Annotated in this window: 63 protein-coding genes (2 of these 63 only partly in view); 10 read left to right on the top strand and 53 right to left on the bottom strand. The window is 59.1% G+C overall.

The window, feature by feature from the left end; all coding sequences use genetic code 11:
• Positions 1–177, bottom strand: partial view of an acetyl-CoA C-acetyltransferase gene (locus J1G18_RS18005; RefSeq protein WP_027613317.1) — the 5' end (the start) only. Its footprint begins 1,029 nt before the window's first position; only the first 177 of its 1,206 coding nucleotides appear in the window; its start codon is at positions 175–177; its stop codon lies off the left edge, out of view.
• 638 nt (positions 178–815) lie between these two features.
• Here J1G18_RS18005 and J1G18_RS18000 point away from each other — a divergent pair.
• Positions 816–1,583, top strand: coding sequence for a c-type cytochrome (locus J1G18_RS18000; protein ID WP_098968493.1), 768 nt, complete (start codon positions 816–818; stop codon positions 1,581–1,583).
• 118 nt (positions 1,584–1,701) lie between these two features.
• Here the strand turns inward: J1G18_RS18000 and J1G18_RS17995 are convergent, their stop codons facing one another.
• From J1G18_RS17995 to J1G18_RS17950, 10 genes are all read right to left on the bottom strand, one after another.
• Entirely contained in the window at positions 1,702–2,505 is an 804-nt protein-coding gene (locus J1G18_RS17995; protein ID WP_098967930.1) for a transglutaminase domain-containing protein, read from the bottom strand.
• Positions 2,502–3,452 carry an alpha-E domain-containing protein gene (locus tag J1G18_RS17990; RefSeq protein ID WP_027613321.1) on the bottom strand — a complete coding sequence of 317 codons (951 nt, stop codon included), beginning with the start codon at positions 3,450–3,452 and terminating at the stop codon, positions 2,502–2,504. Before J1G18_RS17990 ends, J1G18_RS17995 begins: the two co-directional genes overlap by 4 nt.
• Positions 3,453–3,464: 12 nt before the next feature.
• On the bottom strand, positions 3,465–4,874 hold the full coding sequence (locus tag J1G18_RS17985) for a circularly permuted type 2 ATP-grasp protein (RefSeq protein ID WP_083366520.1): 1,410 nt from the start codon (positions 4,872–4,874) through the stop codon (positions 3,465–3,467).
• Positions 4,875–5,348: 474 nt separating this feature from the next.
• The gene (locus J1G18_RS17980) at positions 5,349–5,696 is read right to left on the bottom strand and encodes a ribonuclease E inhibitor RraB (protein WP_007960698.1); all 348 of its coding nucleotides are present in this window, start codon (positions 5,694–5,696) and stop codon (positions 5,349–5,351) included.
• Positions 5,697–5,908: 212 nt separating this feature from the next.
• Complete coding sequence (locus J1G18_RS17975) at positions 5,909–6,142, bottom strand: hypothetical protein (RefSeq protein ID WP_027613323.1); 234 nt, start codon at positions 6,140–6,142, stop codon at positions 5,909–5,911.
• A 289-nt stretch (positions 6,143–6,431) separates the two neighbouring features.
• Complete coding sequence (gene speE / locus J1G18_RS17970; RefSeq protein WP_041068886.1) at positions 6,432–7,307, bottom strand: polyamine aminopropyltransferase; 876 nt, start codon at positions 7,305–7,307, stop codon at positions 6,432–6,434.
• A 255-nt stretch (positions 7,308–7,562) separates the two neighbouring features.
• Entirely contained in the window at positions 7,563–7,754 is a 192-nt protein-coding gene (locus tag J1G18_RS17965) for a PLDc N-terminal domain-containing protein (protein ID WP_007960694.1), read from the bottom strand.
• Positions 7,755–7,825: 71 nt separating this feature from the next.
• On the bottom strand, positions 7,826–8,356 hold the full coding sequence (locus J1G18_RS17960; protein WP_027613324.1) for a hypothetical protein: 531 nt from the start codon (positions 8,354–8,356) through the stop codon (positions 7,826–7,828).
• 202 nt (positions 8,357–8,558) lie between these two features.
• Positions 8,559–9,077, bottom strand: coding sequence for an ankyrin repeat domain-containing protein (locus tag J1G18_RS17955; protein ID WP_098967928.1), 519 nt, complete (start codon positions 9,075–9,077; stop codon positions 8,559–8,561).
• Between the two features lie 97 nt (positions 9,078–9,174).
• Positions 9,175–11,013 carry a long-chain-acyl-CoA synthetase gene (locus J1G18_RS17950; protein WP_223008197.1) on the bottom strand — a complete coding sequence of 613 codons (1,839 nt, stop codon included), beginning with the start codon at positions 11,011–11,013 and terminating at the stop codon, positions 9,175–9,177.
• A 379-nt stretch (positions 11,014–11,392) separates the two neighbouring features.
• Between J1G18_RS17950 and J1G18_RS28270 the strand changes: the two genes are divergently transcribed.
• Positions 11,393–11,671: a DUF3509 domain-containing protein gene (locus J1G18_RS28270; protein ID WP_027613327.1), complete on the top strand. Its 279-nt coding sequence runs from the start codon at positions 11,393–11,395 to the stop codon at positions 11,669–11,671.
• A gap of 192 nt (positions 11,672–11,863) precedes the next feature.
• Here the strand turns inward: J1G18_RS28270 and mtnC are convergent, their stop codons facing one another.
• From mtnC to aroC, 5 genes are all read right to left on the bottom strand, one after another.
• Complete coding sequence (gene mtnC / locus J1G18_RS17940; RefSeq protein ID WP_223008196.1) at positions 11,864–12,547, bottom strand: acireductone synthase; 684 nt, start codon at positions 12,545–12,547, stop codon at positions 11,864–11,866.
• 4 nt (positions 12,548–12,551) lie between these two features.
• Complete coding sequence (locus tag J1G18_RS17935) at positions 12,552–13,097, bottom strand: 1,2-dihydroxy-3-keto-5-methylthiopentene dioxygenase (protein WP_027613329.1); 546 nt, start codon at positions 13,095–13,097, stop codon at positions 12,552–12,554.
• Positions 13,098–13,189: 92 nt separating this feature from the next.
• Positions 13,190–13,816 (bottom strand): methylthioribulose 1-phosphate dehydratase, encoded by a 627-nt coding sequence (locus J1G18_RS17930; protein ID WP_223008195.1) that lies wholly within the window; start codon positions 13,814–13,816, stop codon positions 13,190–13,192.
• Positions 13,813–14,958: an MFS transporter gene (locus tag J1G18_RS17925; RefSeq protein WP_041068869.1), complete on the bottom strand. Its 1,146-nt coding sequence runs from the start codon at positions 14,956–14,958 to the stop codon at positions 13,813–13,815. Before J1G18_RS17925 ends, J1G18_RS17930 begins: the two co-directional genes overlap by 4 nt.
• Positions 14,959–14,989: 31 nt before the next feature.
• Positions 14,990–16,081 (bottom strand): chorismate synthase, encoded by a 1,092-nt coding sequence (gene aroC, locus J1G18_RS17920; protein ID WP_097087568.1) that lies wholly within the window; start codon positions 16,079–16,081, stop codon positions 14,990–14,992.
• A 130-nt stretch (positions 16,082–16,211) separates the two neighbouring features.
• On the opposite strand from aroC, the gene J1G18_RS17915 reads away from it, so the two are divergent.
• Both J1G18_RS17915 and J1G18_RS17910 read left to right on the top strand, forming a co-directional pair.
• Entirely contained in the window at positions 16,212–17,165 is a 954-nt protein-coding gene (locus J1G18_RS17915) for an alpha/beta hydrolase (protein ID WP_135295281.1), read from the top strand.
• 99 nt (positions 17,166–17,264) lie between these two features.
• Positions 17,265–18,056 carry a hypothetical protein gene (locus J1G18_RS17910; RefSeq protein WP_027613334.1) on the top strand — a complete coding sequence of 264 codons (792 nt, stop codon included), beginning with the start codon at positions 17,265–17,267 and terminating at the stop codon, positions 18,054–18,056.
• 159 nt (positions 18,057–18,215) lie between these two features.
• Here J1G18_RS17910 and prmB read toward each other — a convergent pair whose 3' ends face one another.
• Positions 18,216–19,124 carry a 50S ribosomal protein L3 N(5)-glutamine methyltransferase gene (prmB, locus tag J1G18_RS17905; RefSeq protein WP_086794742.1) on the bottom strand — a complete coding sequence of 303 codons (909 nt, stop codon included), beginning with the start codon at positions 19,122–19,124 and terminating at the stop codon, positions 18,216–18,218.
• Positions 19,125–19,362: 238 nt separating this feature from the next.
• Here prmB and J1G18_RS17900 point away from each other — a divergent pair, with 238 nt between their 5' ends.
• The 4 genes from J1G18_RS17900 (at position 19,363) to J1G18_RS17885 (ending at position 22,344) form a co-directional block, all read left to right on the top strand.
• Positions 19,363–19,953, top strand: a complete 591-nt coding sequence (locus tag J1G18_RS17900; protein ID WP_003223193.1) for a cysteine hydrolase family protein — start codon at positions 19,363–19,365, stop codon at positions 19,951–19,953.
• A gap of 130 nt (positions 19,954–20,083) precedes the next feature.
• Positions 20,084–20,404, top strand: coding sequence for a hypothetical protein (locus tag J1G18_RS17895; RefSeq protein ID WP_007914024.1), 321 nt, complete (start codon positions 20,084–20,086; stop codon positions 20,402–20,404).
• 74 nt (positions 20,405–20,478) lie between these two features.
• Positions 20,479–21,036, top strand: a complete 558-nt coding sequence (locus J1G18_RS17890) for a Smr/MutS family protein (protein WP_027613336.1) — start codon at positions 20,479–20,481, stop codon at positions 21,034–21,036.
• Positions 21,037–21,546: 510 nt separating this feature from the next.
• On the top strand, positions 21,547–22,344 hold the full coding sequence (locus tag J1G18_RS17885) for a hypothetical protein (protein ID WP_223008194.1): 798 nt from the start codon (positions 21,547–21,549) through the stop codon (positions 22,342–22,344).
• Positions 22,345–22,955: 611 nt separating this feature from the next.
• Here J1G18_RS17885 and J1G18_RS17880 read toward each other — a convergent pair.
• From J1G18_RS17880 to J1G18_RS17865, 4 genes are all read right to left on the bottom strand, one after another.
• Entirely contained in the window at positions 22,956–24,248 is a 1,293-nt protein-coding gene (locus tag J1G18_RS17880) for a hypothetical protein (RefSeq protein WP_223008193.1), read from the bottom strand.
• On the bottom strand, positions 24,248–25,369 hold the full coding sequence (locus J1G18_RS17875; protein WP_223008192.1) for a nucleoid-associated protein: 1,122 nt from the start codon (positions 25,367–25,369) through the stop codon (positions 24,248–24,250). The genes J1G18_RS17880 and J1G18_RS17875 overlap by 1 nt, the downstream gene beginning before the upstream one ends.
• Before the next feature lie 215 nt (positions 25,370–25,584).
• Positions 25,585–26,862: a translesion error-prone DNA polymerase V subunit UmuC gene (gene umuC, locus J1G18_RS17870; RefSeq protein ID WP_223008191.1), complete on the bottom strand. Its 1,278-nt coding sequence runs from the start codon at positions 26,860–26,862 to the stop codon at positions 25,585–25,587.
• A complete protein-coding gene (locus J1G18_RS17865; RefSeq protein ID WP_223008190.1) occupies positions 26,855–27,280 on the bottom strand; it encodes a LexA family protein in 426 nt (141 codons plus the stop codon). Before J1G18_RS17865 ends, umuC begins: the two co-directional genes overlap by 8 nt.
• A 95-nt stretch (positions 27,281–27,375) precedes the next feature.
• Here J1G18_RS17865 and J1G18_RS17860 point away from each other — a divergent pair, with 95 nt between their 5' ends.
• On the top strand, positions 27,376–28,068 hold the full coding sequence (locus J1G18_RS17860) for an SOS response-associated peptidase family protein (RefSeq protein WP_223008189.1): 693 nt from the start codon (positions 27,376–27,378) through the stop codon (positions 28,066–28,068).
• A 614-nt stretch (positions 28,069–28,682) separates the two neighbouring features.
• Here J1G18_RS17860 and J1G18_RS17855 read toward each other — a convergent pair.
• Complete coding sequence (locus J1G18_RS17855) at positions 28,683–29,477, bottom strand: DNA adenine methylase (protein ID WP_223008188.1); 795 nt, start codon at positions 29,475–29,477, stop codon at positions 28,683–28,685.
• A gap of 238 nt (positions 29,478–29,715) precedes the next feature.
• Here J1G18_RS17855 and J1G18_RS17850 point away from each other — a divergent pair, with 238 nt between their 5' ends.
• Positions 29,716–30,051, top strand: coding sequence for a GrlR family regulatory protein (locus J1G18_RS17850; protein ID WP_223008187.1), 336 nt, complete (start codon positions 29,716–29,718; stop codon positions 30,049–30,051).
• A gap of 51 nt (positions 30,052–30,102) precedes the next feature.
• On the opposite strand, the gene J1G18_RS17845 is transcribed toward J1G18_RS17850, so the two are convergent.
• The 31 genes from J1G18_RS17845 to J1G18_RS17695 form a co-directional block, all read right to left on the bottom strand.
• Positions 30,103–30,651, bottom strand: coding sequence for a lysis system i-spanin subunit Rz (locus J1G18_RS17845; RefSeq protein WP_223008186.1), 549 nt, complete (start codon positions 30,649–30,651; stop codon positions 30,103–30,105).
• Positions 30,633–31,196: a glycoside hydrolase family 19 protein gene (locus J1G18_RS17840; protein WP_223008185.1), complete on the bottom strand. Its 564-nt coding sequence runs from the start codon at positions 31,194–31,196 to the stop codon at positions 30,633–30,635. Before J1G18_RS17840 ends, J1G18_RS17845 begins: the two co-directional genes overlap by 19 nt.
• A 30-nt stretch (positions 31,197–31,226) precedes the next feature.
• Complete coding sequence (locus tag J1G18_RS17835) at positions 31,227–32,276, bottom strand: phage late control D family protein (RefSeq protein ID WP_223008184.1); 1,050 nt, start codon at positions 32,274–32,276, stop codon at positions 31,227–31,229.
• Positions 32,277–32,335: 59 nt separating this feature from the next.
• A complete protein-coding gene (locus J1G18_RS17830; RefSeq protein ID WP_223008183.1) occupies positions 32,336–32,659 on the bottom strand; it encodes a hypothetical protein in 324 nt (107 codons plus the stop codon).
• 90 nt (positions 32,660–32,749) lie between these two features.
• The gene (locus J1G18_RS17825) at positions 32,750–32,956 is read right to left on the bottom strand and encodes a tail protein X (protein ID WP_223008182.1); all 207 of its coding nucleotides are present in this window, start codon (positions 32,954–32,956) and stop codon (positions 32,750–32,752) included.
• Entirely contained in the window at positions 32,931–33,776 is an 846-nt protein-coding gene (locus J1G18_RS17820; RefSeq protein ID WP_223008181.1) for a phage tail protein, read from the bottom strand. The genes J1G18_RS17825 and J1G18_RS17820 overlap by 26 nt, the downstream gene beginning before the upstream one ends.
• Positions 33,777–33,785: 9 nt before the next feature.
• Positions 33,786–36,335 carry a phage tail tape measure protein gene (locus J1G18_RS17815; RefSeq protein WP_223008180.1) on the bottom strand — a complete coding sequence of 850 codons (2,550 nt, stop codon included), beginning with the start codon at positions 36,333–36,335 and terminating at the stop codon, positions 33,786–33,788.
• A 156-nt stretch (positions 36,336–36,491) separates the two neighbouring features.
• The gene (locus J1G18_RS17810) at positions 36,492–36,806 is read right to left on the bottom strand and encodes a phage tail assembly protein (protein WP_223008179.1); all 315 of its coding nucleotides are present in this window, start codon (positions 36,804–36,806) and stop codon (positions 36,492–36,494) included.
• A gap of 12 nt (positions 36,807–36,818) precedes the next feature.
• Positions 36,819–37,322 (bottom strand): phage major tail tube protein, encoded by a 504-nt coding sequence (locus J1G18_RS17805; protein ID WP_085683143.1) that lies wholly within the window; start codon positions 37,320–37,322, stop codon positions 36,819–36,821.
• Positions 37,323–37,334: 12 nt separating this feature from the next.
• Positions 37,335–38,501, bottom strand: coding sequence for a phage tail sheath family protein (locus J1G18_RS17800; protein ID WP_223008178.1), 1,167 nt, complete (start codon positions 38,499–38,501; stop codon positions 37,335–37,337).
• Between the two features lie 102 nt (positions 38,502–38,603).
• Positions 38,604–39,047, bottom strand: coding sequence for a phage tail assembly chaperone (locus J1G18_RS17795; RefSeq protein WP_223008177.1), 444 nt, complete (start codon positions 39,045–39,047; stop codon positions 38,604–38,606).
• Positions 39,048–39,049: 2 nt separating this feature from the next.
• Complete coding sequence (locus J1G18_RS17790; protein ID WP_223008176.1) at positions 39,050–41,008, bottom strand: phage tail protein; 1,959 nt, start codon at positions 41,006–41,008, stop codon at positions 39,050–39,052.
• Positions 41,005–41,610, bottom strand: a complete 606-nt coding sequence (locus J1G18_RS17785) for a phage tail protein I (RefSeq protein ID WP_223008175.1) — start codon at positions 41,608–41,610, stop codon at positions 41,005–41,007. Before J1G18_RS17785 ends, J1G18_RS17790 begins: the two co-directional genes overlap by 4 nt.
• Position 41,611: 1 nt before the next feature.
• A complete protein-coding gene (locus J1G18_RS17780) occupies positions 41,612–42,496 on the bottom strand; it encodes a baseplate J/gp47 family protein (protein WP_223008174.1) in 885 nt (294 codons plus the stop codon).
• Entirely contained in the window at positions 42,493–42,819 is a 327-nt protein-coding gene (locus J1G18_RS17775) for a GPW/gp25 family protein (protein WP_223008173.1), read from the bottom strand. Before J1G18_RS17775 ends, J1G18_RS17780 begins: the two co-directional genes overlap by 4 nt.
• A 5-nt stretch (positions 42,820–42,824) precedes the next feature.
• Complete coding sequence (locus J1G18_RS17770; RefSeq protein WP_223008212.1) at positions 42,825–43,088, bottom strand: hypothetical protein; 264 nt, start codon at positions 43,086–43,088, stop codon at positions 42,825–42,827.
• A gap of 57 nt (positions 43,089–43,145) precedes the next feature.
• Complete coding sequence (locus J1G18_RS17765; protein ID WP_223008172.1) at positions 43,146–43,733, bottom strand: phage baseplate assembly protein V; 588 nt, start codon at positions 43,731–43,733, stop codon at positions 43,146–43,148.
• Entirely contained in the window at positions 43,730–44,269 is a 540-nt protein-coding gene (locus tag J1G18_RS17760) for a hypothetical protein (protein WP_223008171.1), read from the bottom strand. Before J1G18_RS17760 ends, J1G18_RS17765 begins: the two co-directional genes overlap by 4 nt.
• 1 nt (position 44,270) lies before the next feature.
• Entirely contained in the window at positions 44,271–44,927 is a 657-nt protein-coding gene (locus tag J1G18_RS17755) for a hypothetical protein (protein WP_223008170.1), read from the bottom strand.
• Entirely contained in the window at positions 44,924–45,238 is a 315-nt protein-coding gene (locus J1G18_RS17750; RefSeq protein WP_223008211.1) for a hypothetical protein, read from the bottom strand. The genes J1G18_RS17755 and J1G18_RS17750 overlap by 4 nt, the downstream gene beginning before the upstream one ends.
• 2 nt (positions 45,239–45,240) lie before the next feature.
• Positions 45,241–45,453, bottom strand: a complete 213-nt coding sequence (locus J1G18_RS17745; protein WP_223008169.1) for a hypothetical protein — start codon at positions 45,451–45,453, stop codon at positions 45,241–45,243.
• Position 45,454: 1 nt separating this feature from the next.
• Positions 45,455–46,483, bottom strand: coding sequence for a major capsid protein (locus J1G18_RS17740; protein WP_223008168.1), 1,029 nt, complete (start codon positions 46,481–46,483; stop codon positions 45,455–45,457).
• A 12-nt stretch (positions 46,484–46,495) separates the two neighbouring features.
• Positions 46,496–46,846, bottom strand: coding sequence for a head decoration protein (locus J1G18_RS17735; protein WP_223008167.1), 351 nt, complete (start codon positions 46,844–46,846; stop codon positions 46,496–46,498).
• Between the two features lie 12 nt (positions 46,847–46,858).
• The gene (locus J1G18_RS17730; RefSeq protein ID WP_223008166.1) at positions 46,859–48,091 is read right to left on the bottom strand and encodes a S49 family peptidase; all 1,233 of its coding nucleotides are present in this window, start codon (positions 48,089–48,091) and stop codon (positions 46,859–46,861) included.
• A gap of 2 nt (positions 48,092–48,093) precedes the next feature.
• A complete protein-coding gene (locus J1G18_RS17725; protein WP_223008165.1) occupies positions 48,094–49,701 on the bottom strand; it encodes a phage portal protein in 1,608 nt (535 codons plus the stop codon).
• A 2-nt stretch (positions 49,702–49,703) separates the two neighbouring features.
• Positions 49,704–49,919, bottom strand: a complete 216-nt coding sequence (locus J1G18_RS17720) for a hypothetical protein (protein WP_083366729.1) — start codon at positions 49,917–49,919, stop codon at positions 49,704–49,706.
• A 10-nt stretch (positions 49,920–49,929) separates the two neighbouring features.
• Complete coding sequence (locus J1G18_RS17715; protein ID WP_316851785.1) at positions 49,930–51,942, bottom strand: phage terminase large subunit family protein; 2,013 nt, start codon at positions 51,940–51,942, stop codon at positions 49,930–49,932.
• On the bottom strand, positions 51,863–52,387 hold the full coding sequence (locus J1G18_RS17710; protein ID WP_223008164.1) for a terminase small subunit: 525 nt from the start codon (positions 52,385–52,387) through the stop codon (positions 51,863–51,865). The genes J1G18_RS17715 and J1G18_RS17710 overlap by 80 nt, the downstream gene beginning before the upstream one ends.
• A gap of 133 nt (positions 52,388–52,520) precedes the next feature.
• Positions 52,521–52,859, bottom strand: coding sequence for a phage holin family protein (locus tag J1G18_RS17705; RefSeq protein WP_085701142.1), 339 nt, complete (start codon positions 52,857–52,859; stop codon positions 52,521–52,523).
• A 527-nt stretch (positions 52,860–53,386) separates the two neighbouring features.
• Positions 53,387–53,746 (bottom strand): hypothetical protein, encoded by a 360-nt coding sequence (locus tag J1G18_RS17700; protein ID WP_223008163.1) that lies wholly within the window; start codon positions 53,744–53,746, stop codon positions 53,387–53,389.
• Positions 53,739–55,367, bottom strand: partial view of a VapE domain-containing protein gene (locus J1G18_RS17695; RefSeq protein WP_223008162.1) — the 3' portion only. Its footprint extends 591 nt past the window's final position; only the last 1,629 of its 2,220 coding nucleotides appear in the window; its start codon lies beyond the right edge, outside the window; the stop codon is at positions 53,739–53,741. Before J1G18_RS17695 ends, J1G18_RS17700 begins: the two co-directional genes overlap by 8 nt.

Here is a 55,367-nt window from a genome sequence, read left to right as displayed (position 1 = left end):
CGTGACACAGCCGAGCACCACGTCATCGACCTGACTGGTGTCCAGCGCGGTACGGCTTTGCAGTGCGGTCAGCAATCCGGCGACCAGATTCACCGGTTTGACGCTGTGCAGCGCGCCATCGGCCTTGCCTTTGCCGCGGGGCGTGCGTAACGCATCGAAAATCAAAGCTTGGGTCATGACGTCCTCGAACCTGTGCGGTGAGTGAATTTCGTAGTGTCACTGTTGTCCCGAGCGCGCATGAATTCAATGACCACAGCGCTCAATGACGTTGACGTGCACGCTCAGACGGACGGTCATCCACCCTCAGGTGAACCGGTTCAGGTCAGCGAGTTGTCTAGCCAGCGGGCGGCGAAGAAGCTGGCAATAAGCCTCATGCCGTTTTCATCGCAAACGACAGCAAATACATATGAAATGGATCTAAGCCAAGCGTGACGCGGGCTCTAAGGTAGTAAATGTACGTCAGGGTCGTCGGGTTTTGCCGGGGCCGACGTTCTTCAACAGGAAGTGCAGCGTTTGCCGTCATGGATATGCAGGCAGACATCAGGAAATAACAATAAAGGCGGTCAAGCCATGTTCAAACAACCGAAAGTTCGTCAAGCAGGACTCATTCTTTTCGCCACCACGCTGCTGTTGATTTTGCCCAATCTGACCAAGGTGATTGGCTGACTCAAGCGGCAGGCGTCCGCTATCGCCAGACAAAATGTGACTGGCCCGCTACCCGGGCCAGCGTGGCTGTGCGAACCTTTGCGCACTTCCACGACAGGGACGGCGATCATTTGAAAACGCTCATTGTGTTCTGGGCCTTGCTGCTGAGCATGCCCTTGTCTGCGGCGCAGCTCACGCTGGAGCTGGGCGCGAACAGTCGCACCTGGCAGACCGAAGAGTTGCTCAAGCATCCGCAAGCACAAACTCTGACCATCAAGAACGATGTGTCCTACAAGAAGGACATGACTTATCGCGCCGTGCCCGTGGCGGCGCTGCTCACCGGCATCAAACCGGCCGATCACCTGCAAGCGGTGGCACTGGACGGGTTTGCCGCCGAACTGAACGCTGCACCGTTGCTCAACAGCAAAGGCGCGCAGGCCTGGCTGGCGATCGAGGACCCGACGCAGCCGTGGCCGCCACTGTCCGAAGGCAAGCACAGTGCCGGGCCGTTCTATCTGGTGTGGACTGACCCGCAGGCCGGCAACATCAGCCCGGAGCAATGGCCGTTTCAGGTGGCAAGCATCAAGCGCATGGCGCCGGTGGCCGAGCGCTTCCCGGCGCTGTTGCCGGATCCCAAGCTGAAAGCGGATGACCCGGTGAATCAGGGTTTTGCGCTGTTTCAGAAGAACTGCCTGGCCTGCCACCGGTTGAACGGTGCGGGAGATGCGCAGTTCGGGCCGGACTTGAATATTCCGTACAACCCGACCGAGTATTTCGGCGCCGATTTCCTCAAGCGCTACATTCGCGATCCACAGAGCTTGCGCCAGTGGCCTCAGGCGAAGATGCCGGGGTTTTCGGCAGAGGTGTTGCCGGAGAGGGATTTGCAGTTGTTGATCGGCTATTTGCAACACATGGCTGGGCGCAAGGTTAAGCCCTGACGACATTCCCCTGTAGGAGTGAGCCTGCTCGCGATAGCGGAGTGTCAGTCACTGATCCTTCAACTGACGACCGCTATCGCGAGCAGGCTCGCTCCTACAGGGTTTTGTGTGAAGCAAATTACTGTTGTTGCACGGAAATAACCGGCGTCGGCGACACGAACACCTTCGCATGCATCTGCTCACAACCACCGCCCCGGCGCATGCCGCGCACCGGGCAGGCATCCAGATAATCCAGGCCCACCGCCAGTTTCAGATGCCGCTCCGGGCGGGCCAACTGGTTGGTCACGTCAAAGCTGTACCAGGCGTCATCCAACCACGCTTCGGCCCAGGCATGACTGGCCAGATGCTCGGCGTCCTCGCTGTACAGATAACCCGACACATAACGCGACGGAATTCCCAGACTACGTGCACAGGCGAGAAACGCATGGGTGTGATCCTGACAAACCCCGGCGCGCCCGGCAAAAGCTTCGGCGGCGCTGGTGTCGACTTCAGTCGAACCCGGCGTGTAGCTGATGTGCTGGTTCAAACCATGCATCAGGTCGATCAGCGCAGTGCGATCGCGCCGCTGTTTGCAGGATTTGTCGGCAAACGCCCGTAGCCCTTCGTCCGCCTCGGTCAGCCGGGTGAAGCGCAGAAACGGTAGCGCCGACTGGCTCTCATGCTCGGCCTCGCGCAATTCGTCGATATCGACCTGGCCACGGGCGCCGATGATGATCGCTTCGTGCGGCTCATCCATGGTCAGCACATGCAGGATATTGCCGAACGGATCGAGCTGGGCGCGCACCGGACGCGGCAGGTCGAGTTGCCAGCTCAACACGTGCTGACGCTCGCTGTCGTGCGGGGTCAGGCGCAAATACTGGATGCTCGCCCGCACCTGATCTTCATAGTGATAGGTGGTCTCGTGGCTTATGGAAAGTCTCATGCAGCCTCCAGGTATGAACTGTGAATCGCGTTGCCCAACTGGCGCACCAGCGGGATGAATTCGGTGAGCCAGGCGTGCAGGCCTTCGGCGAGGATTTCGTTGATGCCGGTGTAGCGCAGGCGTGCGTCCATTTCGGCAGCAAGGCGTTGTGCCGGACGGCCATTGGCGCCGGGTAACTGGGCGAGGATCTGGTCGATTTCCTCGGTGCAGGCGCGCAGCGAGCGCGGCACATCGGCGCGCAACAGCAGCAGCTCGGCGACATGCCGGGCGCCGGGTGCGTCGCGGTAGATCTCGGTGTAGGCCTCGAACGATGACAGCGCTCGCAACAGTGCACTCCACTGGTAATAGGCGTGCGCCGTACCGTCACTGACGGCCTCGGCCTGATCGCCGGCCATTTCATAGCGCGCATCGAGCAGGCGCAGCGTGTTATCCGCACGCTCGATGAACGTCCCCAGACGAATGAAACGGAACGCATCGTTGCGCATGATCGTGCCGTAGGACGCGCCACGGAACAGGTGCGAGCGCTCCTTGATCCACTCGCAGAAACGGCTCATGCCGTAACGACTGAGGCCCTGCTCGGCAATGCCGCGAATCTCCAGCCAGGTAGCGTTGATGTTCTCCCACATGTCCGCGGTGATACGCCCGCGCACCGCATGCGCACTGGCCCGCGCCGCGCCGAGGCAACTGTAGATGCTCGCCGGGTTGGCCGCGTCCAGGGCGAAGAAATGCAGCAGGCGTTCGGCATGCAGTTCGCCGTGACGCTCCAGATAATCGTCGAGGGTGCCGGTGATCAACAGCGGCATCGCCAGTTCGTGCAAACCGTCGCCGCGACCGTCCTGCGGCATCAGCGACAGCGAATAGCTGATATCGAGCATCCGCGCGAGGTTTTCCGCCCGCTCCAGGTAACGCGACATCCAGTACAGATCCGAGGCAGTTCTACTTAACATGGCAAGCTTCCTTCAATCCTCGACCACCCAGGTGTCCTTGGTGCCGCCGCCCTGGGAGGAATTCACCACCAGGGAGCCTTCACGCAGGGCGACACGGGTCAAACCGCCGGGCACGACCCGGGTTTCGCGGCCAGACAATACAAACGGACGCAGGTCGATATGACGCGGCGCAATGCCGTTTTCGACAAAGGTCGGACAGGTCGACAGCGACAATGTCGGCTGCGCAATGTACGCGTGGGGCTTGGCCTTGATCCGCTCACGGAACGCATCGATCTGCGCCGTGGTTGACGCCGGCCCCACCAGCATTCCGTAACCGCCGGAGCCCTGGGTTTCCTTGACCACCAGATCCGGAAGATTGGCCAGTACGTGGGAAAGTTCCGAGGGGTTGCGGCACTGCCAGGTCGGCACGTTCTTCAGGATCGGTTCTTCATCGAGGTAGAAACGGATCATCTCGGTGACAAACGGGTACACCGATTTGTCATCCGCCACCCCGGTACCGATGGCATTGGCCAGCACCACGTTGCCCGAGCGATACGACGACAACAGTCCCGGTACACCGAGCATCGAATCGGGGTTGAACGCCAGCGGATCGAGGAACGCGTCATCGAGACGGCGATAAATCACGTCCACCGCTTTCGGCCCGTCGGTGGTGCGCATGAAGACCTTGTCGTCACGCACAAACAGGTCGGCGCCCTCCACCAGTTCAACGCCCATTTCCCGCGCCAGGAAAGCGTGTTCGAAGAACGCACTGTTGAAGCGCCCCGGCGTCAGTACCACCACGCTCGGGTCGTCGATCGGGCTGGAGCTTTTCAGGGTGTCGAGCAACAGATTCGGGTAGTGGTCGATGGGCGCGATGCGCTGGGCGGCGAACAGCTCCGGGAACAGACGCATCATCATTTTGCGGTCTTCGAGCATGTAGCTGACGCCGCTCGGAGTACGCAGGTTGTCTTCGAGCACGTAGTAAGTGCCATCGCCGTCGCGCACAAGGTCGACGCCGGAGATGTGCGAATAGATGTCGCGGTGCAGATCCAGGCCCTGCATCGCCAACTGGTACTGCTCGTTGGCCAGCACCTGTTCGGCAGGGATAATCCCGGCCTTGATGATGCGCTGCTCGTGATAAAGGTCGGCGAGGAACATGTTCAACGCCTTGACCCGCTGGATGCAGCCGCGCTCGACGATCCGCCACTCGCTGGCGGGAATGCTGCGCGGGATGGTGTCGAACGGAATCAGGCGCTCGGTGCCCTGCTCGTCGCCATAGAGCGTGAACGTGATCCCGGCCCGGTGGAACAGCAGATCGGCCTCGCGTCGCCGTTGTGCCAGCAACTCGTCAGGCGTGTCGGCCAGCCAGCGGGCGAACTCCCGGTAATGCGGGCGGACCTGGCCGCCGGCATCGTACATTTCATCAAAATAGGTGCGGATCATGCCGTACTCCTTGTCACCCGGACCTACAGGCCTTCGCAAGGCCCGTGCCATCGGCATAAACGCTTTGATTTCAATCGGTTGGATAATCACGCCGCAAGCACCGCACCATTCCTGTGCGGCAAATGCCCCAAGCCGATTGCCCCCGCCTCATTGCGACGCATTGCATCGCCTATCACCAGCATAGTCAGAGTTGATTTCACCGCTCGCACCGAGCTGCGGATAATCGGCGCATCCGCTGAAAACTTCCCCGGTGAAGACTTCAGCTCCACTGATCCGGACTGCCCGCGCAGTCCCCGCAGGCCGTAACCCTGACCGGTTTCCTCTCCTTATCGGTCTTCCCTTTAGCCACCCTCTCCGGTGGCTTTTTTTTGCCCGGGATTCTTGTTTCAGGGTTTTGCCACGGGCTATTCGGCGGCCAGAAACGACAACGGCCAACCCGAAGGTCAGCCGTTGCTCAATACCTGAAACCAGAGATCAGTTCAGACGATGGCGGTTACGCACCTCCTGCTTGACGCCCCAGCCCTCGATGATGCCGCCCAGCGGCTCGACCACGGCAGAGAAACCTTGCTCGAAATCGCCAATGTCGTCATAGGTTGCGTACATCACTTTGCTCAGTTCCAGCGACCAGGCGCCATCGTCGCGCGCACTGACCTGGGCATTGATGGATTCACCACGAAATTTGCCTGCCGCCCTGCGCGCCCGCTCCTCGTCCGGGAAAATGGCGTAGAACTCGATGGGATGGAACCGGGAAAAGTCGAAACCGCCTTCTTTCATGCGGCGCAGAACATTGCTGCTGATGTCTTCTTGATAGGCTGTGCTCATGAATCGTCCCCCTCGGATAGATGGATAGACTTTCCGTATTCCCGCCCCGGGCCTTACAGGCCAAAGTACTTCGGCAACGTGGTTGCACGCGGGAAACAAGCATGTAGCTGACAAGACCAGACCTTAGCGATTGTTTCGCTGATCTCGCTTGCAGAGTAGCCCCAAGATAGAGCTGCTGCCAAGGCCTGGTGCTTCAAGTGACAGGAAGAATTTCAGATTGGCGTGATACTGCGGATTTCGATGCTGTTCTGGGTTTTCAGGCTTTTCACGCCAGCATCGGTGGTGCGCCCTTCAAGATCGTTCATATCCAGTTCGGCGGCCACCGGCAGGAGCCGTTCCTTGATCAGGCGTGCAGCCTCGTCGTCGCTGGGGCATTCCGCGCGCTCGAACACCTCATCGACAATTTCACCATGATCGTCCACGAAAGTGACTTTCCACTTTTGCATCGGTGCCTCCTCGATCAAACCCGCAAATGGGCTTACTACTATCTCGACTTTTGGCGAGATTGATCGTTCAAAAGGATTGCAGCGGACGAACATGAAAAAAAATTAACCGATGGGGAAACAGGCTTGTGTGGCGAGGGGATTCATCCCCGATGGGCGCGAAGCGTCCCTGAATTCAGCGAACGCATAGTGTCAGTTCCAACGCGTCTGCCGATTTTACGACTGCTGCGCAGCCGGTCGGGGATAAATCCCCTCACCACAGGGGATCTATCACCGATCCGGGAATAGTGCGTCAGTCGTTGCTTGGCTTGTTGATCGCCTGCAGCACGTACTGCGGCAGCGCGAATGCGCCGATGTGGATTTCCGGGTTGTAATAGCGGGTGACGATGCCGCTGCCGATGAAGCGCTGTTGCAGGGTTTCACGGCTCAGCTTGCGGTAGGCCGGGTTGGTCGAGCCCCAGGCAAAGGTCATCGAACCGCCGATGTAGGTCGGCACGGCCGCCTGATAGAAGTGCCAGTCCGGGAACAGGCTGCGCAGGCGACCGGCAGTGGTTTTGACTTCGTCGATCTGCATGAACGGCGTGCCGTTCTGGGTCACGAGGATCCCGCCTTCGTTCAGGCAACGGTGGCACGCCTGATAGAAGTTCTCCGAGAACAGCACTTCGCCCGGGCCGATCGGGTCGGTGGAGTCGGAGATGATCACGTCGAATTTTTCCGTGGTGGTGGCGACGAAACGCATGCCGTCGTCGATCACCAGGTTCAGCCGTGGATCGTCGTAGGCGCCCTTGGAGTGGTTCGGCAGGAATTCCTTGCACATGTCGACCACGGTGCCGTCGATCTCGACCATGGTGATGTGCTCGACGCTGGCGTGCTTGGTCACTTCGCGCAGCATGCCGCCGTCGCCGCCGCCGATGATCAGCACGCGTTTGGCGGTGCCGTGGGCGAGGATCGGCACGTGGGTGAGCATTTCGTGGTAGATGAATTCATCGGCTTCGGTGGTCTGGATCACGCCGTCCAGCGCCATCACCCGGCCCATGCGCGGGTTCTGGAAAATCACCAGGTGCTGGTGTTCGGTGCGCACTTCGTGCAGCAGTTTTTCCATGCGAAAACGCTGGCCGTAGCCTTCGTAGAGGGTTTCCAGGTACTCGCTGGTTTTGGTGACGGTCATGGTCAAGTGCTCCGATGAATGCGCGGGCGCCAATCGTGGGGGACGATTGCCCGGGAAAGGCGCGCATTCTACGTTGCCGAAGATGACAGGTCGAACCTTCCTCCGACAGGGCACACTCTGGAGCTACCACAAGACCAATGTGGGAGCGGGCTTGCTCGCGAAAGCGGAGTGTCATTCAACCTGTGTTTCGACTGAACAATCGCCTTCGCGAGCAAGCCCGCTCCCACAGGGGATCAGCGTGTTTTCGGGAAAGCGTCAGACCCGCACATTGCCCCGTGGCCCGGCGATCGCCCAGATGATCAGGCCCAGTACTGGCAGGAGGATGATCAGCAGAACCCAGAGGATTTTCATCCCGGTCTCGGCGCCGCTTTTCAGTACGTTGATGATCGCCCAGATATCGAGGGCAAGAATGATCAGACCAATCAGACCGTTGAACGTGGAACCCATGGTGTCGCTCCAGAATAGTGGCATGCACTTTTAGGATAGACGGTCGCGCGCAGGGTTCCCTTTTATTGCGTTCAGACGTGAACGGCGACCTTCAGCGCTTCCAGCGAAGGCGCGGCAGCGATGCCGACTTCGGCGCACAGCTCCAGCACCCGTGGCACGTCGTTGCCATAGACCAGCACCACTTGCAGCTCGTCGTCGAGCAACTGGCTGAAGTTCATCAGCGTGTAACCGCCGTTTTCCTTGTTCAGGCTGCTCATCTGCACCTGGATGCGGTTGAGTGCGGTCAGCGCTTCGGTCTTGGCCAGTTGCTTGGGCTTGAGGTTGAAATCCACGCCCGGACCAAACGAGGCGACGATCTGCGCGAACAGGTCAGCGTAGGTATCAGCCTGGAACAGCACGGTTTCCGGCAGGCTGCCGACCACCACCCACTCGCCCAGCGGGATCGGGAAGGTGTCGTCGTAGTTGATGTCCGGGTTGGCTGCCAGAAAGGCGTCGGCATCGGCGTAGGCCTGCGCCGCTTCGTCGGCCACATTCAGGATCTCGTCCTCGCCCATGCAGCCGGAGCTGATTTTGCTGATGAGTTCGACGAGTGCGGCTTTCATGAGGGCGGATCCTGTGGAAGGTTGAATTTGAGGGCGCGGAGGATAGCGCATTGCAACCTCAAGCTGCACACAGAACATCTGCGGCGAGGGAGCTTGCTCCCGCTGGCGCGCGAAGCGACCCCAAACAGTGAGTTCACCATTTTTACCAGCGCTGCGCACTGGAGCGGGAGCAAGCTCCCTCGCCACAGAATCTCGACAGTCCTCAGGCCAGCAGTTTTTCCAGCTGCGCCGTGGTATCGACCGCGCCCATGGTGCGGGCCGCGTCCAGCGCGGTGACGCCATTGGCATCCTTGGCTTGCGGGTCGGCGCCCTTACTGATCAGGTAATCAACGATTTCAACGCGGTTGAACATCGCCGCCATCATCAGCGCGGTGCGGCCATCGAACGACGAGCCTTCGATCTCGGCGCCCGCTTCCACCAGTGCCTTGACCACCGCCAGATCGCCCTTGAACGCGGCGCCGGCAATCGGGCTCTGGCCGTTGCCGTTACGCAGCTCCGGGTCGGCCTTGTGCTTGAGCAGCACCTGCACCGCGTCGACGTGGCCATAGTAACTGGCGAGCATCAGCAGCGTGTCGCCCTTGCTGTTTTTCAGGTTCACCGGCAAACCGGCGCTGATCAGCCGATCGAGCATCAGCGCATCACCGTCGCGTGCCTTGTTGAAAACCTGCTCGGTGAATTCGGCAGCTTCTTCAGGGGTCATCTGGCGGCTCTGGTCAGACATAGGGCAACTCCACTTTCGGTTATTCGCAAAGCCGACAGTTTCCCGAGCGCGACGATAGCTGTCACCCCCTTTTTCTCAAGTCGTGCCATAGCCAATCTCAATAGCGGTATTTGCCTTGATGAATATCGGCCAGAATTTCGTCCGTCACTTGCACGTAAGTCTGGGTGCCAGGCAGCCACGCGTAAATCGGATCATCACCTGTCTGACCCGGGTCGAAGCCCTCGTTTTTCAGTCGGGTCTTTTGGTATTTGAAAGTCCCGGTGGTTTCCATTTTCACCTTCACCCGCAGAAACAGCGGCACCGCATAGGCCGGCATGCGCTGACGGGCGAATGCGAGCAATTCGGCGAAATCCAGGGTCGCGAGGGATTCGGCGGGCGTGATTGCCGCCATGCCGGCGCGACCGTTGGTGTTGCGCACTTCGACGCCGTAGGCGACGGCCTCGGAGATATGCGGATGCTGCAGCAACAGGTTTTCCACTTCAGTGGTCGAGACGTTTTCGCCCTTCCAGCGATAGGTGTCGCCGAGTCGATCGACGAACTGCGCGTGGCCGAAGCCAATATTGCGCAGCAGGTCGCCGGTGTTGAAGAAACGGTCGCCCTTGCTGAACACATCGTGCAACACCACCTTGGCGGTTTTCTGTGGGTCGGTGTAACCGTCCAGCGGGGCTTTTTCGTCGATCCGTGCCAGCAGCAAGCCCTGTTCGCCCTTGCCGACCTTGCGCATGAAGCCGTCGGCGCTGCGCAACGGCTGTCCGCTGTCGTGGTCGTACGCAACCAGCTCCCAGGCCATCAGCGAGAAACCGATGGTGTTGTCGAAGTTGAGGATATTGCTGAAGCCGATATTGCCGTCGCTCGCCGCGTACAGCTCACAGATGTGCTCGACGGCAAACCGGGTCTTGAACTCGGCCCAGGCGCCGGGGCGCAAGCCGTTGCCGATCATCTTGCGCACCGCGTGACGGCTGTCATCGGCGCTGGGCGGTTGATCGACCAGATAACGGCACAATTCGCCGACATAGCCGAGGGTGGTCGCGTTGTAGCGACGCACGTCCGGCCAGAACTGACTGGCGCTGAACTTGCGACGGATCGCGAACCCGGAAGCGCCGTTGATCGCCGAGCCCCAGCACACGCAGAGGCCGGTGGCGTGGTACAGCGGCAAGGTGCAATAGACGACATCGTTGGGCGTCATGTTCAGGGCGATCATGCCGAAGCTGGCCGAGCTGCGCATCCACCGGCCGTGCTTGAACACCCCGGCCTTGGGCAGGCCGGTAGTGCCGGAGGTGTAGATGTAGAAGCACGGATCGTCGAAGAACACTTCGCCGCTGCTGGGCGGGTTTTCAGTGCAGGCGTCAGCACTGGCACTGATCAGATTGACGTAGCCCTCGGGCGCAATGCCTGGGTGGCTATAGGTGTCACGGTCGGCGATAAACCAGGTGCGCTGCGCCGGGATCGACACCTGCTCGCGGATCGCGGCAAACGCCGGCTGCAATTCCTCACCGAGGACAATCGCCACCGGCGCCACCAGATTTACGCTGTGAATCAGTGTGTCGCGGGTTTGCGAAGTATTGAGCAGCGCACTGACCGCGCCGAGTTTGGCCAGCGCCACAATGGTCACCAGCAGCTCGGGACGATTTTCGATGAACACCGCGACCACGTCGCCCTTGCCGATGCCCTGCGCGCTCAGATAGTGGGCGATGCAGTTGGCCCACTGGTTGACCTGCGCATAGGTCAGCAAGACGTCGTCCTGCAAGATCGCCTGCCCCTCTGGATTGCGCAGCGTTGCTTGCTCGAAGGTCCAGCCGAGGCCACACGTTTGGGTCGGATCCGTGACGTTGGCGACTTTCATGCCCTTGACCACCCGCGGGATGGCTTTGGCGATCGTCGGCAGTTTGCGGAGCATCATGCTCCAGGTAATCGTGTCGCTCGACGCGTGACGCATGGCAGCTCCCCGGTCGGCCTGGTCGGCCGGTTTTTTTATTGTTCGGGCTGTGGGCATGACCTGCGTTGTGGGCAAGGTCGAGATCGAAAATACGTCAGCGCTTCTCGGCCTGTACACGCGGTTTTTGCAATGTTTTGTATCCGCCCTGTCACGCCCGGCGGCGGTGATTACGACTTTGCCGTTTGGTTCCGTTCAACTCATGAGAATCCCGCAAAATGCAGGATGCACGATGGCCATTCATGCAGATTGCACGACGAATGCAAATTTCACGATTTTTAAATTATTGATTTATAAGCATTTTTATTTTTTCGTGTGCTGGCACAAACGCTGCAACCTCCTTTGCATGCTTGCCATTCAAGTGCATACGGAGCTGAAAGACATGAGCCTGATCCAAGAAAAATTTACCTCGCTGTTCTCCAACTTCAACGTCACCACTGCGCCACGTCCCGATGGCGGGATTCTGCTGACGCTGCGCAGCAGTGAAGGCAAAGTATTCAAGCGCGCCCTGACGTATCAGCAAATGCACAACGCCGACCAACTGTCGTGGGCGATCAGCGCGATCCGTCGTGACTTGGCGGAAGAAGCCAGTGAGCTGCCGCAGATTGCGATGCTGCAAAGCCAGCAGCGTTTTGCCCTGCCGACGTATCACTCGCTGTAATTGATTCGAAGCTTTAAACAGCTTTAAACAAAAACAGGCCGGGCAGCTTTCACTGTCCGGCCTGTTTTTTTGGCTGATGCAAAACTCCGTGTGGGAGCGGGCTTGCTCGCGAAAGCGGTGTGTCAGTCAAAAATATTTGGCTGACACACCGCTTTCGCGAGCAAGCCCGCTCCCACATTGGATCGAGGGTGGTTAAAAGGCTTCGGGTTCGATGCCGGTGAAGCTGTCGACGGTGATATGGCTGCCCAGCTCCCCACCCTCGCGCGCCAGGCCGCAGGTCTGCAGGCCTGCCGATTGAGCGGCATCCAGCTCCTCAACGATGTCGGACAGAAACAGAATGTCCTGCGGTTCGACACCAATCGCCTGTTGAATGTTGGTGTAAGACTGCGCCTCACGCTTGGGCCCCGACGTGGTATCGAAATACCCGCTGAACAGCGGTGTCAGATCCCCCGCCTCGGAGCAGCCGAAGATCAGCTTCTGCGCCTGGATCGAACCCGACGAATACACAAACAGTTGATAACCGGCCTGATGCCAGCGCTTGAGCGCTTCAACGGCATCCGGGTACACGTGGCCCTTCAACTGCCCGGCGTGATAACCCTGCGCCCAGACCATGCCTTGCAAGGCTTTGAGCGGCGTGGCTTTGCGATCTTCCTCGATCCAGCTCAAGAGAATTTCAACAACCCGTTCAACATCGGCCTGCGGCTCGTTGCTGTCGCGGCGCACGGCGGCGATCTGTTCGGCGACATCGGCACGTTCGGCGTTCTGCCGAACAAAGTCCGGCAGGTGTTTGGCCGCATACGGGAACAGCACATCAAAAACGAAACTCACCGCGCTGGTGGTGCCTTCAATGTCAGTGACAATGGCTTTGATCGGCATCGGCTCAGTCCTCCAGACGTGGGAAGCGCCCGGCGATGTCTTCGCCGGTGAAATTCGCGACCCAGCCTTCCGGGTTGTTGAACAGGCGAATCGCCACGAAGTGCGGGTGCTCGCCCATGTCGAACCAGTGCTTGGTACCGGCCGGCACCGAGATCAGGTCGTTCTTCTCGCACAACACCGCGTAGACGTAATCGTCGATGTGCAGGGTAAACAGGCCACGACCGGCGACAAAAAAACGCACTTCGTCTTCGCCATGGCGGTGTTCTTCAAGGAACTTGGCGCGCAGTTCGGCTTTTTGCGGGTGATCGCTGTTGAGGCTGATCACATCGACGGTGATGTAACCGCGCTCGGTCATCAGCTTGTCGATCTGCTCCTGATAGGCGCTGATCACCTCTTCCTGGCTGGCGCCGGGCTGGATCTTCGCGGCGGCTTGCCAGCGGTCGAAGCGCACGCCCTGCTCGGCGAGCGTCGAGGCGATGTCTTCGAAATGGGTCAGCACCTTGTTCGGAATCTCGGGGCTGGATACGTGATAGACGGACAGGCTGCTCATGGGCAATTCCTCGGTATCGGCCTTGCCGTCCGGCTCTTGCAGACCGGTCGGGCAGTGCATTTGATCAGGCAAATGGGCGGCTTCGGGTGAAGTCAGCCTTGGCGGTTCATGACGCTGCGGGTTTTCAACTCGCATTCAAACAGAAATTCGAAGGCCTCGATCTGCCGCAGGGCATCGCTCATCTGCGCGCCCCAGGTGTAGAGGCCGTGGCCGCGAATCAGATAACCGACGCAATCGGGATGGGCGTCGAGCCAAGGCTGCACCTTGGCGGCGAGGCGCGCAATGTCCTGATCGTTGTCGAAAATCGGCACGCGCACCCGCGATTCGTGGGTGGAGATGCCGCTGAAGGCTTTTTGCAGTTCGTAGTCTTCGAACTCGATAAAGTCTTGCGGCGTCAGGCGCGACAGCACCGTGGCGTTCACCGAGTGGGTGTGCAGCACCGCACCGATTTCCGCGCGCCAGCTGTAGAGCTGAGTGTGGAGCAGGGTTTCGGCTGAGGGCTTTTTGCCCGGTTCCAGGCTGTTGCCGGACAAATCCGTGGCGAGCACGTCGTCCAGGCCCAATTGGCCCTTGTGCTTGCCCGACACGGTCAGCAGCGCTTGGCTCGGCGACAGGCGCGTCGAGTAATTGCTGCTGGTGGCCGGCGACCAGCCGCGACCATAAAGAAAACGCCCGGCATCGACGATCTGCTGGGCGAGCTGTTCACGCGTAAGGCTCATGGCCTGTCCTCTTGCATACGTGTGGCAATGATAACGGCAGCAGCGAGCGCCGCGAGACTGGCAATACTAAAGGTCAATGTCGCACCGAGGGCATTCCAGCTGTAACCGGAATACAACGCGCCCAGCGCGCCACCGGTGCCGGCCAGCGCCGCGTACAGCGCCTGCCCCTGACCTTGCTGACGCGCACCGAAGCTACGTTGCACGAACGCGATGGCAGCCGCATGAAAGCTGCCGAAGGTCGCCGCGTGCAGCACCTGGGCCAACAATAGTACCCAGAGGAATTCGGCGAACGAACCTAGCAGCAACCAGCGCAGCGCCGCCAGCAGAAAACTCGCCATCAGCACCCGACGCAATGAAAAGCGCACGAGAATCCGGCTCATCGCCATGAACATCAGCACCTCGGCGACCACGCCCACGGCCCAGAGCATGCCGATTGTGCCGCGTGTGTAACCGAGGCGTTCAAGGTGCAAGGTCAGAAAGGTGTAATACGGGCCGTGGCTCATCTGCATCAGCGCGACACAGGCGTAAAACGCCAGCACACCGGGGCTGCGCAGCTGCTTGAGAAATCCCTCCCCGCTCGGCCGATTACCTTGCGGCGGCTGCGCGTTCGGCACCCACAGGCTGCTGAGGACGATGCCGGCCATGATCAGCACCAGCGCCGCCGGGTAGATGTCGAGGCTCAGCCATTCGAACAAACGGCCCAGCGCGACCACGGTGATGATGAAACCGATCGAGCCCCACAGGCGAATCTGGCTGTAGCGCGCGGTTTGCCCCTGCAAATGCGCGAGGGTGATGACTTCGAACTGCGGCAACACCGCATGCCAGAAGAACGCGTGCAACGCCATGACCATCGCCAGCCAGGCGTAGGTCTTGCTGACGAAAATCAGCGAGAACGTCAGCAGCGTACACACCGCACCGAAGCGCACGATGGCCAGGCGTTTGCCGGTGTAGTCGCCGAGCCAGCCCCAGATGTTCGGCGCCACACAGCGCATCAGCATCGGGATCGCCACCAGCTCGCCGATTCGCGCAGCACTGAACCCGAGGTGATCGAAGTACAGCGCCAGAAATGGCGCTGTCGAACCGAGCAAGGCGAAATAGAACAGATAGAAACTGGACAGCCGCCAGTAAGGGAGCGCCGCCACGGTCAGGCCGCGACGGCTTGGCGATCAACCATCAAAGCTGACCCAGCACCGGGGTGCTGACGCGCACGTCGGCGTTCTGCCCACGATGACGCAGCAGGTGATCCATCAGCACGATGGCCATCATCGCTTCGGCAATCGGCGTGGCGCGGATGCCGACGCACGGGTCGTGACGGCCCTTGGTGATCACGTCCACCGGGTTGCCGTGGATGTCGATCGAACGGCCCGGGGTGGTGATGCTCGACGTCGGCTTCAGTGCCAGATGCGCGACGATCGGCTGACCGGACGAGATGCCACCGAGAATGCCGCCAGCATTGTTGCTGAGGAAACCTTGCGGGGTCAGTTCATCGCGATGCTCGGTGCCGCGCTGGGCGACGCAGGCGAAACCGGCGCCGATTTCCACGCCTTTCACCGCGTTGATGCTCATCAGCGCATGCGCCAGTTCAGCGTCGAGGCGGTCGAAAATCGGCTCGCCGAGGCCCGGCATCACGCCTTCGGCGACTACGGTGATCTTCGCCCCGACCGAGTCCTGATCGCGGCGCAACTGGTCCATGTAGGCTTCCAGTTCCGGGACCTTGTCCGGATCCGGGCTGAAGAACGCGTTCTCTTCCACTGAATCCCAGGTCTTGAACGGGATTTCGATCGGGCCGAGCTGGCTCATGTAGCCACGGATGACGATGCCCTGGCTGGCCAGATACTTTTTGGCAATCGCACCTGCCGCGACACGCATCGCGGTTTCCCGCGCCGAGCTGCGACCGCCACCACGGTAGTCGCGCTCGCCGTATTTGTGGTGGTAGGTGTAGTCGGCGTGCGCCGGGCGGAACAGATCCTTGATCGCCGAGTAGTCCTTGGACTTCTGGTCGGTGTTGCGGATCAGCAGGCCGATCGAGCAACCGGTGGTGCGGCCCTCGAACACGCCGGAAAGGATTTCGACTTCATCGGCTTCCTGACGCTGGGTGGTGTGGCGGCTGGTGCCTGGCTTGCGCCGATCGAGGTCGCGCTGCAGGTCTTCGAGGGAGATCTCCAGGCCCGGCGGGCAGCCGTCGACAATGGCGACCAACGCCGGACCATGGCTCTCGCCAGCGGTGGTGACAGTGAACAACTTGCCGTAGGTATTGCCGGACATGCAGGACGCTCCGTGAAATCAAACCCGAATTCGTGATGCGCGCCAGTATACGCAGGCTAACCGAGTAGTTCATCCTCGAACCTTAGTGGTGTTGGTGAGTCCAACCGGCACCTTGGCGAATGATGGCGTGATGATGCTGCGAGTTCTGATCTTGAGTCTTACCCTGTTTACCGGTTTTGCCCACGCGACTGTCCTGCAGCGCCCGATCTCTCTGGATACCGGGAGCGGTGAACTTTTCGGCTCGCTGTTGCTGCCAAAATCCGACAACCCAGTGCCGGTTGTCCTGATCCTTGCCGGCTCCGGTCCTACAGATCGTGACGGCAATAACCCCGATGGCGGGCGCAATGACAGCCTCAAGCGGCTGGCCTGGGTGCTGGCCAAACACAACATCGCCAGCGTGCGCTACGACAAGCGCGGGGTGGCTGCGAGCCGGCCGGCCACACCTGACGAGCGCAATCTGTCGGTGGAAGGCTACGTCGACGACGCCGTGGCGTGGAGCCAGAAGCTGAAAAACGACCCGCGTTTCGGCCCGTTGATTCTGCTCGGTCACAGCGAAGGTGCACTGATTGCCACCCTCGCCGCTCCGCGTGCCGACGCCGCTGCGCTGATTTCGCTGTCCGGCAGCGCGCGCCCGGTGGATCAGGTAATCCGCGAACAACTAGCCCGTAGCCTGCCGCCACCGTTGATGCTGCGCAGTAATGAACTGCTCGACAGCCTCAAGGCCGGTCACACCGATGACAACGTGCCGGCGCCACTGCAACCGATCTTCCGCCCGAGCGTGCAGCCGTACCTGATTTCGCTGTTTCGCCAGGACCCGGCCAAGGCCTTTGCACAACTGAAGATGCCGGCGCTGATCGTCCAGGGCAGCAACGACATGCAGGTCGGCGTCGGCGATGCGCAGGCGCTGAAAGCCGCCAAGCCCGACGCCGAACTGGTGGTGATCGACGGCATGAACCACGTCATGCGCATCGTCCCCGCCGATGTGAAGCGGCAATTGGCCTCGTATAAGGACCCCAATTTGCCACTGGCGGCGGAACTGGGCGGCAAACTCATCGAATTTATTGACGGCATTCGCAACCGTTAACCGTAGTTTGCCCTCCAGTCCTGCAAAAAACGGCCGATAAGCCTTTGTCGCCAGCGTATCGGCTGGCGACAAGCAGGGCTTGGACAGGATCTCGCCGTTATGACTGATACCCCGACTTCACCCGACACCACCGCTGAAAAAGACGCACCGCCAGCGGTCGAGCTGCCATGGGCGGACGTCAGCGTCGAGCACCACAAGATGCTCCGCCTGGCGCCGTTGCAGACTGACCGTCACACCGGTGGCCGGCCGTTGCGCTTTGTCGAGTTCGGCTATGCCGAGCGCAACAGCAAAGAACACAGCCTGATGCGCATGGCGATCAAACTGCCCGGTCAGCGCGTGCGCAAAGAGCAGAACCATCTGGATGTGTGGGTCAATCACACCAGCAAACGTGTGCACTTCGGCCCCGACAGCGGTTTGCAGATCGAACCGTTGAACCGTGGTATCGGTCGTTTCATGGCTGCACAAGGCATCAATTGGGCGAAAAAACGCTGGCCCGCCTACACCGTCGACGGCATGGACCTGAACAACAAGGACGCGCTGAACGAAGACACCCGCCTGCGTCGCGATCACTTCTTGCGTGTGCACGGTTTTGATGTGGTGTACGCCGATGCCCAGCATTTGAAGGGCAGCGTCAAAGAGGTACAGGTCGGTGACCTGTTGGGCGACTGGAACAGCGAGAAGCTGCAGATCGTCGAGATTCTCGAAGCAGCGCAGATGCTGCAACAGGCCGAGCAGAACCTCGCCGAGCAGGAAGTGAAGCTGAAGAAGCAGGAAGACAAGGTCAGCAAGTTCAAGCGTGAAGACGCTGGATTGCGCTTTACCATTACCTGTCTGGTGGCGTTTGCGGTGTTTCAGGCAGGATTGTTGATCTGGATTGCTACGCACCGCTAGATCAACACTGACCTGTGGCGAGGGAGCTTGCTCCCGCTGGACTGCGAAGCAGTCGTAAAACATGCACATGCGGTATGTCTGGTGCACCGTCATTGCATATTTTGGGTCTGCTTCGCAGACCAGCGGGAGCAAGCTCCCTCGCCACAAAAGTCAGTCAGGTCAGACGCGGGAAGCGAACAAGGCCTGATGATCGCGGCACTGCTCCGCCGTCAGCATGAACACACCATGCCCGCCGCGCTCGAATTCGAGCCAGGCAAAATCGACTTCCGGGTACAGCGCTTCGACGTGCACCTGGCTGTTGCCCACCTCAACGATCAATAGCCCCTTCTCGGTCAGGTGATCCGCCGCTTCGGCGAGCATCCGCCGTACCAGGTTCAGACCGTCATCTCCGCAGGCCAGGCCCAGCTCCGGTTCGTGCTGGTATTCGTCCGGCATGTCGGCGAAATCTTCGGCATCAACGTACGGCGGGTTCGACACGATCAGGTCGAAACGCTGCCCCGGCAGGCCATCGAAACCATCGCCCTGCACGGTGTACACACGCTCATCGACGCCATGGCGCTCGATGTTCTGGTTGGCCACTTCCAGCGCTTCGAACGACAGATCGGCCAGCACCACTTCAGCGTTCTGGAACTCGTAGGCGCAGGCGATCCCGATGCAGCCCGAGCCGGTGCACAGGTCGAGGATGCGTGCCGGCTCGTCGCCGATCCACGGTGCGAAGCGGTTTTCGATCAGCTCGCCGATCGGTGAACGCGGGATCAGCACGCGCTCATCGACGATGAACGACATGCCGCAGAACCACGCCTCGCCCAGCAGGTACGCCGTCGGGATGCGCTCTTCAATGCGGCGCTTGAGCAGGCGTTGCAGGTTGACCAGTTCGTCGTCTTCCAGCGCACAATCGAGGTAGCTGTCGGCGATCTCCCACGGCAGGTGCAAGGCACCGAGCACCAACTGCCGGGCTTCATCCCAGGCGTTGTCGGTGCCATGGCCGAAAAACAGATCCTCCCCATGGAAGCGGCTGACGGCCCAACGGATGTGGTCGCGCAGGGTACGAAGTCGGGAAGTGATCACGGGGCAGAACTCCAGAAAAAACGACTGGCGATTCTACCAGCCAAAACGCGTCACGACGACGCGGGAAACATTCGCGGCCGACAGTAGGACTTTTCTGTTTTTTGCATCAGCTATTGAACAGAACGTGTAACTTGACAAGGCTGCAGGCCAGTAACGACGCTGCCTACGATGGTAGCGGTTCACAGAACCGCTCAGCCAGAGGACAATGCCGCAAAAGCCCCACCCCAAGGAGCCCCGAATGTCCGTTCCAAAAACGATGTTTCAACTCAGCGGCCGCGGTTACGCAGCGGCCACACTGAGCCATGCCACCGTGGTCATCATCGATGCCCAGAAAGAGTACCTCAGTGGCCCGCTGGCCCTGAGCGGCATGGACGCGGCCGTCGCGAACATCAAACAACTGGTCGCCGCGGCCCGTGCAGCCGGTCGGCCGATCGTGCACGTGCGTCATCTCGGCACCGTCGGTGGCCTGTTCGACCCGCAGGGCGAACGCGGCGAATTCATCCCCGGCCTTGAGCCACAAGGTGACGAAACCATCATCGGCAAACTGCTGCCGAGCGCGTTCCACGGCACCGAACTGCTCGACCGTTTGCAGAATCTTGGCTCGCTGGACCTGATCGTCTGCGGTTTCATGAGCCACTCCAGCGTCAGCACCACCGTGCGCGCGGCGAAGAACCTGGGCTTCCGTTGCACCCTGGTCGAAGACGCCTGCGCCACCCGTGACCTGCCGTTCAAGGGCCGCGTGCTCAGCGCCGCCGTGGTGCAGGAAGCGGAAATGGCGATCATGGCCGACAACTTCGCCACCCTCGCCCTGACTCAAGATCTGATCTGATCTGCTCTGATGAGCGGCTCAGCACGCCGCTCATCCGCAAAAGCCTCGCATTTGCTTCAATTGCCTTAGCCTCAGGAACAACCCGGTCAACTCCCGGTCGAAGGGCCGATACCCATTGAGGAAGGTCGGAATGAAGTTATCCGATGGATTTGACGCACGCCGCTTGCGGCCCAAAGGCCAAAGCAACTGGCGTTTTCGATTCGGCGCAGCGATCGCCGCCATTCTGGCGACGTTCGGTGTGCTGCTGGCGATGGCCGGTGCCGCCAGCCTGCTGGGGCGCCCGCCGGCGCTCGGCGATTTGAATGCCACGCCGATGGGTTCGGCGATCATTCTCGCGGTCGGCTTGTTGTTCCTGTATTTCGGCGTGGCGCTGTGGCGTCGATGCCGGCGTCGCGCCAGGCAATCGCGGGAGCTGAACATGTCCCCGCACCTGATGAAAAAACACGACTGACTGCACGGCCTGGCTTTTTGCCGGGCCGTTTTGTTTCGACTTGGGTAAACTGGCCGCCCTTCGCGGAGGCTGACATGCAAGACGACGATTTTTCCCTGTTCAAAAGTGCGATCCAAGGCGTCAAGCCGATCAAGCACGACCGCGCCGACACTGGCAAACCCAAGGCTGACCGCGCGCAGATCGCCAAACTGCGCCAGTCCGCCACCGTGCGCACCGACACCACCACCGTGGATGGCCTGTCCGATCAGTTCGTGATCGACGTCGGCCCCGAAGACGAGTTGATGTGGGCCCGCGACGGGGTGCAGGAAAGCCAGATGCGCAAGCTCAAGATCGGCCAGATCCCGTTCGAAGGCAGCCTCGACCTGCACGGCATGAACGTCGAAAAAGCCCGCGAGACCCTCTGGGCGTTTCTCGCCGAGGCGACCAAATTCGAAATCCGCTGCGTGCGCGTCACCCACGGCAAGGCCGTGCGCCTGGACGGCAAGCGGCCGATGATCAAAAGCCACGTCAACACCTGGCTGCGTCAGCATCCGCAAGTGCTCGGTTTCTGCTCGTGCCAGGCGAAACACGGCGGTGCCGGCGCGGTGTACGTGATGCTCAAACGCACCATGATGGAAGGCCGCGACGAATAATCGCGTTACACCGAACTTGCAGGGTTGTGTCCGCCACCGTACCCTTGCCCTTTGCGAAAATCCCCACAGGTAGTTTCATGTCCCTGGAACAGAATTACACCGCCATGTTTAGGGGGTGGGAGTAGGTTCTCAGGGGCAATGAAATCAGGGGCTTAGCACCGAGGAAAACTCAGAATTTCGTGCTAAAACACGGTTATTGGTACAGAAATTGGTACGGCATTTAGATCCCACATACATGGAACAAGCCCCGCATCGCTCGAAACGATGCGGGGCTTTTTTCATTGTTGAACGATAGCCTGACCGTAAATCGAATGGCGGCTTCCGGCCAGAAGCGGTCGGTCGTGAAGGGGCAGTAGACGCCCCCTGGAAGAGACTGACGCCGACGTCAATAAAAGCAGTTTCTATAGACATACTGCGAACATAGCTGAATCCTATAATATCAAAGAGCCCTCGCAGGATGGATGTGGGGGTAGGTGCTCGCCCCCCTCACGAATAAAAATAGGAATATAAATGCTTCTCGCAAAGAACTGTTTTATAAAGGACAACCTGAAAACTAGAAAAACTATAAAGCTGGGCACTCTATATGAGTATAGAAAAATCGAAAGCGCTCAGATTGTCGATAGCGGTGAAGGCAAGTACTCTTTTTTACTGAAATTTGACGGAATCGTTGAGATTGAAAGGACCTGGTTCAGTCTCATGTTTCAAGGAGCAATCGGCTTAGGTGACGATGAGCATCACCCGAGGATTCCGGGAGCGATGAGCGCAGCTATTCATAATCTTGAGATGGTCGGCGGCAACGAACATATCATCAGAGTACGAAATTCCAGTGCAAGCGTTCAACGAGAAGCGCTAAATGGATTCATTTTTTGCATGTCCCAAGTTAGGAAGATGCGAGACGCTGTAGGATTATTTCCCAACTACGATGACTGTTGGTATATGACTGCAACAAAAGCGCATAAATTAGGAATAGCACTTTCAGTCCTGCTACGGGACCGCATTACCTCCGGGCGTGATTCAGGTAATCACATAGTTGATCCATGCATCCCACTAGCGAACCTGTCGGTTCACTGTCGGCATGAACCAGTGTCTTACATTGGTCGTGAGATTCATATTTCAGATACCAGCCTGTTCACAGCAGATCAGTTCATGCGCAAAATCTGGGATATGGCGTTTGTGAAACCCCCCTCTTTCATGGCAGAGAAGGAATATCGATTTAGCTTCACAATTGTGGCGGGAGACAAGATTCTCATACCTATCGTGGATAATTTGATTCTTAATGCTGAACAACTGGCGGAATGGGCGTTATGAGCTACGATAGATTGCGCATCCATTAATTAGGAAAAATATAATGTCCAACATTGATGTGTATTTACCGGCAGTAGATGGGTCCGCGTATTGGCCAGTAGCGAAAGGAGATTCGTGCAAGGAGGCTGTACATGTCCTCTTTACCGATGACTTCGCCGCACCACCTCATCGATTAGTAATCAAAGTCGCTACGGAAACCGGGAAGGTGGTTGAGGTGAGCATTCCGTACGATGACGCTGGAAAGGCCACAGTGCGAATCGACGGTGAATCGGTATAACAATAAAATTTCGTAAAAACAGCTCTAGGGCGAACGTCAGCTATTGGACGAAAGCGGCCGCAGCCTGGCTCCGATGATGGATTGGTCGTACTAGTCCACAATCTGCCCGGCCTGATGGGTTGAACCGCCTGGAGGACATTGCTTTGTAGCAATTTTTAAGCACTCCATGATTACTGGCCACCATGGTCGACTCTGGTAATTTTCGTACATGTTGAATGATACGACGTAGCATCAGCTAAGCCATCACCCTCGAGCCCTTTGAAAAAACCGGCTCAACGTTAAGAGGACTTGATACCAGTTAAACACTTTAGTGCACTTTAAACCGTATAGAGGAAAATCAACACGATCTATAATTGCAGACCAAAATTAAAAGCTTAGCAACATTCGCGAATGCTGAAAACAATTCAACCTTGTACATCAAACTATGCAATGTAATCGCAACCACTGCAGGCAACCAAGATATAACCCTAAGCGTGCGCAGTGATTTTTTTAGCTTCGACTCATTTGCGCTGAGCCCGTCAATAACTTCTTTAAGAAAAACACGCAGATCCTTTGGGTACTGAAGTATGTTTTTTTCATGAACCGAAAACATCATGATGCGAGAATGTCTTACACGTTCATACTGAAGCTTTTGCGCAGCCAATGTTTCTGCCAGCAATGCAGAGGTTAGCGTGATACCCAAAACCAAAATTGATTGTTCAAGAACCCCATCAGCCTTAATTAACGCAATAACAGCCACTAATGAAATCGGCACACTTAGTATCTTACCGCTTATATCACTCACAACTTTAGACATTTGATCTGCAACAGTCAATTGAGCAACTGCCACCTCTTGCTTAGCCTTGTGAAATGAAAACCCACTCAGATATACCGACAGATTATTTTCGTATAAAGCCCGAAAACCAGCCCAATTCACGACAAGAATTCTAAATCGTTCCTTACCTTCCGAATACCCAGACAAAAACTCTATAAGAGTTGACCGAAAGATTGAACGCTCTTTCACGAGATTCGGGTTTGAATCGACATTATGTTCTTGAAGACTATTTAGAAGATCAAGACCAATTTCACACGACAATAACTCCTTATCCAAGTACGGATTAAGAGTTATAGCTTTTTGCTCTTTATTAGCCTCATCAGTTACAAAAACCAGCTTATAGTCATCGCTTACTTCTTTCCCGTCATGATAGTGAGCAAGTTCCGCCAAATACATCATGAGCTTGCAGATGCCCTGAAGAGCTTTCACCCTTTCATCAATGGGCTCTTCAGAGGAAAGAATATCATCATCGACCAAATAAAAATGAGGTGGAAGCGGTACTCTAACAAAACTCTTCGACCTATTCATTAGATCTTCTAGATCCTTGAATACAGGTACTTCACCTGAAGCATCCAAAGTAAAAGTAAAATTCAATGAAGTCCATTTTGTCGCAGGAGTGAATTTCCCAAGCGAAAAATCATATCCATCTATTACAAACTCAACCATCCGCCCCGCTTTAGAATCACGAAGTAATGTGATCGACTCACTGACAACCTCATCAAACTCAAAACATTCAAATGTGAAAGTATTACTTCGCCACGTACGTGGGCAACCTAACTTCCTATAGGCGCCAACAAACTCCAAGACAGCGGACATTATTCTTCTACTTCCGGATCGATGGTCTTATCTGCGATGGCCTGTCGAATTATCGCGACTGCTTCTTTAGATAAATTATTGATAACCAATCTACGCTGCGCCTCTTCAAACCTAATTTCCGCATCAACTCCCTCACCGAGTGAATTTCTATCGAATTTCAGCTGCCAATTATCAGCCTTATAGACCACGTGAGTATATTTATTCAAAATGCCCTTATTTAGGGGAAATTCTACTGGCACCCCAATCGCATCACTATTAAGGTGCCCAGTAAATTCATAGGCAAGCTCATCTGCCTGGCCTTCCAACTCCGCCGGAAAATAGTCACGAGCAATCTTTTCCACCTCAGAAAGCTTTACGGAAAATCCTAAATCTCGCTGCTTCTCCAAATATCTTAGCAAGTCATCCTTAAAGGAAATACTATTTTCACGCAAATTAGGACGATCACGAAAAAACTTAACACTTTCCTTTATAAGGTTATCAGTGGCTGCTGCTGAAGCAGTACCCACAGCACAGCCAAGGGCAGTGACAAAATACCCAGCTGCGGAACGTGCTGCACTGTGACTAAGAAAACTGAGGTAATTAAGCTCTTGCTTTGCGACTTCATCAGCCAAGAGGTGCTCATTGTATTTCTGAAAATTAATTCGAGCTGCGTGATACAAGCTATTCAAATCCAACTCAATCAGTTCCTCCGGCTCAAGGTTTTCATTAAGCCTAAGGCCATCCCTTTTTTTAAGCATTGTTATCAATAAAAATCTACTCTGAGCTGTTTCATAATCGACAAAAAGAATATACCCCCCCGAAGAGGCTGGCTTTTTGTCCGCCGCACTGTGCAGTTCCCCCATTGCTGAACGAGTGACTTCCAAAAAATTATTCACATCAGGCACTAACTTAGAATAAGCACTAAAGTCTGCTGGAAACTCACTCTCTGTGTTTTTCGCAAAGGTACCATAATGTGCAGCGTTATTTTTCTTACCATAAATTGAAGTCGCCCCGAGTATTAACTTGCTAACAGCAGGCTTGTCTTTACCCAGTACAACATCACGTATATCAGAATCCTGAATATCTTTATGCTGTTCCTTGACCAGCTCATGGACAACAGCAAAATTGACTTTCGTTTCCATTTCCGATCCTTATTGTATTAATTTTTTTGATCCCTGACTGCTCTGAATCTAACCCATGATGGCAATTTGACTCAAGATTTGAATCTACAAACAAAAACAAACGCATTGGATACTGTAGTTGAGTACAGCATGGACCTCGTAAAAACGCGCGTGTCGCTTCCACGCGACCACGGCATGCTCCGATCCGCCCCGCCTCGACTGATGGACCTCACGAATTATGCGCAACGAACTATCCACAGCTGATCCAACCGAGTGGTGAAGCTTTGACTCATCATTTCGCGCCGCATTGACCAATCGGGACTGATCGGCACACCCGCAGACCGCAGTGTTCCCCTACCCCACCTCTCGTTGATCTTATCCAGCACCGTCATCAGCTTCGTCGCCTCGGCCGACTGCGTGGTGGCAAATAGATCCTCGGTGAATTCACTTCGCTGACAAAGGTTGACGAGCATCACCTCTGCCTTGCTGTACTTGAATCCAGGCCGGAATACGCGCTCGACAGCGTCGACAGCTGCCTTTGTCAGCAGACGCACATCATCTGTGGGATATGGCAGCTCGACGAGGACTCCGTTTGCGTACTTGACCTCATTCGGATTGAACATGCCGGTGCGAATGCTGACGCGGATTTTCTTACACAGTGAGTTCTGGGCCCGCAGTTTTTCCGAGGCGCGCATCACGTAAGTGGCGACGGCCTCTCTGATCGGTGCCAGCTCTGTGAGGCGCTTGCCGAACATCCGGCTGCAACAGATCTCCTGCTTGGGCGGATCCGGCTCGTCCAATTCAAGGCATGCAGTGCCAGCCAGCTCTCGGGAGGTTTTCTCGATTACCACGCTGAAGTTTTTCCGTAGCGTCCAGGCATCTGCCTTGGCCAGATCCATCGCAGTCTTGATGCCCATACCATCCAGGTGCAGTTTCATGCGCCGCCCCACTCCCCAGACCTCTGCCACGTCCGTGTTGCGTAGCACCCAGTCGCGCTTGATCGGGTCGCAGATGTTCACGACGCCACCGGTTTGCGCCTGCAGGCGTTTGGCAGTGTGGTTGGCCAGCTTGGCCAGGGTCTTGGTGTGCGCGATGCCGACGCCGACCGGAATGCCCGTGCAGCGAAGGACCTGGCTGCGGATCTTGCGGCCGAGGCCGTCCACGTCGTTGATGCCGGTGAGGTCGACGAAGGCTTCGTCGATGCTGTAGACCTCGACGGCTGGCACCATGGACTCGATCAAGGTCATGACACGTTCACTCATGTCACCGTACAGCGCGTAGTTCGAGGAGAACGGGACAATGCCGTGTTGCTTGAGTTTGTGTTTGATCTGGAAGTACGGCTCGCCCATTTTCACGTAGGGCTTCGCGTCGTAGCTGCGGGCGATGACGCAGCCGTCGTTGTTCGACAGCACCACGATGGGCACTTTGGCCAGGTCTGGTCGGAACACACGTTCACAGCTGGCGTAGAAGCTGTTGCAATCGATCAGGCCGTATACCGGCGGCGCCTTAGACATGGCTGCGCACGCTACTGGTGATCACACCCCAGATCGCCAGTTCGTCACCTTCAAGGACGTATCGCGGCGGATATTTAGGGTTTTCCGACATCAGGATGACTTCTCTACCGCGAATGCACAGACGCTTGCACACGGGTTCATTGTTCAACAACGCAATGACGATGTGACCGTGGGCCGGCTCTATTGATCGATCGACAATGGCCAGGTCTCCCTCATAGATCCCGGCGCCTTGCATGCTTTCACCAGTGAGCGACACCAGGTAGACGTGTGGCGCACGAATGTTCAGCACTTCATCCAACGAGATCTGCGCTTCGATGTGGTCTGCGGCCGGCGATGGAAATCCGGCCGGTACGCGGAAGAGACACAGCGGCACCTTCGAGCCGCCCTCACTGATGAGACCTAGAATTGAGTAACTCATAACGCACGACTTCCAATACTGTACGAATATACAGTTAACTTTCTGAAAGCCTTGCGGTCAATTTTTGTAGGAAATATCAGATAGGCGGGCAGGCAATGTGCGGACGACTCTCGCAGTACAGTGGCATTCACGACTTCGTTGCCGCCTTGAGCATGCCCAATGCCCTCGTCAACCACATCGGGGATCTACCGCTCGAACGCTACAACGCAGCTCCCACCACACAGCTTGCGCTCTTTCACCAGGAGGAGGGGTTTCTGCATGCAGATATGGTCCGCTGGGGATGGCGGCCGCATTGGGCGAAAGATCGTGCAGCCCCCATCAATGCTCGAGTAGAGAAAGTAGCGCATGGCCCGTTTTTCCGTGCGATCTGGCCGCATCGAGCGATTGTCGCGATCAACAACTGGTTTGAGTGGGTGGACGAAGGCGGGTCAAAAAAGCAGCCGTATTTGATCCGTCGCCAGGACCGTGCGCCCATTCTGTGTGCTGCAATCGGCCAATATCCAAGCGTTGGGCGACAACCCACCGAGCATGATGGCTTCGTGATCATCACCGCCGACAGTGCTGGGGGGATGGTGGATATCCATGATAGGCGGCCAGTAGCGCTTTCACCCGAGCTAGCGCGTGAGTGGCTAGATCCAGCCACACCCAAAGAGCGCGCCGAGGAAATAGCGCTTCACCAAGGTGAACCGACAGATGTATTTGAATGGTTCAAGGTGGATCGAGCGATTGGCAATGTTCGCAACCAAGGGGCTGCGCTCATCGCCCCGGTGAATCCAACGCCGGGCTAACCGACTCTACGCACGTTGATGACTTGCAGCATGATTTACAACTTTCGTGTAAATAACAGATTAACTGTTTAGACGTGGCGAACACTTGCGAAGCCAGTGATAACAAGCACTTCGCTCCCCCACAACCGGAAAAAGAGCACACCTTACTTACATATGTATGTACGTAATTTCCACTTTTCGTGTAATAAACAGGTGTAGGACGAATCCGGGAAGTCGGTCAGCTCAGTCATATACACCCATTGCCCAATACCAGCTTGGGACATACATCCATTGCCCTAATCCTCGGCCGCCATATACACCCTTAGCCCTAGTACCAAGAAGGTGTTGCGGGCACATACACATTCAGCCCTACTACAACTTCCCCGTGTGGAGTCGCAGCAGCAGATGTAATTAATTTCGATCAACCATTGACGAATACCGCAATAAACATCTAGTTTAAAAACAGATCGTCCTACCCCCTTTCCGCTACCGCGCCCATAAGCGCGGCATGTTTCTTTGCGAGAATAAAAATGAATGCTCTGATTCTTCTGATGGCGACTGTCGAGTTTCTTATCAAACTCACCGAGCTGTTGCAGCTGTGGGGCATCGGATGCCCAGGGTTCGCGCCATGGTGATCAGAACAATCCGCCCAGCGCTGCCGGCTCCCAGTTCATGATCACCAGCTCGCCGCTGATATCGGCCTTCCCCTGGCGCTGGTTGGTTGTGGTGTAACGAATGTCCAGAGTCTCGAAGTAAAAGCCTTCGAATACGCGACGGATGTCCGGGTGGTCGTTGATGCTGACCATCACTTTGCCTTTGCAGCGGCGCATGAAATCGGCCATCCGTTCGTAGTTCTCGAACGGAAAGTCGACGCCATAGCCGGCGGTCTGCCAGTAAGGCGGATCCATGTAGTGGAACGTGTGGGCACGGTCGTAGCGTTCAGCGCATTCAAGCCAGGGGAGGTTTTCGACGTAGGTGCCGGACAGGCGTTGCCACGCGGCCGAGAGGTTTTCCTCGATGCGCAGCAGGTTGATGGCCGGGGCGGTGGTCGCCGTGCCGAAAGTCTGCCCGGAGACCTTGCCAGCGAAGGCATGGTGCTGCAGGTAGAAGAATCGGGCGGCGCGCTGGATGTCGGTGAGAGTTTCGGGGCGGGTCATCTTCTGCCATTCGAACACCTGTCGCGAACTGAGCGCCCATTTGAACTGGCGCACGAACTCTTCGAGGTGGTTCTGCACGACGCGGTAAAGCGTGACCAGGTCGCCGTTGATGTCGTTGAGGACTTCCACGGGCGATGGCTGGGGCTTCATGAAGTAGAGCGCGGCACCGCCGGCAAAGACTTCGACGTAGCATTCGTGAGGCGGAAAAAGCGGAAGTAGGCGGTCGGCCAGGCGGCGTTTACCGCCCATCCAAGGGATGATGGGTGTAGACATAAAAAGCAAGACCTTTACTGTATGGATAAACAGGTGCTAGGCTCGCCGCGCTTTGTGCACGGAGCAAGAGCCTTGGCTGGACTTGCAGGGACAATCTGCAGGGACGGCGGTCGATCCGGATGTTGGCGCATCTGGACCGGCCGCTCTTTTTACGACGATTGATATGTAGGGAATCCTTCTCCTTGCTAATTCTCTTGAGTGACCTAGTCTCAATTGGCCATCACACAGGAGCATCGAGATGTCGAACGGAATTTTTTCGGTAGAGTTTGAAACGAACCTTCCAGATAGCGGATCCGGCGTTGTGGTCATCAAGGACGGGGCCGTGAATGGGGGGGATGCAAATTTTTTGTACCAGGGCCATGTACCTCAAACCTCTGGTAGGTTTTCCGGGCCGTTTCAGGTTTCCAAATGGAAGGATGGGAACACGAGCGTCACTGGAATCGACAACTACACGCTCGACGCCAGCGGTGAGATTAACTACGAGACCGGCACTCTTTCCCTAAGTGGAACCGTTGCCGGCAACTCGAGTATTCGCTTAGCTTTGACCGGTAGGAAACTCTTGCCAGCTGTGTAGCAAGTGCTCTCGGGGAGCTGAAGGTTTCGACCTCGAACCTGCAGTCAGCTCCTACCTCTCCCTCTTCCGCGATACCTCTCGTGCGTAATCTTGACACGCGGCCAGAGCGATCAATCCCCGGTTGCCGTCGTCGGTGACGCCGATAATTCGTTGAGCATGCGCTGGGTCAAGTTCGGCTCTTGTGGAACCATGAACCATGCTGCCGGTGGTGGCGGAGGTTGGCACCGATCCGTTGCCGGCATTGGTGGTGGCGTCGAGTAGGACTGACAGGCGCAGATCAGCAGTGGCAAGACGGTCACGCAGGCGATCTTGATTACGTTGGACATCGGTCAAGGCTCGGTAGTGGGTTTGTTCACTGGTAGCCAGGCGCTGCTCAAGCGCGAGGCGTTTATCTTGTTCGGCGCGCTGTTGCGCGGCGGAGGCCAGGGCCATTTGATTGAGCGTTTCGGTGTGGAGGCGAGCCTGCTCGGCGAGCTGTTTGCCGTAGCGCCAATCCTGCACTTGCCAGGTGATGGCAGCGGATCCGCCGACCAAAGTGGCCAGCAGTGCGGCTTTGACAAACAACCGATGCGGCTCCGGGATCAGTTCGCCGAGGCGCATAGCACCGCCCTCGCCCGCTCCCACAACTGCAAGCGATCCTGCAGACCATTCAGGCCGCCGTTGATCTTGCGGGTGATCGCTTCGAACTCGTGTCGATCCGCCAGAGCATTCAGCTCACGAACCCACCAGAACCACGCGGCCGACTCGGCGGCCCACTGCGGCAGTTCCAGCAGCTCAGGCGTGCGCAACAAACGCTCATCGCCGAACAGCGCCAAGCTGCAGCGCAGGTAGTTGTTGTGGCCGGTGATCTGAATCAGCCCACGGCCACGGTAGCGCTGGCCATCGCCGTCGGCCTCGGGCGTGTTGCCCAGCCGTGCGGCCAGAGTCCCGGTGTCATACTTGCTCAGGTACTGGTCGCCGCCCAGTTCGCGCACGTAATTCAGCTCGCCGGATTCGTGTCCGACCTGGGCGAGAAACGCAGCTTGGCGTTGCGGTGTGTTGATCTGCCGGCGGATCATCGCGGCATTGAGCGCAGAAACAAAAACGCCCGCTTGGCGGCGGGCGTTGGGCATGATGCGTTGCAGTTGTTGCTCTGTCAGTGACATGGAGTTCTCCTCGGTTGTGGGACTTCGGCGCTACTGCTTGATCTGAACAATCTTCAGATCCTTCGCCGGCTTTTTCTTCTTGCCTTTGGCTTTCGCCTTGCCCTTCTTGCCGCCATTGCACTCGACCGTCGTGCTCCAACCAGCCTGTGTGAACACCTGCTCCACGGAGTCGACCAGGTACTCGCCGTCGAGTCCGACCTTAAAGCCCTGGGCGTTGATCGATCGTTCGGCAAACAGGTCGGTGCGCCCTGCCATCTCCAGCCGGACGCCGGCCGTGGATCGATTGAATGCAGTGAGGCGGGCTTGGGCAGCAGCTTCGGCGGCTGACTTGTTCGGGTAGATGTGCCGGTCGGTGTGCACCGGCGGCAAGCCGTCTGGTGATTCGTCGTTGTCGAGAGTGACCACGGCGAGCTTGCCGGTCTTCTTGTCCTGGTGCTTGGCCGACACGGCTTTGTGGGTGTTGCGGTCACCAAGCCTGAACTGAAAGCGGCTGACGTCCCGACGATGGATAGTCACTGTTCCCAGCGCTTTGCCCGATGCGCTCTCCCCGCCCTGACGTGGCATCACCAACAGCTTGCCATCGGCCACCTTGGCCGTGCAGTCGTACTGCTTGGCCAGACGCGTGATGAAATTGAAGTCCGATTCGTTGAGCTGATCGGCGCGGGGCACCTTGGTCTGCACTGGGCAGACCGCCTGCCATCCGTTGCGAGCGGCGACGTCGGCGACGATCCGCGACAACGGCACGTTTTCCCAACTGCCGCTGCGAGTGGTCTTGCCGCTGCCACGCATGTCGCTGGCCTTGCCGGTGATCACCAATGTGTCCGGCGGGCCGGACAGCTCGATCTCATCAACGACGTAGCGGCCGATGCGGGTCAGTCTGGTTTCTGCGTAGCCCAGGTAGATCTCGATGCTGGCCCCACGCGAGGGCAGAACCACCGCACCGTCGCGGTCATCGATACGCAGCTCGAACTCGTCGGACTCCATGCCGGGTTTATCTGTGGTTTTCAGCTGCAGGAGGCGGTCATTGATCCGCTGGGTGATGTCGGCGCCGTCGGCCACGACACGAAAGATTGGGGTCATTGTTTCGTCCAATAAAAAGCCCGCACAAGGCGGGCTCAGTGGTTTCTACTTTCTGCTGGTCAGTCGATCTTGACGATGGTCAGGCTGTCCTCTCCCACAGCAATAACGCTGTTACAGACGGGACAGGCAAACACGTCGTTCTTAGGATCAACCGGCAGCGATTTGGTGCATGCTGGGCAGCTGCCGACGAGCTGGGTTTCTCGAAAACCGAAAGTTTTGAAGAGCACTGCTCCCATCACCCCAATAGCGAGGAGCCACCCGAGTACAGGAATAAAGGCCAGAAAGATCGCACCGATGGTGCCGAAGATGATCCAGTTCAGCCTGTAGTTGAGCTCCCCCCAAATGCTGCGTTTTACTTTCCTTAACTCTGTTGATCTTTCCATGAGGAGCGCCTTAGTCATTCGCAAAAATGACAAGCTTATCGGCGCCCGACGGGCAGGGCAAACCCTGCTAAACCGAGCTCGACATCGAACTCACCCCCACAGCATCACCTCACTGTCGTCGGGCGCCGGCAGATCAGGCAGCTCGATCACGATCCCGGCGCGGTAAGGTTGCGGCTCGTCGGCCAGGCCCTGATTAGCATCCAGCACCGCCTCGACCGCTCCGTTCAGATGCCCATAGGCGTGGTAACACAGGGTGTCGAGCAGATCCCCGTCAGACGTTCTGCAGGTCATCGCCATAACGCACAAACTCCAAAGTGAACGCCTGCTTGCGCGGGATACCACCCTGCAGCAGCGCGCTTTGTTCTTCTTCGACGCTCTTCAAGCACCAGGTGCCGAGCACGTCGCCATAGCCGGTGGTCAGCGTCAGGGGCAGGAGCTGGGCGCCCAGGCTGCGCAGGGTGTCCAGCTGCTTGATGCCGCCTTTGAAGCCGGGAAAGATCGCGCCCTTAAGGGTAATCTTTTCCTCACCGATGCCCACCGCCTGTTGCGCCGGTCGGCGAGTTAGGCGTTCCTGTGAAGCCCAGCGGTATTCGGTCGAGCGCCGCAGCTCGTCGAAGGCGGCGGTATCCAGGTTGAAGTAATACGGCACCGCTTTGGGATCCAGCGGCTGTACGATCAGCAGGTGCGGAAACGGCTTCACTGCTTCCGGTACCGGCGTCGCATCCCCAGCCAGCGATCCGGTTGGCAGGATGTTCCCCAGCGATGGGCTGACCTTCCCGGCGATCTTGTTGATAGCGGTCGACGCTCGGGCGGCTTGCTCCTTCAGTTGGCCCATGCGCTCATCGATTTGCGACACGGCACGCGTGGCTTTGTTGTAGGTGGCCACCACCTGACCAACCTTGGCCTGGGCGGCGTTTACCCCGCGCATCACGCGCTGCAGTTTTTCACCGACTGCCGGACCGACAATCGGAATGCCTTCCAGCTCCGAGGCGGCGCCGCTGATCTCGCTAATCGCACCGTTGACCGGCCCCATCATGCCGTCGAGGCTACGCCGTCCGGTCTCCCCCGCTGCAGCCAGTTGCTTGAGCCCTGACTGCAGCTGTTCCATGTAGGCCATCAGTCCTCCTTACACATGCGGTTCATCGTAGAGTTTGCGGTTCTGCAGCTGCTGCGTGGCCTGCTGCATCTGCTGCGCAATGAAGGGCTGCAGCTCCCGCGCCATCTGTGCCGGATCCTTGGCATCGCCCTGTACGGTAATGTGCAGCGGCGCAGAGATCTCGACCCGTTGTTCGACCTTCGGTGTTTCGGATCGGGGTGCCGGGATCGGCGCGGCCAGCAGAGGTGGTGGAATCGGAGCGCTGGCAGGCGTGGTCAACGAGCGGGCGACATCGCCCAGCGCTGCAGCGTCGGCTGGGCGCTCAGGGAGCAACTTGCTGATCGTAGGCACTGCAGGTGGTGTTGCACCCGGCGCAAGCGGGCCGGTGGCGGATTTCGGTGCGAATGACCGGGCGATGTCACCCATCACCGGCGGCAGGTTTTTCCCGGCATCGGCCATCATCAATGGCCCGGCGTCCGGTACACGCTTGAGCGACTCGTCGGTACCGAACAGTTTTTTTCCCAGAAAACCTCCCGCCGCATCGCCGCCCATGTAACCGAGATAACCGCCGATCATGCCGCCGACGATGTTGCCAATGATCGGCACGGCCGACCCGATGGCGGCGCCTGCAGCTGCACCGGCCAAAGTGCCGGCCAGCCCACCTGCTGCCTCGCCGTAACCTTCGGCCTTTTCGTCCTGAGTCACCGCATTTTCGTAGGTGTCGTAGGCTTTGAAGCCGGCGTCAACCACCGCGAAGAACGCCGGGCCCTTGACGCCTTCGGCGATCTTGGCACCGCGACCGCCGCCTTCGTGACCGCCGCCACGGCTGCCTTTGCTCTTCTTGCCTTCGCCGGCCTTCCCGTCCTTCCCGCCTTTGTCCTTCTTGCCTTCGCCGCCATCCAGATCACCGGCATCCAATCCACCGCCGGCACCCGGCAGGTTGGTGACGATCACTTTTTGCGGGATGTTCGGGTTGCCCATCAGCGTGCCGCGCCCGAGGTTCATCAACCCCTTGCCGACCTTGAAAGCGCTGACGGCGCCCTTGAGTGCGACCAGCCCAGCCACGGCCGTACCAATGCCGAGCGTGACCCGTGGAAACTCATCGGCGAAGCCAGATAGCTTGCGGCTGACGTTGTTGATGCCGTCAGCCACTGCGTCGGTAACCGGCCGGATCGCATCGCCAATGCTGCGCATGGCGTCATCCATGGACTGCGCCATCTCGGACCATTTTTGCGCCGAGGTTTGTCGACGCTCAGCGAGGTTCTTGTCGAGGATCCCGGTGGCACCGGCCGAATCCTTTTTCAGCTGGTTGTACAGATCTTTATTCTGCATGTACGCGGTCAGAGCCGCTTTCACCTGCATGTCGGCAAACAGGTCACCGGTGCGCAAAGCCTCTTCCAGCGACTTCATCATCGCTTTGGCTTTCTCGGGGTCGGTCTCTTTGCTGATCGCCGCCGTGGCCTTGGCCATCTCGGCAGCCCGCTTCGGATCGGTCGCTTCGATGTACTTCTGCGCCAGGGCAAAGCTGGATTCCAGTGTGGACATGCCGTTTTGCAGACCGGTCTGCATCGAGCCCTTGTAGTCGATACCGGCCTTTTTGTATGCGTCGACCGTCTCGCCGGAGCCGATTTTTTCCATCCAGTTTTTGAGGTTGTTCGCCGCCTCGTCCGAACCGCCGGCGGTCTTCATTTGCACCTGAAGCATGGCGCCCAGCTGCGTCACCGAGTCCATGCCGGTGATGCCCAGCTTGCCCATCCCGGCCAACAGTTCGGGGAACCACTTGGCCATGTCGACCGCTTCAAAGCTGCCTGCCTGGCCTTGATAGGCGATGGCTTCCAGCGCTTTTTCCATCACCTTGGGGTCAGTGATCTTGGCGTTCTGTCCCAGTGCGTTGATCATCTTGGCCGTTTCAGTGCCATCCGATCCTTGGCCCACGGCAAACTTGGCCGCCGTCGGTGCATAAGCCAACGCCTTGTCCAACTCCATGCCGGCGCCAACCAGGGCGTTGACCACTTCAGCCACCTGATTGCGTGCCATGCCGGTATCGCGTGAAGTGTCGATCACCGTCCTGGACAGCTGCGCCTCTTCCGGTGAGTTGGCAATGTTGGCCTTGATCGCGATGTCACGAATGATCGCGCCGTAGTCAGCACTGACCTTGGTCGGGATGGCTGCGGCGGCGGTCAGCGCACCGGCCTGACCGAGGGTGCTTTTCAAGCCGGACCGGCCTTCCTCGATCTGCCGGTGTCCCAGCGCTTTCAGTTCGGCGCCGGCGGCGACGCGGCCCATGGTCGCGTAAGCCTTGCTCAGCCGTCCGACCTCGACGCCCTGTTTCTTGAGCAGTTCAAGATTCTTTTCGTACTTGGCCAGCAGCTTGTCTGCGCCTGCGGCGCCGGTCGCGTGTGCCTTGCGCCACTCTTCGCGCAGACGCATGGTGTCGCCGATGGTGTTCTGCAGGACTCGGGCCTTACTGCCCACCGAGTCCAGATGTTTGATCTTGCTTTCGACGTCCTTGAACGCTTTGCCTACCGTCTGATCGACGGCGCCGCCAATGACAAAGCCAAGCGCGAGGTTCTTCGCCATGTGCGTGCCTTATGCGTCGGAAAGAGTTGAGCGGTGGCTCAGTCGGAGAGCCACCACACCAGTTCGTTGAAGGGCATGGCCGTGATCTCAGCCGCCGAGAACCCGGTCTCCCTGGCCATGCGCTTGGCCAGGATCTTCAACGTAGAGCCGTCGCATTTACTCGTCCGTGACCAGGCGAAAGTAGCCGGCCTGCAGGCGCAGGTAGTCGACCATCTTCAGCCCCATCAGATCCGCTTCAGGGGTCTGGGTCAGCGAAGCGAACAACGACATTTCACGCTGCTCGGCATCACCGTTGGAGGCCGCCTGCGCAGCTCGCACATCACGCACGCACGGTGCACGCATCATCAGGGTGTCGACCGTGACACCGGACAGCTCGGTAGGGTACTTGAGGCTGATGCGAAAGCCGTCGTCAGACAGCTGCAGCCACTTTGGCAGCGGTTTTTCGGTGGTCGGTTGAATGTCTTGATTCATTTCGTATTTTCCTTAAAGGCCCAGGGCCGCACGTTCGTCTGCGAGCTGGTCGACGCCATCAATGACCAGCACCATGCCCAGCATGTCGATCTCGTAAATCACCCGGCCGGCGACTTCGAGCTTGTAGTAGGTCAATGCCATGTTGTGTTTGGTTTCGGCCTTCTCACCGGCCTTCCAGTCGCCCATGTCGACCTCCTTGATACCGCCACGCATGGTGACGATCACCGGGGTGACCTTGCCCTTGAGCCCCTTGAACGAACCTCGGAACACAGCGCTGCAGGCGGTGCGGTCGGACAGACCGAAGAACTTGAGCGCTTCGCGCCGCACACCGTTGGTGGTAAAACCAGCTTCGAGCTTTTCCACGCCGGTCGGGATCTCGACCTCGCCGGCCATGCCGCCGCCCCGATAGGCTTCGGTTTTCAGCACTACCTTAGGCAGGGTCAGGCTCGGCATTTCGCCGGCAAAACTGACGCCGTCGATAAACCCGGCGCAGTTGGAGAGAACTTCAGGAATCATCAGGGTGCCTCCTTAGGCAGGTTCAAGCACTTCGGTCATCCACTCGTTGGTGACCTCAAAAAGGAAGTTCGGGTTTTCCGCCGGCGGTACGTCGGTGAAGCGGATACGCCAGTACACCTTGCCCTGCTCGATCTGGCTGGCGGTGTTCAATTCGTGATCCGGAAACACCTCGAAGTTGATCACCGCGCCTTGGTTCTTCAGGTCGCGCATGAACGCTTCCAGTCCGTCGGTGACGTCCTTGACGTAGGTCTTGGTGATCGAGCGGTCGACCGCCCATTTGTGGCCGGCCTGCACCGCATCCATGAGGATGAACAGCGTGCGTACGCGGGTGACGAACGCCCATTTCGGATCGCTCGAAAGCGTGCGGTTACCCCAAAGGCGGTAGCCGTCGTCGCGAATGATCGTGGTGATATTGGCGTTGTTGAGCAGGTTGGCCCGACAGGTCTCATCGCCGTCCAGGTACTCGACCGCGCGGGTGGTGCCGGTGATGCCGGTGAACTCTTTGTTCGACGGCGAGGCCCAGAATCCGTAGATCGCATCCGTCCAGGCAAACAGGCCGGCGGTCCACGCAGAACCCGGCGCATCCACGGTCTTGCTTTCGCCGGTGTCCCAGAACTGCACACCGGGGTCGACCATGAACAGGTTGCGGCTGCCGAAATTGTCGGCGTAGGCCATGGCTTCCTCGTCGGTGGTGCACGGCCCGTCGATGATGCCAATGGCGCGCAGCTTCTGCGCCAGACCATCGATGGCGGTGGCCACCGCCTTAGTGGCCGAATGGCCAGGTGCGATCAGCAAACGCGGTTGGGCGTTGAACAGGCTTTTGCCATCGAGCAGTGCCTGCAGGCCAGTACGCTGCCCCGAGGCCAACACGCCGCCGATAATGGCCGATGTCTGCAGCGCCGGATCATCCATCTTCGGCACCCCGATGGCGACGATCACCGCCTTGGCTTTTTTGTAGATCGCCTGGCAGGCTCGGGTAACTGCCGATTCCGCGCCGAACGCTGCAATGGCTTCGCGCTCGGTGGTGATCAGCTTCAGTTCCCCAGCTTTGGCAGTGCCGCCGCCAAGCACACCCGGCGTGAAGGTGTCGCACAAACCGATGATCGAGGAAGACGGCAGCGTGATGGTGCGCGCGCCGGTGTCGACCGCTGTGGTCGTGACGCCGTGAAAGAAACTCATAAGGCTCGTTCTCCAGAAACGAAAAAGCCCCGCGTGTCTGCGAGGCTTGAAGTGTTGGTATTGCTTGAGGCGGAATGAACACGCCCCGACAGTGCGGGGCGTTCAGGTGGTTTGTGTTGCCAGCCAGGTCGGTGTCGGCGGACGGTGTTCTGCGAGCGGGAATTGTGAGCCTTGCGGCCAGTCGCGCAACTGCCGGCGGTAGGCCTGCAACTCCGTGTACTGCTCAACCGTAAGCGAGGATTCGCCTCCTTCTTCCAGCTCGTCGCGATGCCGGGAAACCAGCGGATCGGTCAAGGCCAGTTGCGCGTCACGCCAAGCCCGCTCGACCGCCTCCAGTTCGTTAGCATCGAGCGGCGGCGGATCAATCAACACCGGCTGACCATCGGGGCGGGACGACATTTTTTTAGGGCTGACCGACAACTCATCAAGCAGCGCCTGCCAAACACTTTCGGCTACTTCGACCACGTCCGCCGGCATGTCGGCGCCGTGGATCTCGGGGCGATAAGCCCCACAGGTGGTCGGACTGAAAAAAACAATCTTGCTCATACTTAATTCCCTATAGCCCGCCAGTAGGTCTGCCAATTCGCTTGAGCAGCCCCCGACTGATTTTGTAAGCGCAACGTACAGCCGGTCGCACCCAACCCCACCCCCATAACCGCGTGCATCAAGCACGATGACCCGACGTGCATTGGCATGATGTTGCGCAGTCCGTTAGGGAACGGGATAGGAAATGTGACGTACACATAGCCGTTCGCATCCGTCATGCCCGTGCCCCACTGCTCAATCAAGCCCGAGGGCAGTCGGTGATAACCGCTCCCCCCCCAAGAGCTGGCGAACTCGGGGGCATACTTCAGGGCAGACATACCGCTTTCAACGACCCACTGTCCGTTCCCTGCCGTAATCACGATGGTAGAAAGCGATTGGAGAGTCACGGAAGCCTGAGAATTAACGGTCAGCGCGCTAATAATGTCCGCACCCTGCCGAGTGATGGTGACCACACCCGGCGTCGTGTTGAACAGATAGAAATTGGTTCCGGTGGGCACCGAAGCAACAAGCGGCAGGGTCAGCGTCCCTGACGCCGCCAGAACAATACGACAGCCAGCAGCCGATGCACTGAGCGTTGCGGGCAATGCTCCAATATCCACACGCCCGGCAAAATTCCCCAGCGCCCGCTGCACAAATTCCGTCGTGGCCAGCGCCTTGCCGCTATCGAACTGCGGCTGCGTGATGAAGTGCGCGCCGCTCATCGTGCCTGCAAAGCGCAAAAGCACCGAACCGCCGACCAGTCGCCACTGGTCTTGCAGGCGGATAAACTCGGCCGTGTCGCCCAGGGCCAACACCAACGGGCCGGCCACACCGGTCGAGGTGTACACCACGTCTGTACCCGAACCCACGACTTTTAAGCCACCCGGGCCAGCACTGACCAACGTGATCGTGGCTCCCTGCGCAACACCTGCTGTCGGCGGCAAGGTCGCCGTGAGCTGCGTAGCGGCGGAGAAACTGTGCAGGCCGCCGACGTGCGCCGCCGAAAGCACCAGGCTCGCATCGCTGGTCGTGAACCCCGAGAACTCGATTCCGCGCCGCTTGAGAAATTCAGTCGTCGCCAGCGACTTGCTGCTGTCGAACTGCGCCGGCGTGGGAGCCGTGGGGTTGCCGGAAAACATCGGCGAGAACAACCGGGCAAAACCGTCTGTGATGTCCTTGAACGTCAGTGCGGTGGTGCCCACAACAATCTGGCCATCCGTTATCAGCTGCCAAATCGTATCGGCCTGAGTTGCGCCAACCTCGACCGCCACCGTCAGATTCGGCGTCACCTTGGTGTTGTTGTCCGCATCTTTTGCTCGCACCCAAGCTCCAACCGCCGCCACATAAGGACCGTTGTCCTTGGCAGCCGTTTGATTTTTCACCAGCACCCGGTCACCGGCGTTGATCGAAACGCCATCCACCACCTGTAAACCGACCAGGCTGATATTGGCCGTGGTGGCTGCTCGCACCGATTGCTTGATATCGAGCTTGCTCAGTTCCTCCAGAATGCGTGAATCGACCCACTCACGTGTCGCCAGCACCACCGCCGGATCGATCTTGAGACTGATCTGCGCGGTACTGGAAACAATAAGGTTCATCCGCACCACCTGCGTACGTCCCGAGCCCTGCGACAGGATTGGCTTGAAGCTCGGCGCACAGTTCGCCACCGCTACCAGGTCGCCGTCCGCATCGTACAGTCCGACCTCACGAATCCAGCGTCCCCCCTCATCAGCTGGAATCACCTGCTCGGCGATGATTACTGCCGCATTGACCGGATCAATGCGTAGCTGATTCAGTGGCCGCCGACGCCACTCGTTGATCAGTTTTGTTTGCTTGGCGCTGGGTTGCGGGTCAGTGCCATTCGCATCACCCAGGCCCATCTGTGTAATGTTCCAGGGAACCCCAAGCACGTTGGCATTCGCCAGCTTGGCGGCACCCACGTCCGTGAGGATCGCGAAGAACTTCGAATTCTCATCAATCATGAATAAATGTCCAAGGTGTCAATGGAGTGTTCCCGCCCAACCACACCGAAGTTGCCGGTGACGTTGATGTCCTGCATTTCAGGCGGGTAAATGTCGAGTTCGTCGCCGTCGTAGAGGCATGCACCAACATTCAGGTTGCCTTGCGTCTCAAGGCTGATGGCCAGCCCCGTCAACTTGCGGCTGACCGGTTTGGCGTCATCGATCAGGCGTTCGAGTTCGAGGTACATTTCCTCGGTGATGCCGGTATCCAGTACCCCGACCTTCAACGCAAAAGTGCCCGGCACGCCTTCTGGTACCGTGTTGAACCATTCGACGATCTCGATCAGGTAGCCCAGCGGTTCGACGACTCTGCGCAAGGCACCGATGGTGCCCTTGTGTTTGTGGATAAAGAACGACGCCTTGATGGCCGCGCGCTTAACCGGTTCCGACCAGGCTGGATCCCAGCGGTCGACCGACCAGGCCCAGGCCAGATGCGGCAGCAGGTGCTCCGGACAAGTGTCGGGGTTGTACAACGTGCGCAACGGAATCAACGTGGTTTCGGCGAATGTCGCCTCGATACCCCGTTCCAGGGGAGTGCTGTTGAGCGGCAAAAGACTGCGCATGTCAGCCTCCCAGTACAACGGTGTAACCCGTGCAATAAGCGGCCTGCGCCTTGGTGGGTTTCAAATCCTGCCAATCCTTCAGTTCCACTCGCGCAACACCGGCGACATGCAGCTGCGCATCGACCCCAGACCGGGCTACCTCGACGCCCAGCCGGCGCCGTGGATTGATCCAGGCTTCCAATCGACGGATCGCCTCGGTAAGCGCCGCGTCGTTCTCCGGGCCGGCGCCTTTCATGTGCAGCACGGCGTCGACCCGGTAACGCAGGATCTCGGCGCCGCGCACGGTGACGCGGTCGCCCACCGGCCGCACGTCATCGTCATTCACAGCCACAGCGACCAAGGCCAACAACTCCGGGCCAGCCGTGCCATCGCCCTCTAATCCCAGCACCGTGACGTCGACGCAGGCCGGCGCCGGGCTTTCCGCCGTGGCATCGGCGACCAGCGCCGAGGCGTTTCGTGCGTGGAGGATGTAGCTGTTGCGGGGGCCGGCAGTGGTCAGCCCCTCATAGGCCAGTTGTACACGCTCGCGCAACGCATCATGAGACTCCATGATCGCTGCAATCGGCGGCACAGCCAGCGGATCCGCCGCTTGGATCACCAGGCGCTTGAGGTTGACGTTGGCGGCCAGGTGATCCAGATCGGCGCCGGTGGCGTAGGCCAGTAACTGAGCCTTGGCCGCGTCGTTAACGCGCGCCCGGTTACCGAGCTTGATATAGCTACCGACCTCCAGCAGCTTTGTCACCGGATCGCTTTCCAGCGAGGCGGTCCAGTTCGGCCCCATGTGTCCTCTGAACACGCCTAGCACTTCGCTGTACGTGTCTTCAAAGTCCAGCGGTTCCAGCACGTCCGGTGCCGGCAGCTCCGACAGATCTACCAGGGTACTCATACCCACACCTCCAACGTGCCGCGCTCACCGAGGTATTCGCCGCTGATCTTGAAATTGATTTTCCCGCCGAGGACGGAGACAACCGCCACGCGCTCAAGCTTGAGCCGTGGTTCCCATTGGTTGAGCGCCCGCACGGCCTCAGCCTGCGCCGCGCTTTTCCAGCCTTCGTTGATAGGCAGGTCGACCATGCGCCGGAGCTTGCTGCCGTACTCCGGCCGTTCGCGACGGCTCAGCAGCGGCGTTCCGAGGATGTCCGCAACCGACTGACGTAGATGCTCGATGCCGGAGATGGGCTGCCCGGTGTGGCGATCCATTCCGATCATCGGGTCTACTCCTTGAGCTGCTCGTATTCAGGGTGAGCCTTGAGGTATTTCAGCGCGACGTCATCGCCCGCCTCGACCATGACCAAGCTCTTGACCACGGGAAGGATGCGACCGTCCGGCAGAACCACCGTGCGGGAGGTGTAGAGGGCGTCGCGAAACTTGATGAGCTGGTCAGAGGCATGGCCGGGGAATCCCTGAGCAACAGGGACAAGCCCTGATACTGGCAGTGCTTCCGCGAACGCCTCGACTTCAGATTTGACCTTGGTCATGAGTATCTCCAGGCATAAGAAAGCCCGCGCGCGGCGGGCTGATGGATGGGTGGGTGATCAGTGCTTGTGGTTGGCAGTGTTGCCGGTGGTGTCCAGGATCGCACCGTCGCTGGTGATGTTCTGCGTGGCGTGCAGTGGCCCGTCGATATTCACCGGTCCCTTGATGTTCACTTTGCCTTCGAGATCGATCGTTCCCGACTTCACGGTGACGGCGTTGTCGGTCACTTCGGCCAGGGTTGCCCCGACCTTGATGACGATCATGCCGGTGGGCAGGGTAATGCTGTAAATGCTGTCCTGCCAGTCGTAGACCAAGCGCCCGCCATCCTCGAAATGCCAGACTTCGACATGGTCACGGTTGTCAGGCGGTGGCCCGCCGTTACCGTATAAGCCGGGAATGAACGTGCCTTGTGCCACTTCGCCACTGGCACTGATCAAGGTGCCCTGCTCATTCAGGCTTGGCGCTCGCCAGTGCCGTGCCTTGCCGGCGGCGACGCTGTGCCAGCGCACCCAACCGCTGACCCACTCACCGTCCGAAACGCGGCACACCGGTGGTGACGCCGTAAGATCTACCGCCACCACGTAGCAGTCCTTAACCAGGCCGGCGAGCATGCGGTCATGCTGGGAGCTAACGTAGCCGCCGCTCATGGTAGATCCTCCGGCGCAAAGTACTTGTCCTTGTTGGCCAGACCGGTGTCAGGCTCCACGCCGAACAGCAACGTGCCCGGTGGTTGATCAGGCCACGGCCATTGCGTTTCGCCGAGGTAGATCTGCTGCGTCCATTCCACAACCCAGACGGTGTAGCCGTCCAGCTCCGGCTTGGTCCAGTCTTGCATGGCCTGAACAAACTCTGCCGGTTCGACTTCCACACCCCACGACTGCATTCGCAGCAGCACGGCCAACTGACCGGCGATGAACACCGCTTGCTGATGGTGATCGGGCTGGATCGGGTCGGTAATCACCCGCGCCTCAAACTTGCAGGACAGACCCGTTTCGCCCGTTCCCGGATCGAGTCCCGGCTCCATCTCCGCCAACTCGATCAGAACCGCCGGCAATGCGATGCGATCATCAATGTTCGGCCAGACTGCAACAGTCTGAATACCTGGCAGGTGATCCTGAATATGCCGTTCAATGGCTTGATACAACTGCTCCAGGCTGAACGGCTCATCGACTTGATCCGTCATGTCATGTCCCCTTCAGGTGTTTCTGCAGTTCAAAATTGAGTTCCTGCTGCAGGACGTGCAGCAACTGTTCATCGGCCTTGCGGATCCAGCTTTCGAAGTGTGGCCGCGCCTGCTCCAGCGACACCTTAGCTTTCGCCAGTGGAAAGCGGCTGCCGTGTTCGGCGATCCAGCCCGAACTGGCCCCGCCCGCCCCGCTGACATCGCTATCGGGATAGTCACTGGCGTCGAAATGCTTACTGGCCGTTCGGATCCAGACATCCGCGCTGTTGCCGTAAACCTTCTTGAAGAACGCCCCCTGAAAGCGGCGCCCCGCCACCGACACACCGGACCGGCTCTGCCGGGGCCGGCCGATGCGACTGGCTTCCATGGCGTTGAGGCCGAACCACAGTTTGCCGCTGTTCGCTCCACCCCTGACCGGGTAAGCTCGCAGCCGCTGCCGCACAGCAGCAACCGCAATGCGCTCCTGTCGGCCAACGGCGCGGGCAATTTGCGTGGCAAGCCATCGCAACGTTTTGTTGATGGCTCGCCGCTGTGCCGCAGCAGCGGCCTTGGGTACCAAAGCGGCGAAATCCTGAAAAGCTTTCAGGTCGGCCGCCGAGGTTTGCAGCGAGATCATCCCGCCACCGGCCGAGGGTTTGACATAGCTACCGACGCTCATCGTTTAGCCCTCAACAACAACGCTACCCAACCGGTGCCATCCGGTTCCAGTTTCACCAGGTCGTACTGGCCGCCGCCGTCTTGCGCCGGTAGATCAATAAGAACCAGTTGGCCCGGCTCAATTCCTGAAGCATCGCTGACGCGGATCTCGAACTGCGGCTCTCGTAGTGCGGTGTTGATCCGCCCGATGCGTGGTTGTAACCAGGGGGCAGAAAAGAAACCGGCGACCTCACGACCGCCGACCGTTCCCATGTCGCCCAGTCCATCCAGCACCAAGGCATCCATGTCTTCGCTCAACTCGCGAAAGCCCACAGTCATTCACCGTCGTCGACGTCGTCGGCTGTGCCTGGGTTGTCTCGCAGCAGTTGCTGGGCACGCGGATCCTTGATAGCGGCAATGCGGCCCTCAGCCAACAGCGCATCCGCCACCTCTTTGTTGGGCGGGCTGTAGGGCTCGCCCTTGACCACCACGCTCCGGCCGTCCTGCACGCAACCGTCGATCACCAAGTATTCAGCTTTTTTGGCCATGTCACACCACCTTGGCGTAGATGAAAGCGTCCGGCTCCAGCAAGCCGGCCAAAGCCGCACTCTGCAACTTCAGCCAGCGAGCGCTCGGCTCTTGGGTGACCCAGCTTTTCGGAAAGCGGGCCGCTTCAACCAGACCGCTTTCCACGGCCTCCAGATCCTGGATTGCGCCATACAGCATCGCGTTGCGCGTCGAAGTGGCACCGAGGATCAAACCGCCGACCGGGATCATTGGCTGTTCGTCGTCGTCATCGTCCAGATACCACTCGTCATAGCCGTACAGGTCGACGCCCGGATCGTTCAGGTAACCCAGGTAAGTCACGCCGTCGGGTAATTCCTCTGGCTTGATCATGCCCATGTCGACGCGGCGAGTGTTGAGTTGCTTCATCACCGTCGCATTGGACTGGAAGGCGTCCAACGCTTCGCCGCTCATCGCCACGGTGTTGGCCGTGCGGCCGGAGTCCTTGGCGATCTTGCGTTTCCAACTGCGCAGGTTGCCGATGGGGTCGCTGTCGGCCATGCCCCATTGCCCGCTGCCGAGGCTGATCCGGTGGTCGCTGGCCATCAGGAAATCGATGGTGTCGTCCACACCCTCGCCGATCACGCGAACCTTGCCGGTGGTCAGTGCCTGGGCGCACATCCACTCTTCGCGGCGGACGATCTCGTCGTCCAGGTCACGCAGATCCTTGCCCAACAACTGGCCCGCACGCTCCAGCGGTGTACGGGTGGCGTAGGGGTTGTCGCCGGCCGAACGCTTGAGTACCAGTTCGGCGGTGGTCTCGCGCTTGGGTTGGATGTACGGTGGCGTGTAGGTGCTGGTGGTGTAGCCCTCGCGCAGCGACAGGCTGCCCGGCAGACGCGGATTGACGAACGGCGCCATCTTGCGTTTGCCCTTGATGATGTCGATGTCCACGGTTTTGGTCGGGAACGTCACCGGAGTGCCACCGTTGAAAAAAGTGTTCAACAGAAAGCGGCGTGCGGTCGGCATCTGCTCGACCGCTTCCAGCATGGTGCGGGTATCAAAAATATCCATCGGAAACTCCGGTTAACGAACGAACAGGCACAGGGCTCGTAGCGCGGCTTTCGCCTTCGCTACGGTGAGCCCTTCGCCGAGAGTGAGTTGGGCGGCCAGCACTTCGCCGGTCAGTAGGATCGGTGCCGCCTGGACACCCTTGCTGGTATCCGTGGCCTGATCGAGGATCGCTGAGGGCACCTCGGAGCCGTCCGTGGCGGCGGCCTTGCAAAGCGCGTACTCGCCACTCGCTTGGACTTGGCCGAGGACGGCACCTCGCGGAAGGTTCTGGCCGGCGGCGATCACAGCGATGTCGATCATCACCGGGAAGGCGCCCGCTGAAAGCTGCTCGGGCACGTAGGTTTGGCGTTCTGGATTGCTCATGTTTTTCTCCTGTCAGCGGCGCGAGGCGCCCACGACGATGGCGTTGACCACGGCCTTACGTTCGCCCTGGTCATCGTTATCAGTCGGGGTCGAGGTCGAGGCGCCGGTGGCATCGGACTTGATCGCGTTCAGTGAAATGCCGCGATCCTGCGCCGCCTTGAACAGTTGCAGGGCGGTGGCTTCGACCGAGGTACCGGCATCGATAGCGGCAGCGATCTCGGTCTCGAATCCCTTGCTGGCCATGGCGTTGATGCCGGTGATGCGCTGCCGCTCAGCGGTCGCGCCCTCCTCGCGGCTCTGGGTGCGGATGCTCTCCACATCCGGCTGATTCGCCTGGGCGATCTGGATGGTCTGCGGATCCGTGCCGGCGGCCAGCGCCTCACGCAACTCCGCCGTGCTGCTGACGGTGGTCATGTTGAATTTCCTCGGTTGGGTTGCGGCCGTTTTGGCCAGTTCGGTAATCAATGCTTCAAGCGAGCCCAGACGATGGGCGAGGCCGGACTCGACAGCGGCAGCGCCGACACGCAGTCCGCCGAAGTCGCCCATCTCCGGAACGCGCTCCGGATCCACGCCCAGGTTCCGGGCCACCTTGGCTACGAACACGTCGCCCATGGCGTCGACGGTTTCGCCGACCTTGGCCCGTCCCTCTTCGGTGGACAGATCCACCCGTTTGTTGGGTGCGTTGCGGCTGACGATTTGGTAACGCTTGCGCCCTGTAGCGGCCTCGCCCTCCACAACCGCCTCGACCACGACGCCGATGCTGCCGGCGAGCGCGGTCTCGTCGATGACGATCTCGCCAGCCGCCGAGGCGATCCAGTAGGCCGCGCTGGCACCGGTGCCGCCGATGTAGGCGACGATGCGTTTGCGATCTCGGGCTGCATGGATGTGGTCGGCGAGCTCGTTGATGCCGGCGGCAACGCCGCCTGGGCTGTCAATGTTCAAAATGATTGCGCTGACCTTGGGGTCGTCCAGCGCTTTTTGAAGGTCAGTCGCCAGCACCTGGGTGCTGGTCGCGCCACTGATCTCGGTGAAGAGATTGGCGTAGCGAAACACGGGGCCGACCACCGGAATGATCGCTACCCCGTTGCGCACGCTGACGGTACGGCTGTTGTCTAGCCGCATGCCGGTGCGGGTCTCCAACGCCGCCGTGTCGCCCATTCGGTCTGCGATGGTCAGCAGGTTTTCCAGGGCGCCAGGCAGCATCAGCCAAGGCTGCGAGGCAGCCAGCTCAAATGCGCGGGGCATGGTTATTCCTCGTTGAGGTTGTTGGGTGGGGTTTCCTGCTCGCGCCCCTTGGGCAGGACGTGCAAGCCGTCCTTGCGGCGCTGCTCGACTTCGCGCACGCGCTGTCGATACACCTGCTGCCACGGCTCGCCGGTCATCGCGGCGGTTTCCAGCGTCTCATTGCTGACACCGATCTCGATGCGCTTGCCGGCGGCGTTGGCCTCCTTCAACTCATCGATGGCGCCACGGGCCGGACCGATCCAGATCGCCTGGCAGTAAGCCTTGCGCTTAGCCGGGTCCGCATAGCCCGGCAGCTGGATCAATCCACGCGCCACCGCCTCGTCGATCAGCAGTTCACGGCTGGGCTGGCAGAAGTCGCAGATCAGCCACCAACGGCGCAGGCTGTAAAAGCGCCACGCCTGCAGCATCGCCGCACGGGCCGCGCTGTAACTGCTGCTGTAGTGCAGCAGCAGTTCCTCCATTGGCTGCTCCAAAGCCGCGCCGATCTCCTTGACCACGGCGGTGAAGAATGGATCGAACTGCGCGTTGGGCCGGGCCGGGTTGGCAATGACCGGCTCTTCGCCCTGCCCTAGGTCGACAATCGCGCCCTCGCCCAAGGCGAGTTCGCCATCTCCCGTGGTATCGCCACCAGGACCGCCGCCTTCGTTCGCCAAGGCGGTCATCGGCAGGTTTCCGACCTGAAAGTCGTTGGTCTTCTTAATGAACACGGTGAACATGGCCGAGATCACCGCCGCCATCAGTTCGGCGCTGCTGTACCGTTCCAGTTTCTGCAGTGGCTCCAGCACCGGGGCCAGATACGGCGCGCCTCGCTTCTGCCCTGGGCGCTCCTTGTCGGCCATGACGTGCATGACTCGGCGTCTGCCAGTGGCTTCACCGAAAGCTGGCAAACGCTCCCATTTCAGCGCTTGGCCGGCGGTGAACTCGTTCGGGTAACCGGTGCATACGTGATAAGCCAACGGAGCGCCGAGTCTGTCGAATTCGACGCCGTCCACCAGGTTCGCGCTATCCAGCTGTCCAGCCGGATTGCATACCCGATCCGACTCGATCAGTTGAAGCCGTGTACTGAACACGCAGCCGGGACGTTCGTCGTCGGGGCTGGCAATCAATACATCTCCACCGACCATCGACGAGACCATGACCAGGGCCTGCAGTTGGTAGTGATTGAGCGTCGCTTCCGCGTCGCACTCACGTGGATCATCGGCATATAACGACCAGAGCCGGTCGAGCTGAGTATTGAGGTCCTCGGCCTGCTCCTCACTCAAACCGAGCGCCGCGTGATCAATCTGCGAACGGCAGACCAGACCGGTGCCGACTACGTTGGTGCGCAGGCGAGTGATCGCCGCTCTTGCGATCAGGTGATTGCGCATGGCATCCCGCGAACGAGCCACCAACATGCGCCGCTCGTTTTGGTCGAGGTCGCGTCGCGGGCTGCCGAGGCCGGGTATCCAGCTGGCCATACTGCGCAGCACGCGGGAGGCACCGCGCCAGCGCGTCTCAACACCACCCCCACCACCTTGAGCGACAATCGGTCGGGCCTCGTTTGCCGACTTGGCGAGCTTGATCGCCTCACGCATCAGCAACTCGGCCGGGTCTTTTCGAAAAAATCCCATAGTCAGATCTTCATGTAAGAGATGCGGTTACGGCCACGTCCCTGTTGTTGGGCCTGTTCCAGCGCGACCTCCTTCGCGTATTGCTGCTCGAGCAGGCGAAGGCTGTTCAGCTCGGCGCGATACAGTTCGCGATCCGCACGACGCAAACGCTGGCCTTTCTTCAGGACGTCAGAGATCGCCGCCCGGACTTCCGCGAGGCGCTGTTGTGCGTCTGTCATGTTTGTTTTCCTAGTAGCCCGCGCGACTGCGGGTGCCCCGCCCACGAGCGACGGCTCGGCGCGGTACCGGTGCGACCGGTTGTTCGCTGGTGAACAGAGTTGGCTGTAGCTGTTGCTGCTCCAACTGGTCCCATTCGTGATCGCGCAGCAGATGGGTTTTTAAACTGCGCGCCGCATGCAAGGCGTACACCTCGCAGTCGAGCGCTTCGTTGCGCCGTCCGGCCTTTTTCTGCCAAACCATCTTGCTTGGGTTGCGCGGGTGCGGCGCCAGCACTTCGTTGGTGAGCTGCTCGTAGTAGTCCGTGCGGATCTCACTGTACCAGTGCATTCGGCCAGGCCCTGCGCCTTTCAGCCGAAGTCGGCCGTCGATCAGAGTCTTAGCCTTGTGGGTGCCGACGATGAAGACTCGCAGGCCGTACTTAGCGGCCTTGGTGTTGTCCTGCGAGGTGTCTACCGATTGCGAGGGCTTGGTGAAAATCTCCTTGTCAGCACTGTCCTTGGAAGCACCCTTGATCGCCATGACGTTGTAGCGCTGACGATCCCTCACGTATGTGTACACCGCATCGCTGGTGTTGCCGTCGGAGCTGTCGATGCTTACTGCCGACACCGCCAGTTGGGCGCCGCCCTCGGTGGGAATCGGCCGGGAGATCATCCGGTCCAGCTCCTGCCAGACAGCATCATGCGGATCGATGGGGTTGCCATGAAGCTCACCCCAATACAGCCGCCATGACTCTTCACCACGCCCCCACCCGGTGATAACCAGTGCCAGGCGGTCACCTTGCACGTCGACACCCACGGTGACCAACAACACACCTTTGGGCGCTGTCAGTTCAGCGTAGGGCTCGGCGCGTTTCTCCAGTTCATCGGTCTTCGGCGCGTCACTCTGATACTCGTAACTTTCACCTTTGTTGCTGTTGACGAAGGCGATCATCGGGCCAATGTTGCCTTTTGACGCTTCGTGTTCCGCGCTGAGTTGTTTCTTCATCAACTCTTCAAAGCGCGATCCCCAAAACGTTGCATAAAGCTCATTGAGGATGTAGCCAGCAACCCCACGAAACTCAGCCGTGGCCGACCAACGCCCGTACTTGAGGTTGGCGTTTTTCTGGTTATCGTCCCAGATCGCACCACAGTGTGGGCAGGAGTAAAACGCTTTCTCCGGCCGCTTCTTGCCGTATACCTCGTGCAGGTACTCCGGATCTTCGTCGCAGTGCAAGTTGTCGAAGCTGAGTGCATGTTCTTGCCCGCACTCGTGACACGGCACCAAGCCAACACGCTTGTCAGATAGCTCCAACTCTGCGTCGATGGCTGAAAGTCCCTTGATGGTGGGCGTACCGCCGATGATGATCTTCGAGCGCCGGAAGGTTTTGAGTCGCTCTTTCGCCAGCTTGATGCTGTCACCTTGGCCGCGCAGGTTGAGGTTGCAGTCATCAGGCTCCTCAATGGCCACTCGAGGCACCGGCGTGGATTTCACGCTGGCCGGACTGTTGGAGCCGACCATCTTCAGAAAGCCGCCGGGGAAGCGTTTGAAGTCCTGACGCTGCTGCAGCTTGCGACTACGCAAGTCGACTTTTTTGCGCAGGCGTGGCGTGGCCTCAATCATCGGTTCGAGTTTTTCACCGACGTACTGCTTGGCGGCTTCAGCCTTGGGGAATAGCACCAGGATCGGCGACGGATCGATGTCGATCCATTTGCCCAGTGCGTTGCCTAATACGCCGGATGTCCAGGCCACTTGCGCGGATTTGCGGCCAACGATCTCGCTAACCGCCGGATCGTCCAGCGCCTCCAGCGGCCCGCCCGGCCAGGTTAGGTGCGGTGTCACGTCAAACCGATACTTACCAGGACGAGCAGCCTCTTCCGGCGCGAGCCAGCGGTACTTTTCCGCCCACTCGATAATGCTCATTCGCGGCGGTGGCGCCCACTTGCGGCAAGCGCTGCGCAGCGCCTTAGTCGCCGTCTTCTTTAAAGCCCTCCGGATCGTCCGGTTCGTCAAAATCTCCATCTGACGAGGCATCATCCACGTCATAGTCAGACAGCCTCCTCAATATGGCTTCGATGGGATCCCGAATGAGTTGCTCGTCAACCTCCACGCCATAGCGTGCCGAGAGATCAGCGGCCAAATCGTCTGGGAGTGAATTGAGTAGTTCTACTTTGGCGGCGATGATCATGGCCTCGAACCGCTCTATCAGCTCTTTAGCGATGACAACTTCGCCCAGGTCTTTGGCCAGTGCCAGCTCTTCGCGGTCGGCACGGTTACGGTCAAGCCGGTCGCGGGAGGATTCTTTCTTTCCGTTGAGCGAGGCCTGCTGCATCAGCCACTGGATCACGGCTTCGGTGTCGTACTGGTTTTCCTTGCCCCGCCCGATGCCGAACTCCATTACGGGCATGCCGTCGTTCTGCCAACGGGTCAGGGTGCGTTCATCACGGCCGACGATCTCGCTTAAGTCGGCCTTGCTAACTGTCCTGCCCATATCTAACCCTTTGAAAAGACGGACATCACTGCAAAATTCTCAGCTGCAGAGATCCCGCGAGTTCGCTAACCCGTGTAGGGGGCGGCCCTCTGGGAGGACCCGGAAAAATACCGCCCCCCACCCGGCCAGCGACCTAGCTGCGGTCGGTCGATGCCGACTCTGAAACGCCCAGCCGCTTGGCAGCCCAGCGTTCGTACAACCCGATGGCCACATCGGCACCGGCCATTGCCGTCAGGCAACCCAAGGCGCCCGCCGTCCAGATCGTCATGCCGGCTGCGATCATCAGCATCATCGCCGACACCCCGCAGACAATGCAGGCACCAGACCGAAGCGCGAGGCGGCGCAACAACGCCCAGCCCCGCGCCCCATCCTTGTCGGCCCGCCACATCTCCCCCGATACGCCGCCGACCAGGGCCAGGACGATCACTAACCAGATCGGCATCTCTGCCAGCGCTTGTTGCTCGTTTGTCATCGCCAACCCCTAAACGCAAAAACCCGGCGCAATGGCCGGGTTTGGTGGTGTGGTGCCTGCCGCTCTCTGCGGTCGCACCTATCGAAGATGACTACTTTTTACAGGTCGATTCCGGTGGCAGCAACCCCGGTTTAATGCCACCCAGTGAATAAGTGGTCAATGTGGGGTGAACGTCTAGCGAATGTGGGCGAATAACTCACCCCGGCATTCTGTTGTTTCGGCGGCGTCCCATACGTCCCACCTTTCAAAATCGAAGTGGGACGCCTGAGAGCGCCTAAATTCGGGGCTTCGCCCCACCGTCCTACCTATTTCTCTCTCTTCTCGTGTAAAGGAAGAAATCTAAGAACACGCTTGCGCGTGAAGCGCGCGTACATTGTGCCTGCTACGCATATACGGGCGGGTGACGTTGCAAGGTGGGACGGTGGGACAACCCTGTAAAGACAAGGCCCGCCCCTGTCCCACTACGCCAAAACATAGTGGGACAAGGCGGACCGGTAGGACAACAACTGCCGGAGTCAGGCCTGGGGTCAAGCAGCCACCCCCATTAACATGCCCCAGATAACCAGATGGGCGTCATGCAGACGCTGGTAGTACGTGTCACGGCCGCAACCGCAGTGTGCGTAGCGCAAGCGCATATCCACATCGAGCGTGCAGTAATGCTCCCGCACAACCTTCACCAGCTCGGGAGCCAAGTGCTTTGTCACGATCAGCTCGATGTCGAGAGAACCCTCCAGCGGTGCACGAAAGGCCCGCCTTCCACGGATCAACTGCCCATTACTCTCCATCATCATGGCAACCATGTTTCCCCCAGCGAGCCCTCCTTTCGAATGTTCGGAATGCAGCTCCTGAGCCCAAAGCTTCAGCAACGAATCGATCTCCTTAATCATCGAAGCAAGGCTCCTCGAAAGCAGGTTGCTCCAAAGCTGGCGCCCTGCCCCAATCCGCAGGTTTCTTGTAGCCCCACAATCGTTGCCGGCTCTTGGTCATCGCCCCGAGCCGGTAACGTCGCCAGCCCAATCGATGCAGGATCGCCCCGACCCGCATCTGCTCCGGCTTACCCCAATGCCCTGGGTCGAGCTTGAGTGCCTGCGTCAACACCTCACTGCCGGTGGTGGTCTCACCGATCTGCGACTCTTCCAACCAGGTCAAAATTGGCGTTTCCCATTCGTCCACTACGAATCGCTCCTCCTGCTCCTCGCCGAACATCGCCGCTTCATCCAGCGTCACCCACCAGAGATCGCCCGCGTCGTAACAGAACACTGCCTCAGCCCACAGTTGCTCGCGAATAGAGCGCAACAGCTCCAAATCAACCTTGGTACACGCCACCGGCCAATAACGGCGGTTACCGGTCGCATCCTTCAGGTACTCATCTTGGTTCGTCGTACCCACGAACACGCACTGACGCGGCACGTCCATCGTGCGACGGCCGTAACTCTCACGGTAGGTATCGGTGGACGCCGAGAAAAACTGCTTGGCCTTGGTACTCTCGGCCTTGTTGAAACTGTCCAGCTCGCCCAGCTCAACGATCCACTTGCCCCGGATCGCCTGAAAGCCGTCCTTGTCGCCCAGGGCGAACGGCGTATCCATGAACCACTCACCGCCGAGAATGCTCATCGCCGTCGACTTACCGGCGCCCTGCGCACCCTCAAGAATCATCACCGAGTCAGCCTTGCAGCCCGGCTTCATCACCCGCGCCACGGCCGACAACATCCAGCGCTTGCCGACCTTGCTCGAGTAATCGGTGGCCTTCACGCCCATGACATCCGTGAGCCAGCTTTCCAAGCGCGGCACGCGATCCCACTCAAGCTTGCGCAGGTACTGCCGCACCGGATGAAACGCATGGTCATGCGCAACCACACTCACCGCCTCGATCACATGCGACGCCTTCACCCGCAAGTTGTACTGCTGCGCGAGCCACTTCATCACCCGCACATCATCGATGTCCGCCCAATCGCCCGTGCCGCCGCCATACGGTGCAGCACGCAGCTTCACGATCTTCGAACTGAACGCGCTGTAACTGATCACCCCGGCCCAACGTTCATCGTTGGCCAAGATCAACTCGACGTTCTGCATGTGCGCGATCAACGCCCCGCTCTCGCTTCGAGCCAGCATGTCTTTCCAGCCACCAGCGGCCGGCGGTTTGACCACCGCCAGCACCTGACGGCGCACAGCCTCCAAACCTTCGGCAACATGCAAGTCGTTGAAGTCGGTCCACTTGACCTCACGCTCGCCGGAGAAAATCGGCGCAACCACCTGGCCACCGACGATCAGCGCCGCGTTGTTGGCCTTCTCTTCACCAGGGTTCCACGCATCGCCATTCGGTTTAGTGGTCTTCCAGTCGTCATCACGGCAGATGATCAGCGGGCAACCAGCGAAACGCTCGCGCATCGCCTTGCACACCACCAGCAAGTTGCCTGCGTCAAACGCGATGGCCACGGTCAGCGACGTCGCCATATGCAGGCTTGCGCCCGTGGCATAGCCCTCACACACCAGCACCGGTTCGCCCGG

This window comes from Pseudomonas sp. MIS38, from assembly GCF_019891575.1.
GTDB classification, from domain to species: domain Bacteria; phylum Pseudomonadota; class Gammaproteobacteria; order Pseudomonadales; family Pseudomonadaceae; genus Aquipseudomonas; species Aquipseudomonas putida_A.
This window is presented reverse-complemented; position numbering and strand designations above follow the sequence as displayed.

Coding starts and splice junctions, on each gene's coding strand:
- J1G18_RS17775 (WP_223008173.1), bottom strand. CDS start 42,819: ATGATCGGAATGGATCGCCACACCGGGCAGCCCATCTCCGGCATCGAG.
- mtnC (WP_223008196.1), bottom strand. CDS start 12,547: ATGCCGATCAAAGCCATTGTCACTGACATTGAAGGCACCACCAGCGCG.
- J1G18_RS17770 (WP_223008212.1), bottom strand. CDS start 43,088: ATGACCAAGGTCAAATCTGAAGTCGAGGCGTTCGCGGAAGCACTGCCA.
- J1G18_RS17780 (WP_223008174.1), bottom strand. CDS start 42,496: ATGAGTACCCTGGTAGATCTGTCGGAGCTGCCGGCACCGGACGTGCTG.
- J1G18_RS17700 (WP_223008163.1), bottom strand. CDS start 53,746: ATGATTAAGGAGATCGATTCGTTGCTGAAGCTTTGGGCTCAGGAGCTG.
- J1G18_RS17835 (WP_223008184.1), bottom strand. CDS start 32,276: ATGACCCCAATCTTTCGTGTCGTGGCCGACGGCGCCGACATCACCCAG.
- J1G18_RS28270 (WP_027613327.1), top strand. CDS start 11,393: ATGAGCCTGATCCAAGAAAAATTTACCTCGCTGTTCTCCAACTTCAAC.
- J1G18_RS17880 (WP_223008193.1), bottom strand. CDS start 24,248: ATGTCCGCTGTCTTGGAGTTTGTTGGCGCCTATAGGAAGTTAGGTTGC.
- J1G18_RS17725 (WP_223008165.1), bottom strand. CDS start 49,701: ATGGGATTTTTTCGAAAAGACCCGGCCGAGTTGCTGATGCGTGAGGCG.
- J1G18_RS17955 (WP_098967928.1), bottom strand. CDS start 9,077: ATGTCTGACCAGAGCCGCCAGATGACCCCTGAAGAAGCTGCCGAATTC.
- J1G18_RS17765 (WP_223008172.1), bottom strand. CDS start 43,733: ATGAGCGGCGGCTACGTTAGCTCCCAGCATGACCGCATGCTCGCCGGC.
- J1G18_RS17825 (WP_223008182.1), bottom strand. CDS start 32,956: ATGGCGATGACCTGCAGAACGTCTGACGGGGATCTGCTCGACACCCTG.
- speE (WP_041068886.1), bottom strand. CDS start 7,307: ATGACCGTCACCAAAACCAGCGAGTACCTGGAAACCCTCTACGAAGGC.
- J1G18_RS17930 (WP_223008195.1), bottom strand. CDS start 13,816: ATGAGCCTTACGCGTGAACAGCTCGCCCAGCAGATCGTCGATGCCGGG.
- J1G18_RS17995 (WP_098967930.1), bottom strand. CDS start 2,505: ATGAGACTTTCCATAAGCCACGAGACCACCTATCACTATGAAGATCAG.
- J1G18_RS17730 (WP_223008166.1), bottom strand. CDS start 48,091: ATGCCCCGCGCATTTGAGCTGGCTGCCTCGCAGCCTTGGCTGATGCTG.
- J1G18_RS17885 (WP_223008194.1), top strand. CDS start 21,547: ATGCTTCTCGCAAAGAACTGTTTTATAAAGGACAACCTGAAAACTAGA.
- J1G18_RS17740 (WP_223008168.1), bottom strand. CDS start 46,483: ATGGATATTTTTGATACCCGCACCATGCTGGAAGCGGTCGAGCAGATG.
- J1G18_RS17910 (WP_027613334.1), top strand. CDS start 17,265: ATGACTGATACCCCGACTTCACCCGACACCACCGCTGAAAAAGACGCA.
- J1G18_RS17785 (WP_223008175.1), bottom strand. CDS start 41,610: ATGCGCAGTCTTTTGCCGCTCAACAGCACTCCCCTGGAACGGGGTATC.
- J1G18_RS17990 (WP_027613321.1), bottom strand. CDS start 3,452: ATGTTAAGTAGAACTGCCTCGGATCTGTACTGGATGTCGCGTTACCTG.
- J1G18_RS17855 (WP_223008188.1), bottom strand. CDS start 29,477: ATGTCTACACCCATCATCCCTTGGATGGGCGGTAAACGCCGCCTGGCC.
- J1G18_RS17900 (WP_003223193.1), top strand. CDS start 19,363: ATGTCCGTTCCAAAAACGATGTTTCAACTCAGCGGCCGCGGTTACGCA.
- J1G18_RS17840 (WP_223008185.1), bottom strand. CDS start 31,196: ATGTCACTGACAGAGCAACAACTGCAACGCATCATGCCCAACGCCCGC.
- J1G18_RS17845 (WP_223008186.1), bottom strand. CDS start 30,651: ATGCGCCTCGGCGAACTGATCCCGGAGCCGCATCGGTTGTTTGTCAAA.
- J1G18_RS17715 (WP_316851785.1), bottom strand. CDS start 51,942: ATGACGTGGATGATGCCTCGTCAGATGGAGATTTTGACGAACCGGACG.
- J1G18_RS17755 (WP_223008170.1), bottom strand. CDS start 44,927: ATGAGCGTCGGTAGCTATGTCAAACCCTCGGCCGGTGGCGGGATGATC.
- umuC (WP_223008191.1), bottom strand. CDS start 26,862: ATGTCTAAGGCGCCGCCGGTATACGGCCTGATCGATTGCAACAGCTTC.
- J1G18_RS17860 (WP_223008189.1), top strand. CDS start 27,376: ATGTGCGGACGACTCTCGCAGTACAGTGGCATTCACGACTTCGTTGCC.
- J1G18_RS17720 (WP_083366729.1), bottom strand. CDS start 49,919: ATGACAGACGCACAACAGCGCCTCGCGGAAGTCCGGGCGGCGATCTCT.
- J1G18_RS17820 (WP_223008181.1), bottom strand. CDS start 33,776: ATGGCCTACATGGAACAGCTGCAGTCAGGGCTCAAGCAACTGGCTGCA.
- J1G18_RS17895 (WP_007914024.1), top strand. CDS start 20,084: ATGAAGTTATCCGATGGATTTGACGCACGCCGCTTGCGGCCCAAAGGC.
- J1G18_RS17760 (WP_223008171.1), bottom strand. CDS start 44,269: ATGACGGATCAAGTCGATGAGCCGTTCAGCCTGGAGCAGTTGTATCAA.
- J1G18_RS17710 (WP_223008164.1), bottom strand. CDS start 52,387: ATGGGCAGGACAGTTAGCAAGGCCGACTTAAGCGAGATCGTCGGCCGT.
- J1G18_RS17935 (WP_027613329.1), bottom strand. CDS start 13,097: ATGAGCAGCCTGTCCGTCTATCACGTATCCAGCCCCGAGATTCCGAAC.
- J1G18_RS17800 (WP_223008178.1), bottom strand. CDS start 38,501: ATGAGTTTCTTTCACGGCGTCACGACCACAGCGGTCGACACCGGCGCG.
- J1G18_RS17960 (WP_027613324.1), bottom strand. CDS start 8,356: ATGAAAGCCGCACTCGTCGAACTCATCAGCAAAATCAGCTCCGGCTGC.
- J1G18_RS17965 (WP_007960694.1), bottom strand. CDS start 7,754: ATGGGTTCCACGTTCAACGGTCTGATTGGTCTGATCATTCTTGCCCTC.
- J1G18_RS17950 (WP_223008197.1), bottom strand. CDS start 11,013: ATGCGTCACGCGTCGAGCGACACGATTACCTGGAGCATGATGCTCCGC.
- J1G18_RS17805 (WP_085683143.1), bottom strand. CDS start 37,322: ATGATTCCTGAAGTTCTCTCCAACTGCGCCGGGTTTATCGACGGCGTC.
- J1G18_RS17735 (WP_223008167.1), bottom strand. CDS start 46,846: ATGAGCAATCCAGAACGCCAAACCTACGTGCCCGAGCAGCTTTCAGCG.
- aroC (WP_097087568.1), bottom strand. CDS start 16,081: ATGTCCGGCAATACCTACGGCAAGTTGTTCACTGTCACCACCGCTGGC.
- J1G18_RS17985 (WP_083366520.1), bottom strand. CDS start 4,874: ATGATCCGCACCTATTTTGATGAAATGTACGATGCCGGCGGCCAGGTC.
- J1G18_RS17915 (WP_135295281.1), top strand. CDS start 16,212: ATGATGCTGCGAGTTCTGATCTTGAGTCTTACCCTGTTTACCGGTTTT.
- J1G18_RS17850 (WP_223008187.1), top strand. CDS start 29,716: ATGTCGAACGGAATTTTTTCGGTAGAGTTTGAAACGAACCTTCCAGAT.
- J1G18_RS17890 (WP_027613336.1), top strand. CDS start 20,479: ATGCAAGACGACGATTTTTCCCTGTTCAAAAGTGCGATCCAAGGCGTC.
- J1G18_RS17745 (WP_223008169.1), bottom strand. CDS start 45,453: ATGGCCAAAAAAGCTGAATACTTGGTGATCGACGGTTGCGTGCAGGAC.
- J1G18_RS17810 (WP_223008179.1), bottom strand. CDS start 36,806: ATGAATCAAGACATTCAACCGACCACCGAAAAACCGCTGCCAAAGTGG.
- J1G18_RS18000 (WP_098968493.1), top strand. CDS start 816: ATGCCCTTGTCTGCGGCGCAGCTCACGCTGGAGCTGGGCGCGAACAGT.
- J1G18_RS17980 (WP_007960698.1), bottom strand. CDS start 5,696: ATGAGCACAGCCTATCAAGAAGACATCAGCAGCAATGTTCTGCGCCGC.
- J1G18_RS17865 (WP_223008190.1), bottom strand. CDS start 27,280: ATGAGTTACTCAATTCTAGGTCTCATCAGTGAGGGCGGCTCGAAGGTG.
- J1G18_RS17795 (WP_223008177.1), bottom strand. CDS start 39,047: ATGAGCAAGATTGTTTTTTTCAGTCCGACCACCTGTGGGGCTTATCGC.
- J1G18_RS17875 (WP_223008192.1), bottom strand. CDS start 25,369: ATGGAAACGAAAGTCAATTTTGCTGTTGTCCATGAGCTGGTCAAGGAA.
- J1G18_RS17830 (WP_223008183.1), bottom strand. CDS start 32,659: ATGGAAAGATCAACAGAGTTAAGGAAAGTAAAACGCAGCATTTGGGGG.
- J1G18_RS17705 (WP_085701142.1), bottom strand. CDS start 52,859: ATGACAAACGAGCAACAAGCGCTGGCAGAGATGCCGATCTGGTTAGTG.
- J1G18_RS17790 (WP_223008176.1), bottom strand. CDS start 41,008: ATGATTGATGAGAATTCGAAGTTCTTCGCGATCCTCACGGACGTGGGT.
- J1G18_RS17815 (WP_223008180.1), bottom strand. CDS start 36,335: ATGGCGAAGAACCTCGCGCTTGGCTTTGTCATTGGCGGCGCCGTCGAT.
- J1G18_RS17975 (WP_027613323.1), bottom strand. CDS start 6,142: ATGCAAAAGTGGAAAGTCACTTTCGTGGACGATCATGGTGAAATTGTC.